Source organism: Streptomyces sp. ADI95-16 (assembly GCF_003721495.1).
Classification (GTDB): domain Bacteria; phylum Actinomycetota; class Actinomycetes; order Streptomycetales; family Streptomycetaceae; genus Streptomyces; species Streptomyces goshikiensis.
In genome coordinates, this window is sequence record NZ_CP033581.1 from 3135784 (window position 1) to 3193454 (window position 57671).

The 57671-nt window shown below is 73.1% G+C and carries 50 protein-coding genes, 1 tRNA gene and 1 pseudogene (2 of these 52 only partly in view); 24 read left to right on the forward strand and 28 right to left on the reverse strand.

What is annotated here, in order from left to right:
* On the reverse strand, window positions 1-43 hold the 5' end (the start) of the coding sequence (locus EES41_RS13695) for a methyltransferase domain-containing protein (RefSeq protein ID WP_008741641.1). Its footprint begins 935 nt before the window's first position; the window shows 43 of its 978 coding nt (coding positions 1-43); the start codon lies at window positions 41-43; its stop codon lies off the left edge, out of view.
* 106 nt (window positions 44-149) lie between these two features.
* Between EES41_RS13695 and EES41_RS13700 the strand changes: the two genes are divergently transcribed.
* Complete coding sequence (locus tag EES41_RS13700; protein ID WP_123078411.1) at window positions 150-554, forward strand: globin; 405 nt, start codon at window positions 150-152, stop codon at window positions 552-554.
* Window positions 555-617: 63 nt separating this feature from the next.
* Here EES41_RS13700 and EES41_RS13705 read toward each other — a convergent pair whose 3' ends face one another.
* From EES41_RS13705 to EES41_RS13740, 9 genes are all read right to left on the reverse strand, one after another.
* Window positions 618-1352, reverse strand: coding sequence for a hypothetical protein (locus EES41_RS13705; RefSeq protein WP_123078413.1), 735 nt, complete (start codon window positions 1350-1352; stop codon window positions 618-620).
* Window positions 1349-1819 (reverse strand): thioesterase family protein, encoded by a 471-nt coding sequence (locus EES41_RS13710; protein WP_123078415.1) that lies wholly within the window; start codon window positions 1817-1819, stop codon window positions 1349-1351. Before EES41_RS13710 ends, EES41_RS13705 begins: the two co-directional genes overlap by 4 nt.
* 18 nt (window positions 1820-1837) lie before the next feature.
* Window positions 1838-3502 carry an energy-dependent translational throttle protein EttA gene (ettA, locus tag EES41_RS13715; protein WP_123078417.1) on the reverse strand — a complete coding sequence of 555 codons (1665 nt, stop codon included), beginning with the start codon at window positions 3500-3502 and terminating at the stop codon, window positions 1838-1840.
* A 198-nt stretch (window positions 3503-3700) separates the two neighbouring features.
* Window positions 3701-3835: a hypothetical protein gene (locus tag EES41_RS43820; protein ID WP_302186155.1), complete on the reverse strand. Its 135-nt coding sequence runs from the start codon at window positions 3833-3835 to the stop codon at window positions 3701-3703.
* A gap of 100 nt (window positions 3836-3935) precedes the next feature.
* The gene (locus tag EES41_RS13720) at window positions 3936-5435 is read right to left on the reverse strand and encodes a bifunctional phosphatase PAP2/diacylglycerol kinase family protein (RefSeq protein WP_123078419.1); all 1500 of its coding nucleotides are present in this window, start codon (window positions 5433-5435) and stop codon (window positions 3936-3938) included.
* Between the two features lie 127 nt (window positions 5436-5562).
* Window positions 5563-6855: a thioester domain-containing protein gene (locus EES41_RS13725; protein ID WP_254211429.1), complete on the reverse strand. Its 1293-nt coding sequence runs from the start codon at window positions 6853-6855 to the stop codon at window positions 5563-5565.
* Between the two features lie 170 nt (window positions 6856-7025).
* Complete coding sequence (locus EES41_RS13730) at window positions 7026-7433, reverse strand: single-stranded DNA-binding protein (protein ID WP_123078421.1); 408 nt, start codon at window positions 7431-7433, stop codon at window positions 7026-7028.
* A gap of 100 nt (window positions 7434-7533) precedes the next feature.
* The gene (locus EES41_RS13735) at window positions 7534-9366 is read right to left on the reverse strand and encodes a GTPase (RefSeq protein WP_123078423.1); all 1833 of its coding nucleotides are present in this window, start codon (window positions 9364-9366) and stop codon (window positions 7534-7536) included.
* 4 nt (window positions 9367-9370) lie between these two features.
* Window positions 9371-10978 (reverse strand): dynamin family protein, encoded by a 1608-nt coding sequence (locus EES41_RS13740; protein ID WP_174261685.1) that lies wholly within the window; start codon window positions 10976-10978, stop codon window positions 9371-9373.
* A 333-nt stretch (window positions 10979-11311) separates the two neighbouring features.
* Here EES41_RS13740 and EES41_RS13745 point away from each other — a divergent pair.
* Window positions 11312-11384 (forward strand) — tRNA-Arg (locus tag EES41_RS13745).
* 163 nt (window positions 11385-11547) lie between these two features.
* Here EES41_RS13745 and EES41_RS13750 read toward each other — a convergent pair.
* Complete coding sequence (locus EES41_RS13750; RefSeq protein ID WP_123082435.1) at window positions 11548-12030, reverse strand: phospholipase; 483 nt, start codon at window positions 12028-12030, stop codon at window positions 11548-11550.
* A gap of 380 nt (window positions 12031-12410) precedes the next feature.
* Between EES41_RS13750 and EES41_RS13755 the strand changes: the two genes are divergently transcribed.
* On the forward strand, window positions 12411-12932 hold the full coding sequence (locus EES41_RS13755; RefSeq protein ID WP_123078427.1) for a hypothetical protein: 522 nt from the start codon (window positions 12411-12413) through the stop codon (window positions 12930-12932).
* Here EES41_RS13755 and EES41_RS13760 read toward each other — a convergent pair.
* A complete protein-coding gene (locus tag EES41_RS13760) occupies window positions 12929-13705 on the reverse strand; it encodes an alpha/beta fold hydrolase (RefSeq protein ID WP_123078429.1) in 777 nt (258 codons plus the stop codon). The genes EES41_RS13755 and EES41_RS13760 overlap by 4 nt on opposite strands.
* Before the next feature lie 88 nt (window positions 13706-13793).
* Here EES41_RS13760 and EES41_RS13765 point away from each other — a divergent pair, with 88 nt between their 5' ends.
* The 5 genes from EES41_RS13765 (at window position 13794) to EES41_RS13785 (ending at window position 18951) form a co-directional block, all read left to right on the forward strand.
* The gene (locus EES41_RS13765) at window positions 13794-14498 is read left to right on the forward strand and encodes a 4'-phosphopantetheinyl transferase superfamily protein (protein ID WP_254211430.1); all 705 of its coding nucleotides are present in this window, start codon (window positions 13794-13796) and stop codon (window positions 14496-14498) included.
* Window positions 14499-14634: 136 nt separating this feature from the next.
* Window positions 14635-15078 carry a GNAT family N-acetyltransferase gene (locus tag EES41_RS13770; RefSeq protein WP_008741628.1) on the forward strand — a complete coding sequence of 148 codons (444 nt, stop codon included), beginning with the start codon at window positions 14635-14637 and terminating at the stop codon, window positions 15076-15078.
* 78 nt (window positions 15079-15156) lie between these two features.
* A complete protein-coding gene (locus EES41_RS13775) occupies window positions 15157-16335 on the forward strand; it encodes a S8 family peptidase (protein ID WP_254211431.1) in 1179 nt (392 codons plus the stop codon).
* A 196-nt stretch (window positions 16336-16531) separates the two neighbouring features.
* A complete protein-coding gene (locus EES41_RS13780) occupies window positions 16532-17824 on the forward strand; it encodes a hypothetical protein (RefSeq protein ID WP_123078436.1) in 1293 nt (430 codons plus the stop codon).
* 98 nt (window positions 17825-17922) lie between these two features.
* Complete coding sequence (locus tag EES41_RS13785) at window positions 17923-18951, forward strand: DUF916 domain-containing protein (protein ID WP_164495829.1); 1029 nt, start codon at window positions 17923-17925, stop codon at window positions 18949-18951.
* A 159-nt stretch (window positions 18952-19110) separates the two neighbouring features.
* On the opposite strand, the gene EES41_RS13790 is transcribed toward EES41_RS13785, so the two are convergent.
* From EES41_RS13790 to iolC, 4 genes are read right to left on the reverse strand one after another with little or no spacing between them, the layout of a single operon-like run.
* Window positions 19111-20610, reverse strand: coding sequence for a CoA-acylating methylmalonate-semialdehyde dehydrogenase (locus tag EES41_RS13790; RefSeq protein WP_123078438.1), 1500 nt, complete (start codon window positions 20608-20610; stop codon window positions 19111-19113).
* Window positions 20611-20621: 11 nt separating this feature from the next.
* The gene (gene iolD / locus EES41_RS13795) at window positions 20622-22490 is read right to left on the reverse strand and encodes a 3D-(3,5/4)-trihydroxycyclohexane-1,2-dione acylhydrolase (decyclizing) (protein ID WP_123078440.1); all 1869 of its coding nucleotides are present in this window, start codon (window positions 22488-22490) and stop codon (window positions 20622-20624) included.
* Window positions 22487-23299, reverse strand: coding sequence for a 5-deoxy-glucuronate isomerase (iolB, locus tag EES41_RS13800; RefSeq protein WP_254211756.1), 813 nt, complete (start codon window positions 23297-23299; stop codon window positions 22487-22489). The genes iolD and iolB overlap by 4 nt, the downstream gene beginning before the upstream one ends.
* 14 nt (window positions 23300-23313) lie before the next feature.
* Window positions 23314-24270: a 5-dehydro-2-deoxygluconokinase gene (gene iolC, locus EES41_RS13805; RefSeq protein WP_302186156.1), complete on the reverse strand. Its 957-nt coding sequence runs from the start codon at window positions 24268-24270 to the stop codon at window positions 23314-23316.
* A 41-nt stretch (window positions 24271-24311) separates the two neighbouring features.
* Here iolC and EES41_RS13810 point away from each other — a divergent pair, with 41 nt between their 5' ends.
* From EES41_RS13810 to EES41_RS13820, 3 genes are all read left to right on the forward strand, one after another.
* A complete protein-coding gene (locus tag EES41_RS13810) occupies window positions 24312-25226 on the forward strand; it encodes a sugar phosphate isomerase/epimerase (RefSeq protein WP_123078444.1) in 915 nt (304 codons plus the stop codon).
* Between the two features lie 25 nt (window positions 25227-25251).
* A complete protein-coding gene (locus tag EES41_RS13815; protein ID WP_123078446.1) occupies window positions 25252-26265 on the forward strand; it encodes a Gfo/Idh/MocA family protein in 1014 nt (337 codons plus the stop codon).
* Window positions 26266-26474: 209 nt separating this feature from the next.
* A complete protein-coding gene (locus EES41_RS13820) occupies window positions 26475-26675 on the forward strand; it encodes an AlpA family transcriptional regulator (RefSeq protein ID WP_123078448.1) in 201 nt (66 codons plus the stop codon).
* A gap of 132 nt (window positions 26676-26807) precedes the next feature.
* Here the strand turns inward: EES41_RS13820 and EES41_RS13825 are convergent, their stop codons facing one another.
* Window positions 26808-29108: an MMPL family transporter gene (locus tag EES41_RS13825; protein ID WP_123078450.1), complete on the reverse strand. Its 2301-nt coding sequence runs from the start codon at window positions 29106-29108 to the stop codon at window positions 26808-26810.
* Between the two features lie 131 nt (window positions 29109-29239).
* On the opposite strand from EES41_RS13825, the gene EES41_RS13830 reads away from it, so the two are divergent.
* From EES41_RS13830 to EES41_RS13840, 3 genes are all read left to right on the forward strand, one after another.
* The gene (locus tag EES41_RS13830) at window positions 29240-29914 is read left to right on the forward strand and encodes a TetR/AcrR family transcriptional regulator (RefSeq protein WP_123078452.1); all 675 of its coding nucleotides are present in this window, start codon (window positions 29240-29242) and stop codon (window positions 29912-29914) included.
* A 145-nt stretch (window positions 29915-30059) separates the two neighbouring features.
* A complete protein-coding gene (locus EES41_RS13835) occupies window positions 30060-30365 on the forward strand; it encodes a heavy-metal-associated domain-containing protein (protein WP_008741615.1) in 306 nt (101 codons plus the stop codon).
* A 122-nt stretch (window positions 30366-30487) separates the two neighbouring features.
* Entirely contained in the window at window positions 30488-32845 is a 2358-nt protein-coding gene (locus EES41_RS13840; RefSeq protein ID WP_123078454.1) for a cation-translocating P-type ATPase, read from the forward strand.
* Between the two features lie 457 nt (window positions 32846-33302).
* Here EES41_RS13840 and EES41_RS13845 read toward each other — a convergent pair whose 3' ends face one another.
* Window positions 33303-34592 carry a citrate synthase gene (locus EES41_RS13845; protein ID WP_008741613.1) on the reverse strand — a complete coding sequence of 430 codons (1290 nt, stop codon included), beginning with the start codon at window positions 34590-34592 and terminating at the stop codon, window positions 33303-33305.
* 167 nt (window positions 34593-34759) lie between these two features.
* Window positions 34760-36991 (reverse strand): ATP-dependent RecD-like DNA helicase, encoded by a 2232-nt coding sequence (locus EES41_RS13850; protein ID WP_123078456.1) that lies wholly within the window; start codon window positions 36989-36991, stop codon window positions 34760-34762.
* 295 nt (window positions 36992-37286) lie between these two features.
* Between EES41_RS13850 and EES41_RS42960 the strand changes: the two genes are divergently transcribed.
* The 3 genes and pseudogenes from EES41_RS42960 to EES41_RS13860 form a co-directional block, all read left to right on the forward strand.
* Window positions 37287-37469, forward strand: a complete 183-nt coding sequence (locus tag EES41_RS42960) for a hypothetical protein (protein WP_254211432.1) — start codon at window positions 37287-37289, stop codon at window positions 37467-37469.
* A 1-nt stretch (window position 37470) separates the two neighbouring features.
* Window positions 37471-37827 carry a DUF937 domain-containing protein gene (locus EES41_RS13855; RefSeq protein WP_254211433.1) on the forward strand — a complete coding sequence of 119 codons (357 nt, stop codon included), beginning with the start codon at window positions 37471-37473 and terminating at the stop codon, window positions 37825-37827.
* A 180-nt stretch (window positions 37828-38007) separates the two neighbouring features.
* Window positions 38008-38499 (forward strand): annotated as a pseudogene (locus tag EES41_RS13860) (GNAT family N-acetyltransferase); the annotation flags it as partial.
* Here the strand turns inward: EES41_RS13860 and EES41_RS13865 are convergent.
* Window positions 38450-39373, reverse strand: a complete 924-nt coding sequence (locus EES41_RS13865) for an EamA family transporter (RefSeq protein WP_123078460.1) — start codon at window positions 39371-39373, stop codon at window positions 38450-38452. The pseudogene EES41_RS13860 and the gene EES41_RS13865 overlap by 50 nt on opposite strands.
* A 111-nt stretch (window positions 39374-39484) precedes the next feature.
* Between EES41_RS13865 and EES41_RS13870 the strand changes: the two genes are divergently transcribed.
* Complete coding sequence (locus tag EES41_RS13870) at window positions 39485-40450, forward strand: LysR family transcriptional regulator (RefSeq protein WP_123082438.1); 966 nt, start codon at window positions 39485-39487, stop codon at window positions 40448-40450.
* Window positions 40451-40658: 208 nt separating this feature from the next.
* Entirely contained in the window at window positions 40659-42302 is a 1644-nt protein-coding gene (locus tag EES41_RS13875; RefSeq protein WP_254211757.1) for a glycoside hydrolase family 3 protein, read from the forward strand.
* Window positions 42303-42340: 38 nt separating this feature from the next.
* Here the strand turns inward: EES41_RS13875 and EES41_RS13880 are convergent, their stop codons facing one another.
* The 3 genes from EES41_RS13880 to EES41_RS13890 form a co-directional block, all read right to left on the reverse strand.
* Window positions 42341-43774, reverse strand: a complete 1434-nt coding sequence (locus EES41_RS13880; RefSeq protein WP_123078462.1) for a S28 family serine protease — start codon at window positions 43772-43774, stop codon at window positions 42341-42343.
* A gap of 147 nt (window positions 43775-43921) precedes the next feature.
* Entirely contained in the window at window positions 43922-44323 is a 402-nt protein-coding gene (locus tag EES41_RS13885; RefSeq protein WP_123082440.1) for a hypothetical protein, read from the reverse strand.
* Window positions 44324-44490: 167 nt separating this feature from the next.
* Window positions 44491-48327, reverse strand: coding sequence for an ABC transporter ATP-binding protein (locus tag EES41_RS13890; protein WP_123078464.1), 3837 nt, complete (start codon window positions 48325-48327; stop codon window positions 44491-44493).
* Window positions 48328-48531: 204 nt separating this feature from the next.
* Between EES41_RS13890 and EES41_RS13895 the strand changes: the two genes are divergently transcribed.
* The gene (locus EES41_RS13895; protein ID WP_123078466.1) at window positions 48532-48876 is read left to right on the forward strand and encodes a helix-turn-helix domain-containing protein; all 345 of its coding nucleotides are present in this window, start codon (window positions 48532-48534) and stop codon (window positions 48874-48876) included.
* 9 nt (window positions 48877-48885) lie between these two features.
* On the opposite strand, the gene EES41_RS13900 is transcribed toward EES41_RS13895, so the two are convergent.
* Window positions 48886-49650 carry a GntR family transcriptional regulator gene (locus tag EES41_RS13900; RefSeq protein WP_123078468.1) on the reverse strand — a complete coding sequence of 255 codons (765 nt, stop codon included), beginning with the start codon at window positions 49648-49650 and terminating at the stop codon, window positions 48886-48888.
* A 163-nt stretch (window positions 49651-49813) separates the two neighbouring features.
* Here EES41_RS13900 and EES41_RS13905 point away from each other — a divergent pair, with 163 nt between their 5' ends.
* The gene (locus EES41_RS13905; RefSeq protein WP_254211434.1) at window positions 49814-50242 is read left to right on the forward strand and encodes an ATP-binding protein; all 429 of its coding nucleotides are present in this window, start codon (window positions 49814-49816) and stop codon (window positions 50240-50242) included.
* On the opposite strand, the gene EES41_RS13910 is transcribed toward EES41_RS13905, so the two are convergent.
* Window positions 50211-51884 (reverse strand): thiamine pyrophosphate-binding protein, encoded by a 1674-nt coding sequence (locus EES41_RS13910; protein ID WP_123078470.1) that lies wholly within the window; start codon window positions 51882-51884, stop codon window positions 50211-50213. The genes EES41_RS13905 and EES41_RS13910 overlap by 32 nt on opposite strands.
* A 5-nt stretch (window positions 51885-51889) precedes the next feature.
* A complete protein-coding gene (gene speB / locus EES41_RS13915) occupies window positions 51890-52858 on the reverse strand; it encodes an agmatinase (protein ID WP_008741599.1) in 969 nt (322 codons plus the stop codon).
* A 123-nt stretch (window positions 52859-52981) separates the two neighbouring features.
* On the opposite strand from speB, the gene EES41_RS13920 reads away from it, so the two are divergent.
* From EES41_RS13920 to EES41_RS13930, 3 genes are all read left to right on the forward strand, one after another.
* Entirely contained in the window at window positions 52982-54448 is a 1467-nt protein-coding gene (locus tag EES41_RS13920; protein WP_123078472.1) for a PucR family transcriptional regulator, read from the forward strand.
* A gap of 107 nt (window positions 54449-54555) precedes the next feature.
* On the forward strand, window positions 54556-55713 hold the full coding sequence (locus tag EES41_RS13925) for an acyl-CoA dehydrogenase family protein (protein ID WP_008741598.1): 1158 nt from the start codon (window positions 54556-54558) through the stop codon (window positions 55711-55713).
* 50 nt (window positions 55714-55763) lie between these two features.
* Window positions 55764-56642, forward strand: a complete 879-nt coding sequence (locus EES41_RS13930; protein WP_123078474.1) for an acyl-CoA thioesterase II — start codon at window positions 55764-55766, stop codon at window positions 56640-56642.
* A 26-nt stretch (window positions 56643-56668) separates the two neighbouring features.
* On the opposite strand, the gene EES41_RS13935 is transcribed toward EES41_RS13930, so the two are convergent.
* Complete coding sequence (locus EES41_RS13935; protein ID WP_123082442.1) at window positions 56669-57541, reverse strand: DUF4253 domain-containing protein; 873 nt, start codon at window positions 57539-57541, stop codon at window positions 56669-56671.
* A gap of 61 nt (window positions 57542-57602) precedes the next feature.
* Window positions 57603-57671, reverse strand: the end of a protein-coding gene (locus EES41_RS13940) for a MarR family winged helix-turn-helix transcriptional regulator (RefSeq protein WP_123078475.1). The gene runs 393 nt beyond the window's last position; only the last 69 of its 462 coding nucleotides appear in the window; its start codon lies beyond the right edge, outside the window — the gene reads right to left on this strand; it ends in the stop codon at window positions 57603-57605.

Genomic DNA, 57671 nt, shown 5'->3' on the forward strand with positions numbered 1-57671 from the left:
GCGCGGTTTCCCGCACGTCGCGTACCTCGGGGTGTGCGCCCATGCATCCACTGTCCTGCGCCGGGCCCCGGGGTGCGAACGCGCGCGCGGCTCCGGGCGGGAGTCCTAGGACCGGGGTCCTCCGTCCGGGTGTCTGAGACGATGGTCAGGTGAATGACATTCCGCGGAGCACGGTTCAGGAGCAGACCTTCTACGAGCTGGTGGGCGGCGAGGACACCTTCCGCCGTCTGGTCCACCGCTTCTACCAGGGTGTCGCGGGGGACCCGCTGCTGCGGCCCATGTACCCGGAGGAGGACCTCGGCCCCGCCGAGGAGCGGTTCGCGCTGTTCCTGATGCAGTACTGGGGCGGCCCGACCACGTACAGCGAGAACCGAGGCCACCCGCGCCTGCGGATGCGGCACGCGCCGTTCCAGGTGGACGCGGCCGCGCACGACGCGTGGCTGAAGCACATGCGGGTCGCGGTGGACGAGCTGGCGCTGGCGCCGGAGCACGAGGCGAAGCTGTGGCGCTACCTCACGTACGCGGCCGCCTCGATGATCAACACGGCCGGCTGAGGGGTACGCGAACCCGTACGAGGACCCGTACGCGGAAGCCCAAACGGAATCCCGGGTCCTGACCTAGACCGGCCGGACCTGGAGGGCGCCCAGGCCGCCGACCCTGCCCGGGCGGCGGGTGGCGATGGAGCCGTACGGGGTGCGCAGCCGCAGCCAGCCCCCGGAGGCGAGCAGCGCCACCGGCTCGGGGCTCCCGGCCGTCGGCGCCCCGCCGGCCGCCGCCGCAGGCGCGGAGGCGGCGGGCGTGCGGACCGGCCGCAGGAAGCCCAGGGACTGCGCGGCGTGCACGGCGCGCAGCGGCAGCTCGGTGTCCCCCAGCGTGCGGGACCAGATCTCGCGGCCGATGCGGTCGCGCTCGGACCGGGTCCGGTGCTGCGGGGGCAGGGCCTCGTCACGGGCCCGGAACTCGGCGACGGCGGCGGCCACGGCGCCGCGGACCGCCTCGGCACCGGGCAGCCCCGGCACCTGGCTCCAGCCGCCGCGCGGCGGCAGCACCCCGGCCCAGGGCGGGCCGGTGACCGGCCCGGGCACGACGGCGCTCGCGCCGGCCTCGTCCACGGACTCCAGCAGCTCACCGGCGGACACGGTCAGGTCCAGCGGCATGCCCACGGGCGCGGCGAGCCGCACCGTGCGGATGGCCAGCACGTCGAACGACGGCGGCCGCCCGAAGACGGCGAGCGCGCCGCCGCCCGCCTGGAGGCGGACCGCGGCGGCGCGGTCGTAGTGCACCAGCCGCCCCAGGAAGGCGGCGAGGTCGGCCGCCTCCCCGGAGTCGGCGAAGTGCAGCTGCTCGGTCATGCCGCGAGGCGCCCTTCCGAGCCCTTGGCGCTCTGCGACTGCGGCGTGTCGAGGTACTCCTGCAGGAAGACCCGCTCCTCGGCCGTGATGCGGCGGGGCCGCCCCTCGGCGAGGTTGTACGGCACGACGACGGTCTCGGCGCGCACGTAGACCGTCTCCGGCCTGTCCTCGGTCGCCTCGTCCTTGACCTCGTAGCGGATGGTCAGCGACGCGGCGCCTATCCGGGTCACCCAGGACTCGATGAGCACCGGCTCGTGGCGGTGCACGAGGGGCAGCTTGTAGTCGATCTCGTGGCGGGCCACGACGGAACCGCCCGTGAAGGACTCACTGCCCTCCCCCGGTGCCAGGCGGAACATGAAGTCGATCCGCGCCTCCTCCAGATAGCGGAGGAAGACGACGTTGTTGACGTGCCCGAAGGCATCCATGTCCGCCCAGCGAAGGGGGCACCGGTAGTGGTGTCTGGCCATGGTCTGTGACCTCAGCCCTCAGCCTCGGGTGAGCTTCTTGTACGTGGCGCGGTGCGGACGGGTGGCGTCCGCGCCGAGGCGCTCGACCTTGTTCTTCTCGTACGACTCGAAGTTGCCCTCGAACCAGTACCACTTGGAGTCGCCCTCGTACGCCAGGATGTGCGTGGCGACCCGGTCGAGGAACCAGCGGTCGTGGGAGATGACCACGGCCGCGCCGGGGAACTCCAGGAGCGCGTTCTCCAGCGAGGACAGGGTCTCGACGTCGAGGTCGTTGGTGGGCTCGTCGAGGAGCAGCAGGTTGCCGCCCTCCTTGAGCGTCAGCGCCAGGTTGAGGCGGTTGCGCTCACCACCGGACAGGACGCCGGCCGGCTTCTGCTGGTCCGGGCCCTTGAAGCCGAACGCGCTGACGTACGCGCGGGAGGGCATCTCGACCTGGCCGACGTTGATGTAGTCCAGCTCGTCCGACACGACGGCCCAGAGGGTCTTCTTGGGGTCGATGTTGGCGCGGCTCTGGTCGACGTACGAGATCTTGACGGTCTCGCCGATCTTGACGGAGCCGGAGTCCGGCGCCTCCAGGCCCTGGATCATCTTGAAGAGCGTGGTCTTGCCGGCGCCGTTCGGGCCGATGATGCCGACGATGCCGTTGCGCGGCAGCGTGAAGGACAGGTCGTCGACCAGGACCTTGTCGCCGAACGCCTTCGAGAGGTTGTTGACCTCGACCACGATCGAGCCCAGACGCGGGCCCGGCGGGATCTGGATCTCCTCGAAGTCCAGCTTCCGCATCTTGTCCGCCTCGGCCGCCATCTCCTCGTAGCGGGCGAGTCGGGCCTTCGACTTGGTCTGGCGGCCCTTGGCGTTGGAGCGGACCCACTCCAGCTCTTCCTTGAGGCGCTTCTGGCGCTTCTCGTCCTTGCGGCCCTCGACCTTGAGGCGGGTGGCCTTCTTCTCCAGGTAGGTGGAGTAGTTGCCCTCGTAGGGGTGCGCGCGGCCGCGGTCGAGTTCGAGGATCCACTCGGCGACGTTGTTCAGGAAGTACCGGTCGTGGGTGACGGCCACGACGGCGCCCTTGTACTGGGAGAGGTGCTGCTCCAGCCAGTTCACCGACTCGGCGTCGAGGTGGTTGGTGGGCTCGTCGAGGAGGAGCAGGTCCGGGGCCTCGATCAGCAGCTTGCAGAGCGCGACGCGGCGCTTCTCGCCACCGGAGAGGTTGGTGACGGGCCAGTCGCCGGGCGGGCAGCCCAGGGCGTCCATGGCCTGTTCCAGCTGGGCGTCGAGGTCCCAGGCGTTGGAGTGGTCCAGGACTTCCTGGAGCTTGCCCATCTCGTCCATGAGCGCGTCGGTGTAGTCGGTCGCCATTTCCTCGGCGACCTCGTTGAAGCGCTTCAGCTTGCCCATGATCTCGGCGGCGCCGTCCTGGACGTTCTCCAGGACGGTCTTCGACTCGTCGAGCTTGGGCTCCTGCATGAGGATGCCGACGGTGAAGCCGGGCGACAGGAACGCGTCACCGTTGGACGGCTGCTCCAGGCCCGCCATGATCTTCAGAACGGTGGACTTACCGGCACCGTTCGGGCCGACCACACCGATCTTCGCGCCGGGCAGGAAGTTCAGGGTGACGTCATCAAGAATCACCTTGTCGCCGTGCGCCTTGCGCGTCTTGCGCATGGTGTAGATGAACTCAGCCAAGAGAAACCGTCCGGCAGATCGATGGTGGGCAGATACACCCCATCTTGCCTGACGTCCATCCCTCGGGGGAAACCCGTATGATCCCGGGCCCCTGACCAGGGCACCGGCCGGAGGGGGACCTGGAGGGACCCCGGCCGGGGCCTGGTGGGCGGGGCCCGGCCGCCGGGCCGGGGCCCGTGGGAAGGACGAATGGGCGGGTCAGCGGCGGTGGGCGGCGAGGTTCCAGCCACTGTCGCCGCCCGCGCCCGCGCCCGTGAGGTTCCAGCCGCTGTCGGCGGCGGACGGGGTCGCGGGGGACGCGGTGACCGCTACGGCGGCCCGGGACGTGTTCACAGGCAGCACCCAGCTAACTCTTCACAAGCTTCATGATCATTTACCCTCCCTCACTCTAGGGACGCCTGGGGGTCCGGGTCGACCGGAGAACGCGACTTCGTCACGTTCTGTCTTGATCCGAGTGCTCGGGCCGGTACACGACGAGCGACTCGGGCAGGTTGTCCAGCACGAGGGCGGTCGGCGCCTGCGCGTACTCCCCGTCGTAGGCGAGGGGCGTACCGGGCGGGATGTCACCCACCCGCAGGCTGCGCAGCCGGGTGGCGGCGTGGACCGGCGAGCGGGAGAGCGGGCCGGTGAAGGCGGCGGCGAGCAGCCGCGGGGCGGGACGCCCGCCGCCGTGGACGAGGCGTACGTCGAGCAGCCCCTCGCCGAGGCCGTCGCGACGGCGGGGCGTGGGGCCGGTGCCGTGGTACGTGCCGTTGCCGGCGAACAGCAGCCAGACGGAGCGGGGCCGCCCCGCCAGCGTCAGCCGTACGGGACGCTCGGCCCGCAGCACCCGCCACGCCGCGAGCAGCGCCGCGGGCCCGCCCCCGATCCGCGGTGCCCACCGCAGCCGGTGCCGGAGCAGCTCGGGATACGCCCCGATGCTGAAGGTGTTCAGGAAGTAGCCGGGCTCCCCCTCGCCCGGGGCGGGGGTGAAGCGGCCCACGGCGACGTGGACGGCCTCCCCGGCGGCGAGGGCGCGGCAGGTGTCCTCCGTGGACGCGAGGCCGAGGTCGAGGGCGAAGTGGTTGAGGGTGCCTCCGGGGAACACCGCCAGCGGCACCCCGGCCCGCAGTGCGGCGGTGGCGGCCGCGTTGACGGTGCCGTCGCCGCCGCAGATCCCGAGGACCGTGGCCCGGGAGGCCGCCGAGGCCAGCGTCCGCGCCAGCTCGGGGCCCTCGCACTCGATCAGCTCCGCCTTGGGCAGCCGGTCCCGCAGGACGCCGAGTCCCGCGTCGGTCGCCGTGCCCGACCCGGTGTTGACCACCACCGTCAGCCCGGCCCCGTCGGGCAGGGCCGGCGCCGCGGTGGCCCGCCGCTCGTCACCGGGCACGACCCGCGCCTCCTCGGCGTCCCGCGCGAGCCGGTTGACGACGAGCCCCGCCGTCACGCCGAGGGCCGCGCCCGCGAGCACGTCCGAGGGGTAGTGCACACCGGTGTACACGCGGGAGAACGCCACCGAGGCCGCCACCGGCGCCACGACGGCCCCCCAGCCCGGGGAGCGCAGCGCCAGCCCGGCGGCGAAGGCGAAGGCGGACGCCGAGTGCCCCGACGGGAACGAGGTGGTCTGCGGCTGGGTCCTCAGCTGCCGCACCGCCGGCACCCCGGCCAGCAGCGGCCGCCGCCTGCGGACGGACCACTTCCCGAGGGTGTTGACGGTCGCCGAGGCCAGCGCCAGCGAGGCGGCCCCGCTCAGGGCGGCCTTGCGCGCCCGGGCCGAGCCGAAGACGGAGATCGCCGCGGCGGCCCCGCCCCACAGCACCCCGTGGTTCGCAGCGCGCCCGAGGCGCGGCAGCACCCGGTCGGCGCCGGGCCAGTGCCGCCGCGCCACAGCGTCGAACAGCTCCCGGTCCCACCGCGCGAACGCGCCCTGCCAATTCAGCTCTTGATCAGCCATTCCCAGCGCCTACCCGCAGAGGCGGGCGGAGAATCAGCACGCTGCCGATCGGGTCAGCCCGGCCGGAACAGCCCGGCCCGGGCCAAGTCGGCCCAGGTCAGGCCGGCCCGGGTCAGGCCGGCCCGGGTCAGGCCTCTCCGCTCTCCTCGTCCTCCAGCGGCCGCTTGCGCAGCAGCAGGACGACCATCCCGCCCAGCACGACCAGCCCCACGGCGAGCGAGGCGATGACCGGCGTGGCCGCGGAGCTGCCGCTGATGGCGAGCCGCTCCCCGTCCGGGGTTTCCTCCGAGGCCGCCCCGGCCGTCGCCCCCGCCCCGGCCGTCGCCCCCGCGCCGGCCGCGGCGGACGCCACCGGCACGGGCGCGGACAGCTCGCCCATCGTCGCGGCCTCCCCGCCGGTCCCCCCGGCCGAGCCGGCGGCCCGCTGCTTCGGCCACATCGCCTTCGCGGTGACGGCCGTCGCCGACTCGCTGGAACCGGCCACGATCTGCGCCTGGGCGGGGATCCCGCTGGTGAAGACCCGGCCGACGGGCACCTTGGTGGAGCCCTGGACGGTGACGGAGGCGGAGCCGTCGGGCGTACCCACCGGGACCTCGAAGTACAGCCGGGTGCCGTTCCCGGCGGTGGTCAGCGGCCGCCCCTCGGCATCGACCACGCGCACCCCCATGGCGGTGGCCGCCGCGTCCGGGGTGACGCTCACGCTCTGCGCGCCCGTCCGCACCGTGACCGGGCCGAGTCTGCTGCCGACCGGGCCCGAGACCTCGCCCGAGACCTCGCCCGGCTCCAGCCCCAGTGAGGCCGGCGGCTCCGGCAGCCGCCCGGCGGCGTGCTGGAGGTAATCGGCCAGCTTCTCCGCCGCCGGGTCCGAGGCCTCGACCTGGGCCCCTTCCGCCAGCCGCCAGATGGCCACCTGCGTTCCGGCGGCCGCGCTCTCCGCGGTGAGCGCCCCGGCTCCGGCGGCCTTCGCGAGGCCCGCCAGGTCGTTCAGCTGCGGGTAGGAGTGCTCCAGGACCCAGCGGATCCGGCCGGCGTCGCCGTTCTCGGCGAGCGGGCTCGAACCCCACCCGCTCTCCGTGTACCGGGCCTGGGGCTGCGCGTATCCCGCGGCGCCGACCCCGTACGTCTGGAGCATGCCGCCGCCGTCGACCCGCATCTCGTACAGCCCGGCCGGAATCTGCCGCACGGCCCCGTCCTTGGTGCGCACGACGGCCTGGCCGTACGTCTTCAGCCCGTCCAGCACGGCTCTCGCACCCTCCGGCGCCCGGCCCGCCGGGGCGGCGTCCGCGGCGGCCTGCGCCCCCGGCGCGGCGGCGAGGGCGGCGGTGAGCAGCGCCACCGCCAGCGGACGCCGCGCGGAGCCCCGTACCGGCCCGGGAGCGGAAGCGGAAGCCGCCTCCAAGGCCCTGACGGGAGCAGGCACGACAGGAGTGTCCGGAACAGCCGTGCCAGACGCGTCGGTTGAGGGCGCGCGGGACGCGGCGGATGCGGAGGGTACGGAGGATGCGGGAACGGCAATCGACACAGTCTTCCCCTTCGGGCCAAAGACCCAGGTGCCCGTGAGTACCGGGGAATCCTAACCGCCTCGAACACTCAGACCACCGCCGCCTTCTGAGTGGCCATCAGCGGGGTGTCCGTCCGGACGACCCTGCGGAAGGCCGCCGTACCACGGCTGAGGTCGTGTCCGATGGTGATCGCGTCGATGTCGGCCGAGAACCATCGGTTGCCCTCCGCGTCGGGCGGGCCCTCCCGGACCCGCAGCCGGCCGTGCACCACGAGTGGTTCGCCGACCGATACGGATCCGGCCAGGTTCACCGCCAGCGTGCGGTGGGCCCACACCGTGTAGAAGCTGGTGGGCGCGTCCGCCCAGGCCTGGCTCTTGCGGTCGAAGTACCGCGGTGTCACCGCGAACCGGAACCTCGCCGACGGACCGCTCGGCGTCTCCTTGAAGTCGATCTGCGTGGCCACATGGCCCACCAGCGTCACCCGGGTGTCGTGCATACCGGCCACCCCTCCCCTTGCGTCCCGCACCCGTACGGTCCATCCGCACGAGGTACGCCCATCGTGGCCCGGCCCCCCGGTCCGCGCTCCGGCCTGTGGACTACTGGCGGGTTGTGGACAACTTCGCCACCGTCGCGTACTGCTCGCGCACCTCCCGGTAGCGCAGCAGCTCCGCAGCCACCGGCTCCAGCACCCGGGCCCGGCCGCAGCCGGCCGCGGCCTGCCGCAGTCTCCGTTCCGCGTCCTGGCCGTAGCGCCGTGCCGGGCCCCGGGCCGCGAGGGAGCAGGCCCACTCCACCAGCGGCCCGCCGACGATGCCCGCGACCATCAGCAGCACCGGCGGCAGCAGGCGCGGTTCCAGGACCCCGGCGATCTGGCCGACCAGCCACAGCCCGCCGTAGACCTGGAGCAGGGTCATGGCCGCCTGCGCCAGCACCGCCGCCGGCCACCACGTGGGCCGCGGCGGCTTGGCGCCCGGCACCGCGACGGCCGCGCCCAGCGTCACCGCGATCTCGTCCAGCGCCTCCGGGAGCCGCTCGCCGCCCCGCACCGCGGTCTCCCGAACCGCCTGCGCCCAGGGGTCGGGCAGCCCGATCGCCGCTTCCTCGGCGACGGTCCGTACCGCCTGCTCGACGCGCTGACGCGCGGTCACCTCCTCCTCGGCCGGTGCCTCGAAGGGCGCGGAGGCGCGCCCCATGGCCGCGAGGGACGCGAGCCCGGCCAGTGAGCGCGGGGCGCGCCTGCTCTCGTACCAGCGCCACAGCCGCAGCCACGGCGTCCCGCACGCCCTCCCGGCGTTGCGGCGCCAGGCGCGCTCGGCGGCGAGGCCCGCCGCGTACGCCCCGACCGCCTCCGCGAGCCGGTCCTCGAACTCGGCGCGCGTGACCTCGCCGATCTCCGGCCCCGGGTGCCCGTCGGCCACGTACAGCGGGTGGAGGCGCACGGCGGCCCGGTCCACGTCCGCCGAGATCCGCCGGGTAGCGGCGCCCTTCTCCTGGGTGAACTGTCCGAGGAGTTCGCGCAGTTCCCCGACGCCCTCACCCGTCAGGGCGGAGACCCCGAGGACGGTGGCTCCCGGCTCGCCGTGCTCGCCGAGCGCGATGCCGTCGTCGTCCAGCAGCCGCCGCAGGTCGTCCAGGACGAGGTCGGCGGACTCGCCGGGCAGCCGGTCCACCTGGTTGAGCACGACGAACGTCACCTCGGCGTGCCCGGCCAGCGGTCGCAGGTACCGCTCGTGCAGCACCCCGTCCGCGTACTTCTCCGGGTCCACCACCCACACCACCGCGTCGACCAGGCCCAGCACCCGGTCCACGTGGTCCCGGTGCGCGCCGACCGCCGAGTCGAGGTCCGGCAGGTCCACGAGGACCATCCCGCGCAGCGCCTCCGCCTCCGTGCTCTCCCGGGGCCGGCGGCGCAGCCGTCCGGGGATCTCCAGCCGGTCCAGCAGCCCGGCGGCCCCGTCCGACCAGCTGCACGCGATGGGCGCGGCGGTGGTCGGACGGCGCAGTCCGGTCTCGGAGATCTGCACTCCGGCGAGTGAATTGAAGAGCGTGGACTTGCCGCTTCCGGTGGCTCCGGCGATCGCGACGACCGTGTGCTGCGGTGACAGCCCGCGGCGCGCCGCCGCCTCGTCGAGCACCCGTCCGGCCTCGGCGAGGGTCTTGCCGTCGAGCCGGGTCCGGGACAGCCCGACGAGCTGGCGCAGCGCGTCGAGGCGCAGCCGCAGCGCCTGCCCTTCGGGACTGAGCGGGGGCGCGGTCGCCTTGCCGCCGTCGCTGCCCGCGCCGGAGACGGTGCCGGAGACGGCCCGTACGAGCGCCTCGTCGCTTTCGTCGCCGGCGTGTTCGCCGTCGTGGCCGAGGCCCTCGGGGCGCGAGCGCGCGATGAGTCCGTCGTCCCAGCGGTCGTCGGTGCGGTCGGTCAGGGCGGTCACGGCGTCACCTCTCCTTCTGCAGTACGGACAGCGCGGCGATCAGCTCGGCCTGTGGTTCCGGAGTCACTTCGAGCGCTTCCAGGGGGGCCAGACGGCGGTCCCGCTCGGCGCGCAGCACCTGGTCGAGGTGGTCTCCGACGAGTTCCCCGCCCCGGTCGCGCAGCCGTACGGCGGCTTGTACGCCGATCCGCTCGGCGAGTTTCTCTCCGGCGGGACGGGCGCGCTTGCCGCCGAGGAGGGCGGCGACGAGGAGGGCGGCGACCGCGTCGGGGTCGGGCGCGGGCTGTCGGTCGAGCTTCGCGACCTCCTCCTCGGCGAGTTCCTCCAGGACGCGCCGCCAGCGCCGTACGGCCATGCCGATGCGTTCCCCCGCTTCGCGGTCGGGGCCGGGCAGGGGCACCGCGGCGGAGGCCGGTTCGCGCCGCCAGGCCTCGGCGATCCGCTCGTCGGCGGCGGCCACGGCGCACTGGAGGAGCGCGGCGAGGGATTCCGCGAGGGAGTCGAGCAGTTCGTCGGCGGTGGTGTCGAGCGGGTAGCCGCGCCACCGGGTCAGCGCGTCCCCGGCGAGGACGGCGCCGTTGTCGAGCCGGCTGCGGACCCGTTTGCCCTCCCTCTTGTACGCGTCCTCGACGGCCGAGGTCAGCCGTACGGCGGCGGCGTGCTGGGCGGCGACGGCGGAGGCGAGCTCCGGCATCCGCCGCTTGAGGGAGTCCAGCGCGCCCAGGGCGGTGCGCCCGACGGCGTACTGGCGGGCGGCCGGGTCCTTCGCGTGGTGGGTGAGCCAGGCGGACAGCGGTGCGACGGCGCTGGCCGGCAGCAGCCCGCCGCCGCCGGCCGATTCGGGCAGTTCGGGCACCGTGAACCGCGGTACCTCTCCCAGCCCGGCCCGGTTGAGCAGCGCTCCGTACTGGCGCGAGACCTCGGCGAGCACCTGGTGCGGGACCCGGTCGAGGACGATGACGAGGGCGGCCTTGTACTGCTTCGCGGTGCGCAGCAGGTGCCAGGGGATGGCATCGGCGTAGCGGGAGGCGGTGGTGACCATGACCCAGACGTCGGCGGCGCAGATGAGTTCGGCGGCGAGGGTCCGGTTCTCGACGACGAGGGAGTCGATGTCGGGGGCGTCGAGGACGGCGAGCCCGCGGGGCAGGGTCGAGACGGTCTCGATCCGCAGCTCGCGGGTGGCGTGCGTGTTCCCGTGGGGGGTGTGGCGCTGTGGGGGTGGAAGGGGATCGTCCTCCTCCTGCGGAGCCCAGACCCGCATCAGATCGGGCAGGACGCGCATCCCCGCGAACCAGTGATGATCATCCGGATGGCAGACGAGCACCGGGGTGCGCGTGGTCGGGCGCAGCACCCCCGCCTCGCTGACCTGCCGTCCGACGAGGGAGTTGACGAGGGTTGATTTGCCGGCCCCGGTCGACCCGCCGACTACGGCGAGCAGCGGCGCCTCGGGCGCCTTGAGCCGGGGTACGAGGTAGTCGTCGAGCTGCGCGAGCAGCTCGGCTCTGGTCTGGCGGGCGCGCGGAGCGCCGGGCAGGGGCAGCGGCAGACGCACGGACGCGACCCGGTCGCGCAGGGCGGACAGGGCATCGAGCAGCTGAGGCCGAACATCCAAGGTCACCACATGCGAAGAATGCCCAATTTGGGGCCATTTTTGAAGCTTATACGCCCCCTGCGCGCCGGGCGCCACTCCGGCAGGACATGATGGACACGGAGGACGAGTGGGGCGCAGGCATAACGAGTGCACAACACCCGGGGCGCCACGGCGCAAAAGCGATGCGAGAATCGCACCTGCCTGCGATTATCGGGACCGCTTCACCGAACCTCCACATCGTGGCACGCGGGTGAAGCAACCGGGACAAGGCAGCCGGAGCCCTATCCTTGACCCGGCACGGACCACAGCCCCACCCCACCCGGGGCTCCAGGCCACCACCACGGCCACCTACCGGCCCCCGTAGCTCAGTGGATAGAGCAGGTGCCTTCTAAGCACTTGGCCGCAGGTTCGAGTCCTGCCGGGGGCACATTTTCTCCATCGACCGGAGCCCTCCCTCAGCGGAGGGCTTTCGTGCTTCCGCGCAGGCCAGCGGCACCCTAGCGAGCGGGTGGTAGCGGCGGCGTAAGCGCTGGGGGCGGGGGTACCGGGTCGCCGCCGGGTCGCCGGTCAGGCGGGTGCCGGGGCACCCTTCAGAGCGTTCTCGGGGTGCTCTTGGGAGCTTCCTTCGGGGCTTTTCCCGGGGCGCCTTTGGCTGCGATGCCGAGGGTCTTGACCGCCTGGTAGTAGGTCCAGGCGGTGCCCGCGCAGGAGGTCCTCCTCGCGCCCGCGTACCGGGCGCAGACCCGCTTGAGGTCCGCGTAGAAGGCGTCGTCCAGACGGGACTTGTTGGCGGAGAAGGAGCCGGCGGCCTTGTAGTTGCGGTAGCCGAAGTCGTGGCGGGCGCAGGAGGCCCGGAAGGGGAAACCGAGCGGGTTGTCCGGGGACGTGGTGCAGTAGTCGGTCGACCAGTCGAACCCGTACGTGACCCAATGGCTTTGGCTGCCGCGCGCCGCCAGCCACGCGTTGTGGCTCGCCGCGCTGGTCTGCGTCCAGCGGCCGAGCACCTGGGGCTTGTCGGCGGGGACGGCGGAGGCGGCGGAGGCGGGGACGGCCACGGCCAGGACGGCGGCCATGGCGGAAGCGAGCAACGCGGATGCGGACAGCACGGATGCGGGGCGTACGGATGCGGGGCGTACGGATGTGGACAGGCCGGGCGCGGACAGGCCGGGCGCGGGGCTGCGGCTCACGGGAATCCTCCGGGAGTTGGCGGTCCGCCGCCCGGACTCCCGGGCGGCGGTGGGGGATCACTCTCGGAGAAGGGATACCGGCGGCCGCCGCGGCCGGGGTGTTTTCCCGGCTGCACCGCCGGAACGGAGTACGGCCCGCGGTCAACCCGGTACTCAGGTAGGACGACCCTGGACTCAGGTATGACGTCGTGTGCTACCTCCGGCAGAGCTTCGGTTCGTCCTGCGGAGGGACGCGCGACAGGCGGTCCACCGCGAACACTTGTCCCATGAACCGCCGTCGCCCGCTCGTCGTCGCCGCAGCCACCGTGGGAGCCCTCGCCACCGCGGCCTTCGCTCTGCCCAACCTTCCGTCCAATCCGGTCACCGATGCCGTCAACGACCGTGTTTTCAAGGAGCGGCAGAAGCGGTTCGCCACCGCCGCCGAGGCGCCGTCGCGTGGCGGGACCGCGTTCGCGCTGCCGTCGTGGATACCGAAGGACGCCACTGACGTACGCATACGGGCGCGCACCAGCGGAGAGGCCCGGCTGATCCGGTTCACCCTGGGCAAGACCCCGCTGGACGGCCCGCAGTGCGCCGCCGGGAACCCGAAGCGGCTCGACGGGACGGAACTCGCGGCGAAGTGGTGGCCGCGGGACACCCGGGCCGAGGAGCGGCCCGAGTGCCGGGACTTCCACCAGTACCAGGTCTCGGTGCGCGGCAAGCACGTCTACGCCTGGACCGATGGGACTCCCTCGCCCGGCTCCCGGATACCCGCCCGGACCACGGCCTCTGCCGCCGCGCCCCGTTAGGCCGGGGCCAGGGCGGCCGCCGCGGCCCGGGCGAAGGCCTCGGGGTTGTCCAGCATGATGTTGTGCCCGCAGTCCGGGACGGAGACGACGGCGACCCCGGCCGCCTCCAGCTCCTCGGCCCCGGCGAGCGGCCCGTCCTCCGCCGGCACCAGGTACGTGCGCGGGATCTTCAGCTCCAGCAGCAGCTCCCGCATGGTGGGCGTGGTGCCTGCGGCGAGGTGGACCGCGGTGCGGTGCAGGGCGGTGCGGTCGGCCAGTCGCATGGTCGACCACCAGTGCGCGCCGACCCGGTCGCGGACCTCGGCCCAGCCGCCGGCGAGGAACTCCTCCTCGGTGTAGGAGGCGATCCGGCTGCTGCCGGCGGTGGGGACGGGGGGCGCCGGGTCCAGGTTGGCGTCCACCAGCACCAGGCGGGAGACCAGCCGGGGGTGCCGGGCGGCCAGCACGATGGCCACCGCGCCGCCCATGCTGTGGGCGATGACCTCGGCGCCGTCCGTACCGCCCGCGCCGGCGGCGTGGAGCGCCTGCGCGAGGGCGTCCGCGTGCGCCTCCAGGGTGTACGAGAACTCCTCGGGCCGGTCGCTGTGCCCGTGCCCCAGCAGGTCGACCAGCAGCGAACGCCGGCCCGCCAGCAGCGGGTGCGTGGCGCTCGCCGCGAAGTAGGCGGGCGAGGTCGAGCCCAGCCCGTGCAGGTATACGCGGGCGGGCTCCGCCCCGGGCAGTTCGGCCCAGCGGATCCGGTCGCCTCCGGATGTCACGGCGGCACTGCGCACGATCGTCGTCCCCCCTGGTCGCGTGCGGTGGAAAGCAGAAAGGATCAACGGTAACCCGCACGTCAACCGCCTCGTCTACCCTCGTCGGGTGACCGAGTACGTGAACCAACTCAGCGGCGCCACACCCCTGATCGGCGCGCCTCCCGCAGGCGTGGAGGTGGCAGTGTGGTCCCTGGACACCACGCTGGCCGCGGTCGGCGGGTTCCGGCTCGACGACGCGCTGCCGGTGCTGGACGCGGCCGAGCGGGAGCGGGCCGGTCGGCTGGTGCGGCCCGGCGACCGCCAGCGGTACCTCGCCTCGCACCTCGGGCTGCGGGTGCTGCTCGGGGGCTACCTGGGGCTGGCGCCGGAGGAGGTCGCGCTGACGCGGGAGGACTGCCCGTGCTGCGGTGCTCCGCACGGCCGCCCGGCGGTCGTCGGGGGCGGGCTCCACTTCTCGCTGTCGCACAGCGGCGACCTGGCGTACTTCGCGTTCGCGGCGGTCACGGTCGGGATCGATGTCGAGGCCGTCCCGGACGCGGCGGCGGTGGCGGATGTGATGACCTCGCTGCACCCGGCGGAGACGGCAGAGCTGGCCGCCCTGCCCGGGGAGGAGCGGCGGGTGGCGCTGGCGCGGGTGTGGTCGCGCAAGGAGGCGTACCTCAAGGGGACGGGCGCCGGCCTGGCCCTCGGGCTGGCCGACCCGTACATCGGGGCGGGCCCGGCTCCGGCGCAGGTGCCGGGGTGGCTGCTGCGGGATCTCGCGTCCCCGCCGGGCTACGCCGCCGCCCTCGCCCTCGCAGTCCGGCACTGAGCCGAACCCACCGCCGGTTGGCCCCGCCCCCGGCGTCCCAAGCGCCCGCCGGGGGCGGCACGGGTGGCGCGGCCGGCTCGCCACGCCGGGTGGAATCACGGTCGCGGCTCGTCGCCCGGCCATTATCGTGACGGCCATGGACATCCGCCCCGCCCGTACCGTCGCCGAATTCCAGGCCGCCGAGGGGCTCTTCGACGGCCCCGCCCGGCTGGACTGGTCCGAGCGCTTCCTGGCCACGCCGGGACACCTGATGCTCATCGCCTACGTCGACGACATCCCCGCCGGGATGGTCTCCGGGGTCGAGATGACCCACCCCGACAAGGGCACGGAGATGTGCCTGTACGAGCTCTCCGTGGACGAGGGCTACCGCCGCCGGGGCATCGGCCGCGCCCTGACCCTGGCCCTCGCCGACGAGGCCCGGGCGCGCGGCTGTTACGGCATGTGGGTCGGCGTGGACACCGACAACGAGGCCGCCCTCGCCACCTACGCCTCCTCCGGAGCCGAGGACGAGGGCGTCTTCGCCATGCGCGGCTGGGTCGTCACCCCGGAGCGGCCCGGTCAGCCGCCGAACCCGAGGTAACTCCCCCGTCGGCGTGTCGTGCGCCCACTCGGCGCACCCTCCGCGCGCCCGCGCCGTGCCTCGCCGAGCATCGGCCGCATGACCGCATTCACCGCGCTGCTCCCGGCCGCCGCCCTGCTCACGGCGGCCACCGTCCTGCCGCCGCCCGCCACCGCCGCAGCCGATTCCGGCGCCGCCGTCGCCCCGTACGTCGTCGTCCTCAAGGAGGCCGGCCCCCGGGCCCCGCTCCGGGCCCTCGCCGCCGAGGCGGCGAAGACGGGCGATCAGGTCGGGGCCGTCTACGACACCGTCCTCGACGGGTTCGCCGTACGCACCACGGCCGCCCGCGCCGCCGCCCTCGCGGCGGACCCCCGGGTGGCTTCGGTGGAGCCGGACGCGGAGTTCCGTACGAGCGACACCCAGACCCAGACGTCCGCGCCCTGGCCACTGGACCGGATCGATCAGCGCGAACTCCCGCTCGACGGCGCCTACGCGTACCCGACGAAGGCGCAGGGGGTCACCGCGTACATCGTGGACACCGGGATCAACACCCTCCACCAGGAGTTCGGCGGGCGCGCCCGGGCCGGCTACAACGCGGTGTTCCTCGAAGGCTCGGCCGACTGCAGCGGCCACGGCACGCACGTCGCGGGGACCGTCGGCGGCGCCACGTACGGGGTGGCGAAGGGGGTCTCACTGATCTCGGTGAAGGTGGCCGACTGCCGGGGCTCCGGGCGCCTGTCGGGGATCCTGAAGGGCCTCGAATGGATGGTGAAGGACGCCGCCAAGGCCCCCGGCACCCCGGCCGTGGCGAACATGAGCATGGGCGGGACCCCCAGCTTCGCCCTGGACTCGGCGGTGAAGCGGGCGGTGCGCGCCGGGATCACCTTCACGGTGGCCGCCGGGAACGAAGGCTCCAACGCCTGCGCCGGGTCGCCGGCCCGCGTCCCGCAGGTCCTCACGGTGGGCGCGACCGACGCCGGGGACCGGCGGGCCCCGTTCTCCGACTACGGCCCCTGCGTGGACCTCTCGGCGCCCGGTGTGGCGGTGACCTCGGCCTGGAAGGGCTCCCCCACCGCCCTCGCCCGGGCGACGGGGACGTCCATGGCGGCCCCGCACGTGACGGGCGTCGCCGCGCTGATCCTCGCGAGTGGCGCGGCGAAGAGCCCGGCGCAGGTGGCCGAGGTCCTGGTGCGCTCCGCCCTGCCGGATCATGTCAGCGGCCTCCCGGCCGGCACCCCGAACCTGCTGCTGCACGTGCCCGGCGGCGCCCCCGCGTAGGGCTCACCAACCGGTCGGTATCCGATGCGCCATCAGACCCGGTCTGATGGCACATCAATTTCTGTGCCCTTCACCCGAAAACAAGTCATTGACTTCTCATCACGGCGACGCGTCAATGTCGGCCACCGCACCGGCTCGACCTCCCCCACACAGCGGGTGGGGGGAGGGGTTCGTCTGACGAAGGAGTCGCGACCCAGTGAGTACAACGTTCCGACGAAGAATTCTGGCCGGGGCGGGCGCGTTGTCCCTGGCCCTGACGGGTGGCCTCGTGGGCTTGACGGGGACGGCGCAGGCCGCGACCAAGACCACAGCGGTGTTCGTGGAGTGCGACGCGCCGGCGCCGCAGCCCGACGGTTCGGGCAATCAGAACTTCACGGTGACCCTCCCGGACGGCGCGAAGGCCGGGGACGTCGTCCCGATCACGATCGACCCGGGCGCCAGCCCGCTGATCCCCCAGTTCGCGGTGACCACCAAGAACACCACCAAGGTCGCCCTGCTCGTGGGCGGCGCCGCGCAGACGGTCACCGGAGCTCCCGAGACAGTCACCGTCACCCCGGGCGTGCCCCTCGACCCGGGCCCGGTCACCGGCACCATCAAGGTCCCGGACGGCACCGAGGGCCTGACGATCGACGTCAAGCTCGACCAGATCGTGACGGACGCCGACCTCGGCGGCACGGTGTTCAGCACCGTCTGCACGCCGAAGCCGCGCCCCAGCGCCGCGCTCGGCTCGATCGCCGTCGCGGCCCTGCCCAAGGACCCGGTCACCACCAGGCTGACGCCCAACAGCGGCAAGGCGGGCACCTCCGTCGTCGCCACCGGCGCCAACTTCCCCGCCGGCGCGGTCACCTGTTCCGCACTGCTCGCCGGTGCGGCCACCGGTGACACCGGCACGGGCTCGGCGGACGCCTCCGGCGCCGCCACCTGCACCGTCACGGTGACCAAGAAGGCCGACGCGATCAAGATCGACGGCTCGATCACCCCGTACAAGTCCTTCGTGTTCCTGGAGGACCAGGCGGGCGTGAAGAACCCGGTCGACGTCGAGGTCCTGCCCGGACCGCTGGCCCTCGGCCCCAAGGACGGCCAGCCGGCCGTCAGTTTCGGCTCGGTCACCATCAACGGCAAGGCGCAGTCGGTGGTCGGCGTGTTCAACGCCGCGACCGTCCAGGACTTCCGCGGCGGTTCGCTGGGCTGGGACGTGACGGCGACGCGGACGCCGTTCCTGAACCAGACGACCGGCCACTCGATGGCGAAGGCGCAGATCGGCATCCAGCCGTCCTGCACGGTGACCAACCCGGACAGCCCGAGCACCTGCACCGCGGGCACGCCCGGCGCGATCTCCGACACCCCGATGAAGGTGGCCTCCCAGGCCGCCGGCGGGGACGAGCTGACCGGTGGTGAGTTCGCCGTCGGCGGCGCGGGGATGATCCAGCTCCCGCCGTTCATGTTCGCCGACACCTACCAGACGGTCGTCACCTTCTCGATCGCCTGACCGGTCCGGCACGGCTCCAAGGTGGTGCGGTGCCCGGGCGCCGCACCACCTCCCGCTTTCCGCCCGGCACCTGCCCGTCCCGTCTGGAGACCCCGCCCATGCGCACCCGCACCTCCCTGTACGGTCTGCTCCTCGGCTTCTTCCTCCTGGGTTCGGGGCTGCTCCAGGCCGCCGCCGCGACGGCGGCGGACAACGGCACCTGGGGGGTCTTCCCGACGCCCCCGGCCGGGGCGGCGATGACGGACCGCGCGTACTTCTTCCACCAGGGCGCCGCCGGGACCACCGTCGGCGACAGCGCGACGATCCTGAACTCCTCCGACCGGGAGATGACGTTCCGCGTCTTCGCGACCGATGCCACGAACACCCGGGCGGGCGGCGCGTTCGCGCTGTTCCCCGTCGAGACGAAGCCCAAGGACGTCGGCACCTGGATCTCGCTGGCCCCGGAGGCCGCGACCACGGTCACGGTGCCGCCCAAGGGCCGCAAGGACATCCCCTTCACGGTGAAGGTCCCCGAGGACGCGACCCCGGGCGACCACGTGGGCGGGATCGTCGCCGTCAACACCGCGGTGGAGGGCGTCCAGAAGGACGGCAAGGTCCAGGTCGGGGTCAGGCGCCAGGTCGGCGCCCGGCTGTACTTCCGGGTGCCGGGGCCGCTGACGCCCGGGCTGAGCGTGGAGAACGTCCGGGTCAGCCGTAGCGCGCCGGTGGTGCCGTGGGTCAAGGACGCCCGGGCCACCGTCTCGTACACCCTGGTCAACCTGGGCAATGCGGTGGTCGAGCCGAAGGTGACGGTGTCCGCCGAGGGATTGTTCGGGCGCGAGGTGCTGGACCGGCCGGCGCGGGATCTGAAGCTGGTGCTGCTGCCCGGCCAGCGCATCGACCTGACGGAACCCTGGCCGGACGCGCCGCAGTTGGACCGGGTGAGCGTCAAGGTCGCGGCGGGGGCGGCGGCCTACCCGGATCTGGCCGCGGAATCCGGGACCACCTTCACCGCGGTGCCGTGGCCGGCCGCGGGCACCGTGCTGCTGCTGGCGGGCGCCGGGATCGCCTTCCTGGTGCTGCGGCGGCGGCGCCCCGCCCCCGGGGAACGGGCGGAGCCCGCAGCGGACTTGGCCGGCGTCCGCTGACCGGCGGGGGCAACGGGACTCGCCCCCCGCGTGAGAGACGCGGAGGGCGAGGGGCCCGGGAAGAGCGGCCCGGGTACGAAGGGCCAGGACGAGGGGCCCGGGTACAAGCGGCCCGGGTACGAGAGGCCCCGGTACGGAGGGCCGGAACCGGCCGATCCGTCAGTGGTTGCGCGGGAATCCGAGGTCCACGCCCGCCGGGGCGTCCGACGGGTCCGGCCAGCGGGTCGTGACGACCTTGCCACGGGTGTAGAAGTGGATGCCGTCGTTCCCGTAGATGTGGTGGTCGCCGAAGAGCGAGTCCTTCCAGCCACCGAAGGAGTGGTAGCCCACCGGCACCGGGATCGGCACGTTGACGCCGACCATGCCCGCCTCGATCTCCAGCTGGAAGCGGCGGGCCGCGCCGCCGTCCCGCGTGAAGATCGCGGTGCCGTTGCCGAACGGCGAGGCGTTGATGAGCGCCACGCCCTCCTCGTAGGTCTCGGCGCGCAGCACGCACAGCACCGGGCCGAAGATCTCGTCACGGTAGGCGTCGGAGTCGGTCTTGACGTTGTCCAGCAGCGACAGGCCGATCCAGTGGCCGTTCTCGTTGCCCTCGACCGTGTAGCCGGTGCCGTCGAGGACGACGTCGGCGCCCTGGGCGGCCGCGCCCGTGACGTACGAGGCGACCTTGTCGCGGTGGGCGGCGGTGATCAGCGGGCCCATCTCGGAGGCCGGGTCGTTGCCGGGGCCGATCTTGATCTTCTCGGCGCGCTCGCGGATCTTCTCGACCAGCGCGTCACCGATCGAGCCGACGGCGACGACGGCGGAGATCGCCATGCAGCGCTCACCGGCCGAGCCGTAGGCGGCCGAGACCGCCGCGTCGGCGGCCGCGTCCAGGTCGGCGTCCGGCAGCACCAGCATGTGGTTCTTGGCGCCGCCCAGTGCCTGGACGCGCTTGCCGTTGGCGGAGGCGGTGGTGTGGATGTGGCGGGCGATCGGGGTGGAGCCGACGAAGGACACGGCCGCGATGCCGGGGTGCGCGAGCAGCGCGTCGACGGCCTCCTTGTCGCCGTGCACCACGTTCAGCACGCCGTCGGGCAGACCGGCCTCGCTCATCAGCTCGGCCAGCTTGTTGGAGGCCGACGGGTCCTTCTCGCTCGGCTTGAGGATGAAGGTGTTTCCGCAGGCCACGGCCAGCGGGAACATCCACATCGGGACCATCGCCGGGAAGTTGAACGGGGTGATGCCGGCGACCACGCCGAGGGGCTGGCGGATCGAGGAGACGTCCACGCGGTTCGAGACGGACGTGGAGAGCTCGCCCTTGAGCTGCGTGGTGATCCCACAGGCCAGCTCGACGATCTCCAGGCCGCGCGCGACCTCGCCCAGCGCGTCCGAGTGCACCTTGCCGTGTTCGGCGGTGATCAGCTCGGCGATCGCGTCACGGTTGGCGTCCAGCAGGGCGCGGTAGGCGAACAGCACCTTGGTGCGGGCGGCGAGCGAGGACTGGCCCCAGGTCTGGAAGGCCTCCTTCGCCACCTGTACCGCCGCGTCGACCTCGGCGGCCGAGGCGAGGGCGACCTGCGTGGTGACCTCGCCGGTCGCGGGGTCGGTGACCGGGCCGTAGTTGCCCGACGCGCCCTCGACGGTCTTGCCACCGATCCAGTGGTTGACGGTCTTCATGCCTTGCTCCTTCACAGATGGCGACGTCGCTGCGCGGCTTGCCGGTCGTACTCTTCGCGGGCCAGGGCCGCCGCCGCACGGGTCGCGGTCTCGGCCACGGGAACATCCCACCACGCCTGTGCCGGAGGTGGGCCCGACACTGTGTCGGGTGTTCGGGTCTGTGCGTAGACACATGTGGGACGGTCCGCAGCTCGCGCCTCGGCGAGGGCTTTGCGCAGGTCACCGATGGTGCGGGTGCGGATGACGGCCATCCCGAGGGAGGCGGCGTTGGCCGCGAGGTCCACGGGCAGCGGCGCCCCGCTGTACACACCGTCCACCGCCCGGAAGCGGTACGCCGTCCCGAAGCCCTCGCCGCCCACCGCCCCGGAGAGGCCTCCGATCGAGGCGTAGCCGTGGTTGTCGAGGATGACCAGCTTGATCGGAATGCCCTCTTGCACGGCGGTGACGATCTCGGTCGGGTTCATCAGGTACGTCCCGTCGCCGACCAGGGCCCACACCGGGCGCCCGGGCGCGGCCAGCGACACCCCGATGGCGGCGGGGATCTCGTAGCCCATGCAGGAGTACCCGTACTCCACGTGGTACTGGTCGGCGGACCGGGCCCGCCAGAGCTTGTGCAGGTCGCCGGGGAGGGATCCGGCGGCGTTGATCAGGATGTCGCCGTCGTCGACGAGCGCGTCGAGCAGCCCGAGCACCTGGGCCTGGGTCGGGGCGTCGTCCTCGCCGGAGGCGGCGTAGGCACGGTCGACGCGCTCCTCCCAGAGCCGTTTCCTTTCTTTGTACGTCGACTCGTACGCGGTGTCCACGTGGTACCCGGAAACCGCCCGGCGGAGCCCCTCCAGTCCTTCGCGCGCGTCGCTCACGAGGGGCCGGGCGGCGAGTTTGTGGGCGTCGAACGGGTCGAGGTTCAGCCCGAGGAACCGGACGGCCGGGTTCTGGAACAGCGTCGCGGAGGCGGTGGTGAAGTCCGTCAGCCGGGTCCCGGCGGCGATCACCAGGTCGGCCTCCCGCGCCAGCCCGTCGGCGGTCCCGGTCCCCGTGTGCCCGACCCCGCCCACCTCGGCGGGATGGTCGTACGGCAGGGCCCCCTTGCCCGCCTGGGTGGTGGCCACGGGGATCCCGGTGGCCTCGGCGAACTCCGCCAGGGCGGCCTGTGCCCCGCTGTGCCGGATCCCGCCGCCCGCGATCAGCAGGGGCCGCGCGGAGCCCCGTACCGCCTCGGCGGCGTCGGCGAGCTCGACCTCGTCGGGCCGGGGCCTGCGTACGCCCCACACCCGCTCGCGGAAGAACTCCTCGGGCCACTCCCACGCCTCGGCCTGCACGTCCTGCGGCAGCGCGAGCGTGACGGCGCCGGTCTGCACCGGGTCGGTGAGCACCCGCACGGCCTGGAGGGCGGCCGGGATCAGGGCCTCGGGCCGCATGACGCGGTCGAAGAAGCGGGAGACGGGCCGCAGGGTGTCGTTGACGGAGACGTCGCCCGCGTAGGGGACTTCCAGCTGCTGGAGCACCGGATCGGCCGGCCGTGTGGCGAAGCTGTCCCCGGGCAGCAGGAGCACCGGGATCCGGTTGATGGTGGCGAGGGCCGCCCCGGTCACGAGGTTCGTCGCCCCGGGGCCGATGGAGGTGGTGACGGCGTGCGCGGACAGCCGGCCGCTCTGGCGGGCGAACCCGACGGCGGCGTGCACCATGGCCTGCTCGTTGCGGCCCTGGAGGAACGGCATCTCCTCGTGGCCGGTCTCCAGGAGCGCCTGGCCGATGCCGGCGACGTTGCCGTGGCCGAAGATCCCCCAGGTGGCGGCGATGAGCCGGTGGCGGTGGCCGTCCCGCTCGGTGTACTGGCGCGCGAGGAAGCGGACGAGGGCCTGCGCGACGGTGAGCCTCATCGGTTCTGGTCCTCCGCCCGGTAGAAGGGGAGCCGGGGATCGACGTCCTGAGCGGCCCAGGTGCCCCGGATCCAGCCGTGGTCGGGGTGATCGCGGATCAGCCACTCCCGGGGCGGGCCCGGCGGCCCGGCCATCACATTGAGGTAGTACATGTCGTGCCCGGGCGCGGCGATGGACGGCCCGTGCCAGCCGTCCGGAATCAGCACCGCGTCCCCGCTCCTCACCTCCGCGAGGATGTCGGTCTTCCCCGCCGGGGAAGGGGTGACACGCTGGTAGCCCAGGCCGGGTGTGTCCCCGTGGGGGGCGATCTCGAAGTAGTAGATCTCCTCCAGCCGGGACTCCACGCCGGGGTGGTCCTCGTCGTGCTTGTGGGGCGGGTACGAGGACCAGTTGCCGCCGGGGGTGAGCACCTCGACGGCGATGAGGCGGTCGCAGTCGAAGGCGTCGGCGGCCGCGAAGTTGTTGACCTGGCGCGAGCACCGGCCGGCCCCGCGCAGCTCCACGGACACGTCCGCCGCCGCCCCGTACCGGGCGGTCAGCCGCCGCTCGCACCGGGCTCCGACCAGTGCGAACCGCCCTCCTGCGGCGGAGGTGATCTCGGCTTGCGCGTCCCGGGGCAGGTAGGCGAAGTCGCTGACCGCGCTGAACACGCTCTCCCGCCCCCGCAGTTCGAAGACCTCCGACGGCTCCGCGCGGCGGACCGCGCACGCGCCGGCCAGCGGGAGGACGATCCACTCCCGCTCACCGCACGCGTGCGCGTACGTCTGACCCGCCTCCAGCGTCAGCACCCGCAGCGCGGTGTGCCCCATCTCGTGCGAAGCGGTCACCGGCACGACTCCAGCACCTCCTCCACCTCGGCGGGGAACGGCATCGCCGTCGAGCACGCCAGCCGCGAGGCCACGATCGCCCCGGCCGCGTTCGCGTACCGCGTCATCCGCTCCACGTCCCACCCGGCGAGCAGTCCGTGGCAGAGCGCGCCGCCGAAGGCGTCGCCCGCCCCGAGGCCGTTGACCACCTCGACCGGGACGGGCGGGACCTCGACCACCGTGCCGTCGCGGTGCACCGCGAGCACTCCCTCGGGGCCCTGTTTGACCACGGCCAGCTCCACCCCGGCGGCCAGCAGCGCCCGCGCCGCCGCGTACGGCTCCTTCTCACCCGTCGCGATCGCGCACTCCTGCGCGTTGCCCACCGCGACGGTCGCCAGCCCCAGCGCCCGCTCGTACCAGGGCTCCGGATCCCCGGACCACAGCATCGGCCGCCAGTCCAGGTCGAAGACGGTGGTCCCGGACTTGGCCCGGGCCTCCAGCGCGGCCAGCGTCGCGGCGCGGCTGGGCTCCTGGCTCAAGCCCGTTCCCGTCATCCAGAACACCTTCGCGGCCCGGACCGCCCCGGTGTCCACCTCCCCGGGTTCGATCTCCAGGTCGGGGGCCTTGGGCGAGCGGTAGAAGTACAGCGGGAAGTGGTCCGGCGGGAAGATCTCGCAGAACGTCACCGGCGTGGGGTACGCCGCCACCTCCGTCACCCACCGGTCATCGACCCCGAACCCCCTCAGCTCCGCCCGCAGATACGCCCCGAAGGGATCCGCCCCGGTCCGGGTGATCACCGCCACCCGGCGTCCCAGCCGGGCCGCCGCGACCGCGACGTTCGTCGGCGATCCGCCGAGGAACTTCCCGAAGGTGTCCGCCTCCGCGAGCGGTACGCCCGTTCTCAGCGGGTAGAGATCCACCCCGATCCGCCCCATCGTGATCAGGTCGAAAACGTTGTCGTCCCCGGTCGTCACCGGCAGTCCTCCCACTCGTCTCGCACTCTAAGGTGGCCGTCATGACCTCCTCCCCACCCCCGTTGACGCGTATCCGCGTCGGTTCGGCTCCGGACTCCTGGGGTGTCTGGTTTCCCGACGACCCCCGGCAGACGCCTTGGGAGCGTTTCCTCGACGAGGTGGCCGACGCCGGCTACGAGTGGATCGAGCTCGGCCCGTACGGCTACCTCCCCACCGATCCCGCCCGACTCGCCGACGAGACCGCCAAGCGCGGGCTCCGCGTCTCGGCCGGGACCGTCTTCACCGGACTTCATCACGGGCCCGCCGTATGGGAGGACACCTGGGAGCACGTGTCGCGGATCGCGGCGCTCACCCAGGCCATGGGCGCGGCGCATCTCGTCGTGATCCCGTCGTTCTGGCGGGACGACAAGACGGGCGAGGTGCTGGAGGACCGCGTCCTCACCCCCGGGCAGTGGCGCGAACTGACCTCCCAGACCGAGCGGCTGGGCCGGGAGGTCGCGGACCGCTACGGGCTGCGGATCGTCGTCCACCCGCACGCCGACACCCACATCGACACCCCGCAGAACGTGGCGCGCTTCCTGGACGCCACCGATCCGGAGCTGGTCTCGCTCTGTCTGGACACCGGGCACTACGCGTACTGCGGGGGCGACAGCGTCCAGGCCATCGAGGCCTTCGGCGAGCGGATCGGCTACCTCCACCTCAAGCAGGTGGACCCGGCGGTCCTCGCCGAAGTGGTGTCCGGGCAGGTGCCGTTCGGCCCGGCCGTGGCCCGGGGGGTGATGTGCGAGCCGCCGTCGGGGGTGCCCGCGCTGGAGCCCGTGCTGGCGGCCGCGCAGCGGCTCGGGGTGGACCTCTTCGCCATCGTGGAGCAGGACATGTACCCCTGCCCGCCGGAGAAGCCACTGCCGATCGCCCGCCGCACCCGCTCCTACCTGCGCTCCTGCGGCGCACGCTGACCACCGCACCGGAAGGACTTCGCACATGAGCAGCACGCTCGGCATCGCCGTCATCGGCGCCGGGAGGATGGGCGCCGACCACGTCCGCCGGATCGGCCGCACCGTCGGCGGGGCCCGGGTGGTGGCGGTGGCCGACCCGGACGGGGACCGGGTCAAGGAGGTCGTCCGGGGCCTGGAGGGGGCCTGCGCGTACACCGACGCGGCGGCGGCCGTCGCGGCTCCCGGGGTGGAGGCCGTACTGATCGCCTCGACGGGGCCCGCCCATGAGGAAGCGATCCTGCTGGCCCTGGGGCGGGAGCTGCCGGTGCTGTGCGAGAAGCCGCTGACGCCGGAGCCGGCGGGGGCGCTGCGCGTCATGGAGGCGGAGCAGCGCCTCGGCCGAAGACTCGTCCAGGTGGGCTTCATGCGGCGCTACGACGCCGAGTACGAGCGGCTGAAGGAACTGCTGGACGCGGGCGGCCTCGGGCGGCCACTGTTCCTGCACTGCCGGCACCGCAATGCTCTCTCGCCCTCGTGGTTCACCAGCGACATGCTGATCAGCGACTCGGTGGTGCACGAGGTGGACGCCGCCCGCTGGCTGCTGGACCAGGAGATCACGGCCGTCTCCGTGCTCTCCCCGACGCCCTCCTCGGCGGCCCCCGAGGGGCTGCGCGATCCCCGGCTGGTGCTGCTGGAGACCTCCGGCGGGGCGATCGTGGACGTGGAGATCTTCGTCAACTGCGGTTTCGGCTACCAGGTGCAGTGCGAGGCGGTCGGCGAATCGGGCAGCGCCCGGATCGGCGACGGCCACGCGATGGTCGTCCAGTCCGCCGGCCGGTGGGGCGGGGAGATCGCCCAGGACTTCACCGTACGGTTCGCCGACGCCTACGACCGCCAGCTGCGGCGCTGGGTGGCCCAGGCCGCCCGGGGCCGGGCCGAAGGCCCGACGGCCTGGGACGGCTACGCCGCGGCCGCCGTCTGCGAGGCGGGCCTGACCGCCGCGCGCACCGGCGTCCGCACCGCCGTCGAACTGACCGAGCGGCCGCCCTTGTACCGCTGAATTACGTACCGCTTCTGTCACAGACGTCACCCTTGTGTCACGGATGTCCGCATTACGCGGGTCTTGAGTCACAGCCGGGCGACAGCCACTCCCCTGCCTTCACCGTGCGTCGTTCTCCGGGCACTACCCGAGTGATCGTCACTGTCCACGCGCCGGCTCCCCGACGGCCTCCCGGCCGGCCCCGCGGCGTGGACCAGGAGGTGTCGTTGATGAGCGACCGACAGCTGTGGTCGTACAAGGAGATCGCCGCCCACATTCAGGTCCGGCCTGACACCGTGCGCTCCTACCGCAAGCACGGGCTGCTCCCCTCGCCGGACCACGTGGAGAGCGGCAAGCCGTACTGGTACGCCGACACCATCCGCACCTGGGTGACCCACCGCCCCGGCAACCGGAGCCGCCGCGAGGGCTGACCGGTGAAGCCGGGGCCACGGACGGGGCCCGCCCCGGGCACCCAGCCCGCCCCGGCCACCCCGTCCGGCCCGGGCACCCCGTCCGGGCCGGCCACACGGCCCGCCCGGCCCGGCTAGCTCCGGGCGGCCCGGCTAGCTCCGGGCGGCGGGTACCTTCTCCCGCGTCACGGCCTCCGGGTGCGGACCGGCCGGGACCGCGGCCGGCGCGGACTCCCCCTCGCTCAGCCCGAACCGCGCATGGAGCCTGCGCAGCGGGCCCGGCGCCCACCAGGTGGCCTTCCCGGTCAGCTTCATGACCGCCGGGACCAGCAGGCTCCGGACGACCATCGCGTCCATCAGCACGGCCAGCGCGATCCCGAGGCCCAGCATCTTGGTGTTGGTGACCCGGGAGGTGCCGATGGCCACCATCACCACCGCCAGGATCACGGCCGCCGCGGTGATCAGCCCGCCCGTGCGGGCCAGCCCGGTGCGCACCGCCCCCTCATGGTCCCCGGTGCGGTCGTACTCCTCCTTGATCCGGGAGATGAGGAACACCCCGTAGTCCATGGAGAGTCCGAAGGCGATGCAGAACATCAGCACCGGCAGGGTGGTCTCGATGCCCCCGGTGGAGGTGAAGGCGAGGAAGCCGGAGAGGTGACCCTCCTGGAACACCCACACCACCGCCCCGAACATCGCCGTCAGGCTCAGCGCGTTGAGCAGCACCGCCTGAAGGGGTATCAGCACGCTGCCGGTGAGCAGGAAGACCAGCAGCAGCGTGGCCAGCACCACCAGCGCCAGCGCGGCGGGCAGCTTCTCGGCTATGGCCTTCTGGGCATCGACGAGCACCGCCGCCTGCCCGGCCACCGAGGTCTCGAACGGGGCCTGGACCTCCCGCACCTCGCCGACCAGTTCCTGGGCCCGCTGCCCCACGGCCTCGCCCTCGGTGACCACCGAGAAGTAGGCGTACCGCGCGCCCGGTCCGGAGCTGACCGGCCCGTCCACCCGGGCCACCCCTTCCAGGCCGGCCACCCGCTCCCGGTAGGCGTCGAGGTCACCGGCGCCGGCGGCGCCCTCGGTCAGGACGATCAGCCCGCCGCCGGGGCTGCCCGGGAAGCCGTCCCGGATCTGCTGCTGCACCACATGCGAGGCGGCCGTCTTCGGCAGCTGCCGGTCGTCCACGGTGCCGAACTTGATCCCGAGGAAGGGCACTCCGAGGAGCAGCAGGCCGGCCGTGCTGACGAAGGCGAAGAGCGGGGCCCGGCGCATCACCAGCGCGGTCGTCCGCGCCCAGCCCCGCCCCTCCCCGCCCGCGGCCCCGGCCCCGGTACCGGCCCCGGTACCGGCCGCCGCCGTGCCCCGGCCCCGCCGCCACAGGCGCCGCAGGTCGAGGGAGTTGACCCGCTCCCCGAGCAGCACCAGCGCCGCCGGAAGCAGGATCAGGGCGGCCGCCGCCGCGAGGAGGACCACCGCGACCCCGGCGTAGGCGAAGGAACGCAGGAAGTACATGGGGAAGAACAGCATCGCGGAGAGCGCGACCGCGACCGTCAGGGCCGAGAACAGCACCGTCCGCCCGGCGGTGCGCAAGGTGGCCCCGACGGCGGCCACCGGGTCCCGCCCGGCCGCGAGCTCCTCTCGGAACCTGCGCACGATGAACAGGGCGTAGTCGATGGCGAGTCCGAGGCCGAGCGCGGTGGTGAGGTTCTGGGCGAAGACGGAGACCTCGGTGAACTCGGTGAGCCCGCGCAGCACGGCGTTGGTGCCGAGGATGGCGACGATGCCGACGCCGAGCGGCAGCATGGCCGCGACGGCGCTGCCGAAGACGAGGATCAGCAGCACGAGCGTCACCGGGAGGGCGATCAGCTCGGCGCGGAGCAGGTCCTCCTGGATGGTGGTGGTCACCTCCCGCTGGACGGCGACCGGTCCTCCGAGGGAGACGCGCAGCGGCCCGTGCTCCCCCTGGTAGCGCGGGGCGATCCGCTCCAGCACCCGGGTGGCGGTCTTCTCGTCCCCGAGCACGCGGGCGGCGATCAGCGCCTGTCTGCCGTCCTCGGAGCGCAGGGCGGGCATCGGGGTCCGCCAGTAGGAGCCGACGCCCGTCACCCCCGGCTCGGCGGCGAGGAGCCCGGTCAGCCGCTCGGCCTCGGCGGCGACGGCCGGGTCGTCCACCCCGGCCCCCGCCCCGGCCCCGGACCGGGGCCCGGCGTCCACGAGCAGCAGCAGATTGGGCTGGGAGGCCGGGAACTCGCGCTCCAGGGCCTTGGTGGCGTAGGTGGACCGGGCGCCCGGGTCCTCCCAGCCGCCGCTGCCCATCCGGTCGGCGACGCCACCGCCCGCGAACACGGCCAGCGCCGTGACCACGAGGGCGAGCAGCAGCGAGAGCCGCGGCCGGGCGGTGACGAACCGGGTCCACCGGCCGCTCTCCCCGGGCGACGGCGGGTTTTTGACTTCGGACATGACTCGGTGTCCCCTTCACCGTGATTGCCAGGCCAAATAGACTGGCAAACACGAGCAGTCGCTCGCGTTTCTCCAGAATGCGAGCGTCCTCTCGCGTTTGTCAATCGCCCACGGGAAGCAAGGGATTGGACATGCCGGAGAGCCCCCAGACCCAGCCGACGGACGAAAAGGGAGAAAAGACCCCAGAAGCGGCGACCGCCCCGCGCCGCCGCCAGGCGCGCGGGGAACGCCGGATCGCCCAGCTCCTCCAAGCCGCCGCCGGCGTGTTCTGCCGCACCGGCTACGCCGCCGCCAGCACCAACGCCATCGCCCGCGAGGCCGGCGTCTCACCGGGCACGCTGTACCAGTTCTTCCCGAACAAGGAGGCCATCGCCGTCGAGCTCGGGGGCCGGCTGCTGCACGACGCGCACGAGACGCACGGCCAGGCCTTCCTGCCGGAGAACCTGCACAAGCCGCTGCCCGAGCTGATCGACGCCGTCCTCGACCCGGTGATCGCCTTCAACTGCGAGAACCCGGCCTTCTGGGCCCTCATGCACGGCTCCGGCGTCCCCGGCATCCAGCAGGAGCACGAGGAATTGCACACCGGCCTGCTGACCCGGGTCGAGGACGTCCTGCGCAGCTTCTGCCCGGACAGCACGCCCGCCGAGCTCACCCGCGTCTCCAACATGATCCTGGGCATCTTCAAGGCCTCGCTCGACCTGATCCTGGCGACCGAGGGCGCCGAGCGAGCCTCGTACGTCGCCGAGCTGAAGGCCGTACTGCTGCGCTACCTGGAGCCGATGATCACCGAACCCCACCCCCTCTGACCCGCCGCCACGCGCGAAAAGATCCCCGGGAGATGCTCGCCTGATACCCCCTAGGGGTATAGTCTCCATAGTGCCGGGGAGACGGTGGGCGCATCCATCGCCCTTTCCGGCACCGGACACGCAAGCCCCCGAAGAGGAGAACGACATGACCGCCGAGACGGAAATCCAGCAGTCGACCGGTTCCTGCTGCTCCCCCGCAGGCTCCTGCCACGACACCGCCGCCGACGTCCAGATCGGCGCCGTCACCACCGTCTACCGGGTGACCGGCATGACCTGCGGTCACTGCGAGGGCGCCGTGACCGCCGAGCTCACCGCCCTGCCGGGGGTCAGCTCCGTCAAGGCCGTCGCCGCGACCGGCGAGGTCACCGTGGTCTCCGCCGCCCCGCTCGCCGAGGACGACGTCCGCGCCGCCGTGGACGAGGCCGGGTACGAACTCGCCGGCCAGGCCTGACCCGAGCCGGCCCGAGCCGACCAGGCCCGAGCCGACCGTACGCGTCACGCAGTACCCCGCCGGGCCGTACCGACCAGCTCATACTGGTTCCGTACGGCCCGGCCCTCCCCCTGGAGCCGGACATGAGCAGCAGCACAGTGCACGACGGACCCATAGCGGCGCAGGACGGCACCGCCGAGGTCGAGCTGACCATCGGCGGTATGACCTGCGCGTCCTGCGCGGCCCGCATCGAGAAGAAGCTGAACCGGATGGACGGGGTCACCGCCACGGTGAACTACGCCACCGAGAAGGCCCGGGTCTCGTACGCGGGCGACGTGGGGGTCGCCGACCTGATCGCGACCGTCGTGAAGACCGGCTACACCGCCACGGAACCCCCGCCGCCGGCCCGGGAACCCGAAGCGGAACCCGATGGGGAACCCGATGGGGAACCCGAGACGCGGGCCGAGACCGCCGGTGCGGCCGGGACTCCCCGTGACCCGGAGCTGACCGCACTGCGCCAGCGGCTGCTGGTCTCCTCGGCGCTCGCCCTCCCCGTGGTGCTGCTGGCGATGGTCCCGGCCCTCCAGTTCGACAACTGGCAGTGGCTCTCTCTGACACTGGCCGCCCCCGTGGTCGTCTGGGGCGCCTTCCCCTTCCACCGGGCCGCCTGGACCAACGCCCGGCACGGCGCCGCCACCATGGACACCCTGGTCTCGGTCGGCACCCTCGCCGCCTTCGCCTGGTCCCTGTGGGCCCTGTTCCTCGGCCACGCCGGCATGCCCGGCATGCGGCACGGATTCGACTTCACCATCAGCCGTACGGACGGCTCCTCCGCCATCTACCTGGAGGTCGCGGCCGGGGTCGTCAGCTTCATCCTGCTCGGCCGCTACCTGGAGGCCCGTTCGAAGCGGAAGGCCGGCGCCGCCCTCAAGGCCCTGCTGGAGCTCGGCGCCAAGGACGTGACCGTCCTGCGCGACGGCCGGGAGGTACGGATCCCGGTGGCGCGGCTCGCGGCCGGCGACCGGTTCGTGGTCCGCCCGGGCGAGAAGATCGCCACCGACGGCACGGTCGTCGAGGGCAGCTCCGCCGTGGACGCCTCGATGCTGACCGGCGAATCCGTTCCGGTCGAGGTCACGGTCGGCGACAGCGTCACCGGCGCCACCGTCAACGCCTCCGGCCGCCTCGTCGTCGAGGCCACCCGGGTCGGCGCGGACACCCAGCTCGCCCGGATGGCGCGGCTGGTCGAGGACGCGCAGAACGGCAAGGCCGAGGTGCAGCGCCTGGCCGACCGGATCTCCGGGGTCTTCGTACCGGTCGTCCTGCTGCTGGCGCTCGGCACCTGGGTGACCTGGCTGCTGATCACCGACAACCCGACGGCCGCCTTCACCGCCGCCGTGGCCGTCCTGATCATCGCCTGCCCGTGCGCCCTGGGCCTGGCCACCCCGACCGCGCTGATGGTCGGCACGGGCCGCGGCGCGCAGCTCGGCATCCTGATCAAGGGACCCGAGGTGCTGGAGTCCACCCGCCGCGTGGACACCGTCGTCCTGGACAAGACCGGAACCGTCACCACCGGCCGGATGACCCTGACCGGCGTACACCCGGCCGAGGGCGTCGACGAGGAGCAGCTGCTCCGCCTCGCGGGGGCCCTGGAACACGCCTCGGAGCACCCGATCGCCCGGGCCGTCGCGGCCGGCGCGGCCGACCGGGCGGGCACCCCGCCGGCGCCCGAGGGCTCCGCTTCCCCTTCGCCCTTCGAGGACGTGGACGGCTTCGAGAACGTGGCCGGGCTCGGCGTCCGGGGCGTGGTCGACGGGCACGCCGTGCTGGTGGGCCGGGAGAAGCTGCTGGCCGCCTGGGAGATCACCCTGCCGGCCGGGCTGGCCGAGGCCAAGGAGGCCGCCGAGCGGGCCGGGGGCACCGCCGTGCTGGTGGCCTGGGACGGTGCGGCGCGCGGGGTGCTGACGGTCGCGGACGCGGTCAAGGAGACCAGCGCCGAGGCGGTCACCCGGCTGCGGGCGCTGGGCCTCACCCCGGTCCTGCTGACCGGCGACAACCGGGCCGTGGCCGAGGCGGTGGCCCGCGAGGTGGGCATCGACGAGGTGATCGCCGAGGTGCTCCCGCAGGACAAGGTGGACGTCGTACGCGGGCTCCAGGCGCGGGGCCGTACGGTCGCGATGGTGGGCGACGGGGTCAATGACGCGGCCGCCCTCGCCCAGGCCGATCTGGGTCTGGCCATGGGCACCGGGACCGACGCCGCGATCGAGGCGGGGGACCTGACCCTCGTACGGGGCGACCTGCGGGTCGCGGCGGACGCGATCCGGCTCTCGCGCAGGACCCTCGCGATCATCAAGGGCAACCTGTTCTGGGCTTTCGGCTACAACGTGGCGGCGCTCCCGCTCGCGGCCGCCGGCCTGCTCAACCCGATGATTGCAGGGGCAGCGATGGCGTTCTCCTCCGTTTTCGTGGTGAGCAACAGCCTTCGGTTGCGATCCTTCCGGTAGGCGGATCTCCTCCCCGGCTCCACCACCATTCCTTCACAAGAGACGCAAATCACAGTGATGAGAACGTAACCATCTGGCGGTCGGGTGGGTCTAATGGGGCGATGCCAAGAACGTCTTGGGGGACGTTCGCGGGGGTCTTGGGGGACGCCCGAGGCATCAGCCGGCCGGGACACGTGCCCACTGGGAAGCTTTGAGCGGCCCTCCCGACCCGTGCGGGTCCCGGCAGAAACCCCATTGGAGCGCGCCTCGACGCACGCTCCTCGCCGACGCCCCGGCTCGGGTCCCGTGGGGGGAATCCGTTCCGGGGAAATGGAAAGCGCCCCGACCATCGACCCGTGGGGGGATCGACGGCGGGGCGCTTTTCGCTGCCTTGTTCCAAGGCCGCCGCGTGCGTCAAGGGCGCCGACCGCGCTGAGGGCTCAACCCGCGGTGCGTCCTCGGCCTGCCGCGGTAGGGCTCAGCGGGCCTCGACCGGGACGAAGTCGCGCAGGACCTCGCCGGTGTAGATCTGGCGCGGACGGCCGATGCGGGAACCCGGCTCCTTGATCATCTCGTGCCACTGGGCGATCCAGCCGGGAAGGCGGCCGAGCGCGAAGAGCACGGTGAACATCTCGGTCGGGAAGCCCATGGCCCGGTAGATCAGACCGGTGTAGAAGTCCACGTTCGGGTAGAGGTTGCGCTCGACGAAGTAGTCGTCGGCCAGCGCGTGCTCTTCCAGCTTGAGCGCGATGTCGAGCAGCTCGTCGCTCTTGCCGAGCGCCGAGAGGACATCGTGGGCCGCGGCCTTGATGATCTTCGCCCGGGGGTCGAAGCTCTTGTAGACGCGGTGTCCGAAGCCCATCAGGCGGACGCCGTCTTCCTTGTTCTTCACCTTGCGGATGAAGGCGTCGACGTCGCCGCCGTCGTTCTTGATGCCTTCGAGCATCTCCAGAACGGACTGGTTGGCGCCACCGTGCAGCGGGCCCCACAGGGCGGAGATGCCGGCGGAGATCGAGGCGAACATGTTCGCCTGCGAGGAGCCGACCAGACGCACGGTGGAGGTCGAACAGTTCTGCTCGTGGTCCGCGTGCAGGATCAGCAGCTTGTCGAGCGCCGAGACCACGACCGGGTCCAGGTCGTACTCCTGGGCCGGCACGGAGAAGGTCATGCGCAGGAAGTTCTCGACGTAGCTGAGGTCGTTGCGCGGGTAGACCACCGGGTGGCCGACCGACTTCTTGTACGCGTACGCCGCGATCGTCGGGAGCTTGGCCAGCAGCCGGATCGTCGAGAGGTGCCGCTGCTTCTCGTCGAACGGGTTGTGGCTGTCCTGGTAGAACGTCGACAGCGCGCTGACCACGGAGGACAGCATCGCCATCGGGTGCGCGTCACGCGGGAAGCCGTCGTAGAAACGCTTGACGTCCTCGTGCAGCAGCGTGTGCTGGGTGATCTCGTTGCGGAACGACGCGAGCTGGTCGACGGTCGGCAGCTCACCGTTGATCAGCAGGTACGCGACCTCGATGAAGGTCGAACGCTCCGCCAGCTGCTCGATCGGATAGCCGCGGTAGCGCAGGATGCCCTGCTCGCCGTCGAGGTAGGTAATCGCGGACTTGTAGGCGGCGGTGTTTCCGTAGCCACTGTCCAGAGTGACGAGCCCGGTCTGGGCCCGAAGCTTCGAGATGTCGAAGCCCTGGTCACCGACGGTGCTCTCGACCACCGGGTAGGTGTATTCACCGTCCGCGTACCGGAGTACTACAGAGTTGTCGCTCACGTCATCCCTCACCGACGTAGTGCCTCTTCTTCGAGGTGCCCTGACTGCCTCTACCTTCCCCCATTTGGCGCAGGAGAGTGCACTCGGGGTCGGCCTTTGGTCTTTTTGACGGCACTGAGTGCCTTCAACCTGCTCATCCTGCCCCCTCCGCGCCAAATGCGGAAACCCTAGGGGAAGATTCCCACCGGTATGCGGCCGGACAGCCTAGGAGCAACCGCCGTGTACCTCCTGCCTGCGGAAACCGTACGCACCGCCTGGCCGAGGGCCTTGCGGGACCCGACGAGAACGACCAGTTTCTTCGCCCTGGTCACCGCCGTGTAGAGCAGGTTCCGCTGGAGCATCATCCAAGCCCCCGTGGTGACCGGGATCACGACCGCCGGGTACTCACTCCCCTGGGACCGGTGGATGGTGACGGCGTAGGCGTGCGCCAGCTCGTCGAGCTCCGAGAACTCGTACGCCACCTCCTCGTCCTCCTCCGTCCGGACGGTCAGGCGCTGTTCGTCCAGGTCGAGGCCGGTGACCACGCCGACGGTGCCGTTGAACACGCCGTTGGCCCCCTTCTCGTAGTTGTTCCGGATCTGGGTCACCTTGTCGCCGACCCGGAAGACGCGGCCGCCGAAGCGCTTCTCGGTCAGATCCGGCCGGGCCGGGGTGATCGCCTGCTGGAGCAGCCCGTTGAGGGTGCCGGCGCCGGCCGGGCCCCGGTGCATGGGCGCCAGCACCTGGATGTCACGGCGCGGGTCGAGGCCGAACCTGGCCGGAATGCGGCGGGCCGCGACATCCACGGTGAGCCGCCCGGCCTCCTCGGTGTCCTCCACGGGGAAGAGGAAGAAGTCCGGCAGCCCGTCGGTGATCGGCGGCAGGCCGGTGTTGATCCGATGGGCGTTGGTGACCACGCCCGACTGCTGGGCCTGCCGGAAGATCCGGGTCAGCCGCACCGCGGGCACCGGGCCGTCCTGCGCCAGCAGGTCCCGCAGCACCTCGCCCGCGCCGACCGAGGGCAGCTGGTCCACATCCCCCACGAGCAGCAGGTGCGCACCCGGCGCCACCGCCTTGACCAGCTTGTTCGCGAGCAGCAGGTCCAGCATCGAGGCCTCGTCGACCACGACGAGGTCCGCGTCCAGGGGCCGTTCCCGGTCGTACGCCGCGTCCCCGCCGGGTTTGAGTTCCAGCAGCCGGTGCACGGTGGAGGCCTCCGCCCCGGTGAGCTCCGCGAGCCGTTTCGCGGCCCTGCCGGTCGGCGCGGCGAGCACCACCTTGGCCTTCTTCGCCCGCGCCAGCTCCACGATCGAGCGCACCGTGAAGGACTTTCCGCAGCCCGGGCCGCCGGTGAGGACCGCGACCCGGCGGGTCAGCGCCAGCCGGACCGCGTCCCGCTGTTCGGGCGCCAGCTTGGCCCCGGTGCGCCCCGCCAGCCAGTCCAGGGCCTTGGCCCAGTCCACGTCCTGGAAGCCCGGCATCCGGTCCTCCTCGGCGTTCAGCAGCCGGCGCACCTGCCCGACCAGCGACAGCTCGGCCCGGTGGAACGGCACCAGGTACACGGCGGTCAGCGGATCCGGCCCGCCCTGCGGATCAGGCACCGGTTCCCGTACGACCCCTTCCGGGTCGGCGGCGAGCTCGGACAGGCAGTCGATGACCAGCCCGGTGTCCACCTGGAGCAGTTTCACCCCGTCGGCGATCAGCCGCTCCTCGGGCAGGAAGCAGTGCCCCTGGTCGGTGGACTGGGACAGGGCGTACTGGAGCCCGGCCTTGACCCGCTCGGGGCTGTCGTGCGGGATGCCGACGGCCTGGGCGATCCGGTCGGCGGTGAGGAAGCCGATGCCCCACACGTCGGCGGCGAGCCGGTAGGGCTGGTTGCGGACCACCGAGATGGAGGCGTCCCCGTACTTCTTGTAGATGCGGACCGCGATGGAGGTGGAGACTCCGACGCCCTGGAGGAAGACCATGACCTCTTTGATGGCCTTCTGCTCTTCCCAGGCGGCGCCGATCATCCTGGTCCGTTTGGGGCCGAGGCCGGGCACCTCGATGAGCCGCTTCGGCTCGCTCTCGATGACCTCCAGGGTGTCGAGGCCGAAGTGCTCCACGATCCGGTCGGCGATCTTCGGGCCGATGCCCTTGATCAGGCCGGAGCCGAGGTAGCGGCGGATGCCCTGGATGGTCGCGGGCAGCAGGGTGGAGTAGTTCTCGACCGTGAACTGGCGGCCGTACTGCGGGTGGGAGCCCCAGCGGCCCTCCATGCGCAGCGATTCGCCCGGCTGCGCCCCGAGGAGGGCGCCGACGACGGTGAGCAGGTCCCCCGAGCCCCGGCCGGTGTCGACCCGGGCGACGGTGTACCCGCTCTCCTCGTTGGCGTAGGTGATGCGCTCCAGCACCCCCTCGACCACCGCCTGTTGCACCACCCCGTTGATTGTCATGGCACGACGCTACCGGCAGCCGCCGACAGCCGGCCGGGCCTGTGGACAACTCGGGGCGGGGGGAGGCCGGGAAAACCAGAGGGGGGTCCGGCCTCGCGGCCGGACCCCCTCACGGTTACCCCTCCCTCGTCGGACTTCCCGATCCCCCCAGATCCCCTCCCGGAAGTACCGACGCACCATATGACCCTCGATTCCCCCGGACGGTTGCACGCGGAACCGGAGTTTTATTTTTCGTCGACCCGAGGTGCCGGAAAAACGTGACAGAAGTAGCGTTTCCGGCATGAGCGAATCTTCATTCCAGGACGACGTGCTCGGTGAGCTCGGCCCCGACCGGCTGACCGAGATCGCCTCCCTGCTCGGTACCGACGAGAACGGCGCGAAGGAGACCGTCGCGACCACGGTCGGCGCCATGACCCGGCGGCCTCCAGCAGCGGGCCGCCGACGGCGGCGACGACGGCAATGAGGTGCGCCAGGCCTTCGCCGAGGTGGCCGAACCCCCGCTGCAAGGAGTGGCGACGCTCGGCGGCGGGCTGCTCGGCGGCGGCCTGATGGCCGGGGTGCTCGCCAAGGTGAGCAAGCCGGTGGCGGCGGCCGTCTCCAAGAAGACGGGCATTCCCGCACCGACCGTCGCCCGGGTCATCGAGCTGCTGATCCCCGTCCTGCTGGCCGTCTTCGCCAAGCGCGCGGCGGACACGGGCAGCACGGGCAGCACGGGCGCCCCGGGCAACACCGCCTCCGGAACGACCCCCGGAGCAGCCCCCGCATCCGGCGGCGGCCTCGGCGACCTGCTGGGCCAGATCCTGGGCGGCGGCAAGAAATAGCCGGCGGCGGGCAGGAGCGGAGGCGCGCAGGAACCGGCGGCGCGCAACACCCCGTGGCGGGCGGGAGCGGCGGCGGGCAAGAGCGGGGCGGCGGGCGGGACCCCGTGGCGGGCGGGAGCGGGCGCGCTATCCTCGGGGGCCATGGAGCCCCCTGCTGACACCCCTCCCGCATGGGTCCGCCTGCGGGATCCGGAGCCCGGCGAGCTGGGCTGGATCGTGCAGCGGCACGGCGCGCTCTACGCCGCCGAGTTCGGCTGGAACCAGGAGTTCGAAGGCCTGGTCGCCCGGATCGTCGCGGACTTCGCCGAGGACCACGACCCCCACCTGGAGCGCGTCTGGATCGCCGAGCTGGACGGGGCCCCCGTCGGCTCGGTGATGTGCGTACGGGAGGACGGCGCGCCCGGGACCGCCCGGCTGCGGCTGCTGCTGGTGGAGCCGGCCGGCCGGGGCCACGGCATCGGGGGTCTGCTCCTCGACGCCGTCGTCGCGTTCGCCCGTTCGGTCGGCTACCGCGAGCTGGTGCTCTGGACCAACGACGTGCTGACCTCGGCCCGTTCCCTGTACGAGCGCGCCGGTTTCACCCTCGTCGCCGAGCACCCGCACCGCTCGTACGGCGCGGCCCTCACCGGGCAGGACTGGCGGCTGCCGCTGCGGGAGGGCTCCCCGCGCTGACGGCGGCCCGGACCCCCGCACGCGCCGGGGCCAGCGAGGTCGCGGCCACCCCGCCGACCAGCAGCAGCGCCGCCACCCAGCGCAGCGCCGAGATCTCCTCGCCCAGCACCAGCGCCGCCGAGGACATCCCGAACACCGGCACCAGCAGCGAGAACGGGGCCACCGAGGAGGCCGGGTAGCGCCGCATCAGGTAGCTCCACGCGCCGAAGCCGAACACGGTGGACACCCACGCCACGTACGCGATCACGGCCGCCCCGGACCAGTCCAGGCCGCGCAGCGCGGCCAGGTCCCGCGCGGGCCCCTCGAACAGGAGCGAGAGCGCGAACAGCGGCAGCACCGGGACGGTGCACACCCAGACCATGAAGTTCATCGCGTCGGGCGGGGACGCCTTGCGGGTCAGTACGTTGGACACGCCCCAGCAGGCGGCGGCCGCCACGACCAGCGTGAAGCCGAGCACGGGCCCGGAGGCGCCGCCGTCCGCGGCGGCGACGGCGATCCCGGCGAGCGCGACGCCCATGCCGAACACCCGCACCCGGCCGGGCCGCTCGCGCAGGACGACGGCGGCGAGGACGGCGGTGAAGACGCTCTGGATCTGGAGCACGAGCGAGGACAGCCCGGCCGGCATCCCGGCGTCCATCCCCGTGAAGAGCAGACCGAACTTGGCGATCCCGAGGAACGCGCCGACCCCCAGGATCCACTTCCAGGCGACCTTGGGCCGCCCGACGAAGAACACGGCGGGCACGGCGGCGACGAGGAAGCGCAGGGCGGACAGGAGCAGCGGCGGGAAGTGGCCGAGCCCGATCTGGATGACGACGAAGTTGAAGCCCCAGACGGCGGCGACGAGGACGGCGAGTGCGGTGTGTACGGGACGCATGGTCCGAGCATCGGCGCCCGGACCATGTAGCACCAGCGCGGATCTCTTCCGGAACGGATGAAGCATCGCTTACGGATGCCGGCGGGCTCGGGGCTGCCTACGATGGGCCGCATGCTCGACCTCTCCCGGCTCCGCGCCCTGCACGCCGTCTCCGTCCACGGCTCGGTCGCGGGCGCCGCGGCCGCCCTCGGCTACACCCCCTCGGCCGTCTCCCAGCAGATCGCCAAGCTGGAGCGCGAGACCCGGACCACGCTGCTGGAGCGGCGCGGGCGAGGCGTCGCGCTCACCGACGAGGCCCGGCACCTGGCCGGCACCGCGCAGGAGTTGCTGGCGATCGTCGAGCGGGCCGAGACCACCCTGGAGGAGCGGCGCGGGCTGCCGAGCGGGCTGCTGCGGGTGGCCGCCTTCGCCTCGGCCGCGCGCGGGCTGCTGCCGGGGGTACTGGCCGACCTGGCCGGCCGTCACCCGGCGCTGGACGTCCGGCTCACGGAGGTGGACCCCCACCTCTCGGTGGACCTGGTGGCCCGGGGCGTCACCGATCTGGCGGTGGCGCACGACTGGGACATCGCCCCGCTGCCGGCGCCCGAGGGCGTCGAGCAGGCGGTGATCGGGGACGACCGCTGTGAACTCGTCGTACCCGAGAGCCACCCCTTCACCACCCGGAGGGTGATCCGGCGGGCGGATCTCGGCGGCCAGCGCTGGGTCTGCCAGCCGCCCGGCCGGGTCTGCCACGACTGGCTGACGCGGACCCTGCGGACGGCCGGGTTCGAGCCGGACATCGCGCACGTCGCCGAGGAGAACCACACCATCGTGGCGCTGGTCGCGGCCGGGCTCGGGGTGGCCGTCGTCCCCCGCCTCGGCACCGGCCGGCTGCCCGCCGGGGCGGTGGCCGTGCCGCTCGAACCGGCGCCCGTACGCCGGTTGTACGCCCTGTGGCGGACCGGGGCCGCGCGCCGCCCGGCGATCACGGAGGCCGTCCGGACGCTCCGGGAGCACTGGCCCCGGGTGGCCCAGGAGGCGCCCCTTCCGGGGGACGCGGCGAGTGTCCCCCGGCCGGCGGGCGCGGCCCCGACGTAGGGTCCGGCGCGTGTCGTATCACGCCTCACGCCGGACCCTGCTCACCGCGGCCGCCCTCGCCGCCGTCACGGCCGGCGGGGCCGCCTCCGTCGCCAGGGGCTCCCGGCCGACGCCCGACCAACCGCGCCCCGCGCCCGACGACCCGCGGCCGGCGCCCGACGACCCGCGGCCCGGGGACCGGGCGCCCGGCCCGGAGCACGCCGCCCGGCTGCTGGGCCGGATGAGCCTGGAGGAGAAGGTCGGGCAGCTCTTCGTATCGCGGGCGTACGGGCATTCGGCGACCGATCCCGACCCGGCGGACGCCGAGAAGAACCTGGCCCAGTTCGGGGTCCGCACGGCCGCCGAGCTGGTCTCCCGCTACCACCTGGGCGGGGTCATCTACTTCGCCTGGGCCCGGAACACCCGTACCCCGCAGCAGATCGCCGAGCTGTCCAACGGCCTCCAGCGGGCGGCCGCCGCGACCGGCGCCGGCGTCCCCCTGCTTCTCTCCACCGACCAGGAGCACGGCATCATCGCCCGGATCGGCAAGCCCGCGACCCTGCTGCCGGGGGCGATGGCGCTGGGCGCCGGGGGGTCCACCGCCGCCGCCCGCCGGGCCGGGCGCATCGCGGGCACCGAACTGGCCTCGATGGGGATCCGGCAGGACTACGCGCCCGTGGCCGACGTGAACGTGAACCCGGCCAATCCGGTCATCGGCGTACGGTCCTTCGGCGCGGACCCGCAGGCGGTGGCGGGCCTGGTCGCGGCGCAGGTCGGGGGCTACCAGGGCGCGGGAGTGGCGGCCACCGCCAAGCACTTCCCGGGCCACGGGGACACCGAGACCGACAGTCACGTCGGGCTGCCGGTGATGCGGCACACCCGCGCGCAGTGGGAGGAGCTGGACGAGCCCCCGTTCCGGGCGGCCGTGGCGGCGGGCGTGGACGCCGTGATGACGGCGCACATCGTCTTCCCCGCGCTCGATCCCTCACAGGATCCGGCGACGCTCTCGCACCCCATCGTGACCGGGATCCTGCGCGAACGCCTGGGCTTCCGGGGCGTGGTGGTCACCGACGCGCTGGACATGGCCGGGGTCCGCCAGAAGTACGGGGACGACCGGATTCCGGTCCTGGCCCTGAAGGCGGGCTGCGACCAGCTGCTGAACGCCCCGGACCTGGCCCTGGCGCAGCGCGCCGTGCTGGCGGCCGTGGCGGCGGGCGAGCTGTCCGAGGCCCGGATCGAGGAGTCGGTGCTGCGGATCCTGGAACTCAAGGCCCGCCGGGGCCTGTTCGCCGACCCGTACACCTCGGCCGAGCGGGTGGACGCGGCGACGGGCACGGCCGCCCATCTGGCGGCGGCCGACGCGATCGCGGCCGGTACGACGACCCTGCTGGCCAATCCCGACAAGCTGCTCCCGCTGGATCCGGGGGCCGCGCCCCGGCTGCTGGTGACCGGGACCGATCCGGCCTCCCCCAGTGGTACGACGGGACCCCCCACCTCGGTACTGGCCCGGGAGCTGACCGCCCTGGGCTGCCGGGCGAGCGCGGTGGCGCCCGCGCGGGCGGTGGCGGCGGCCCCGGGCCACGCCGCGGTGCTGGTGTGCACGTACAACGTCCCCGACGGGGAGAGTCCGCAGCGCACGCTGGTGACGGAGCTACTGGCCACGGGGGTGCCGGTGGTAGTGGTCGCGATCCGCAATCCGTACGACCCGGCCCGGCTGCCGCGGTGCGCGGCGGAGCTGGCGACGTACTCCTGGACGGACGTGGAGCTGCGGGCCGCGGCCCGGGTGATCACCGGGGCGGTCCGGCCGGCCGGCCGGCTCCCGGTGCCGGTGCCCGGCCGCTACCCGCTGGGCCACGGGCTGGCGTACGGCTGACGCCCCCGCCCTCCCGTGGCCCTGGGGCTACCCGGGAGCTACGGGCGCAGCTGCGGCTCGCGCTCCAGCTCCCGCTGGTCGAGCCGCGCGTCCGGCTTGGCCAGCGGCGTCGCGCGGCCCGTGTCGGCGAGCGTGGCGGCCGGGGCCACTCCGGCCCACTGCAGGATCTTCGCGGTGGCCAGCGTCCGCTCGCCGTCCAGGAGCTTGGAGACGCTCGCGCCGTGGTTGGCGCCGGGCGCGATCATCACGTAGCTGTCGCGCACCCCGTAGCCGAGGTGGAACGGTTCGGCACCCCACGGGTCGTTCTGCCCGTACACGAACAGCATCTGGTTGGCGTTCTCGCGGACCCAGTTGTCGACGTCCGTCATGGCCTTCGGCTGGAAGGACATCGGGATGTCACGGGGCACGAAGTTGCGCGGGCCCTGGTAGCCGTAGCGGCTCAGGCTGCCCAGGTGCGGCAGCTTGATCGTGGGCGCGCCGAGCTGCGTACCCGCCTGGTAGTAGTACGGCGTGTACGTCTCCAGGCCCTGGTCGGTGTAGGCCGAGAAGCCGGAGATGGTGTCGATCGAGTTCCAGATCTCCTCGTCGGTCGCGGTGGCGGCCGTCGGGATCCCCCCGCAGTCGGAGAGCAGGCTGTACTGCCAGAAGGCCCACACGTAGTCGAGCACGACGGCCTCGTAGGCCTTGTCGAGGTTGCCGACGGTGTTGAAGGTCCAGCCGTTCTCGGCGGCGGTGGTCGCGTACTTGACCTCCAGCGCGTCACGGCGGACGAGGGCCTCGCGCTGCACGGCGTTCAGCTTGTCGCGGCACTCCTTGGTGCCGACCTTGGTGAAGAAGCGGTCGTAGGCCGAGTCCTCGTTGTTGACCACGTCGTTGGGCGCGACGTACGCGACGACACCGTCCATGTCACGCGGGTAGAAGCGCTCGTAGTAGGTGGCCGTCATGCCGCCCTTGCTGGCGCCCGTGGCGAGCCAGTTCTTGGTGTAGATCTTCTTCAGGGCGGTGAAGATGCGGTGCTGGTCGCTGGCGGCCTGCCAGATGTCCAGGTTCGCCCAGTTGGCCGGGTCGGGCCGGGAGGGCGTGAAGAATCGATACTCCAGAGACACCTGGTTGCCGTCGACGATCGTCGTCGGCTCACTGCGCCGCGGCGAGGTGTTCACGTTGTAGCCGGAGGTGAAGAACACGGTCGGCCGGGACGTGTCCTTGTGCAGCAGCGTCAGGCGCTGCTGGAAGGTGCCCTTCCAGGGGTTCTTGTGGTCCACCGGCTGCGTGTAGTTCAGGACGAAGAAGCGGTACCCCGGGTACGGCTTCTCCTCGACCAGGCTCATCCCCGGGACGGCGAGAATCTGGTCCTTGATGTCCGGGCCGGCGGCGGGACCGGCGGCTGTGGCCGCCTGTGCCGTGAATCCGGCCGCGCCCATGGTGGCGATGAGCACCACGAGCGACAGCAGCCATCCGAGCGTCTTGCGCATTGACCCTCCCCTTCAGTTCACTGCGGTGCGCGTGAACCTAGCGGGATCAACACATGGATGACCAGACCTAGTTGGGCCGTCAAGAGCTGCCTTTCGGGCCAGGTCCGGCCCCGGCCCGGCCCGGCCGACCTGCGGTTCAGGCGCTGATCAGCACAGGATCCAGCCGGAAGCGACCGAACCGGCCCCCACGCTTCCCTTTACATACACACATCGGTTGATCGCACCAACGGTGACAGGTCCGGCGTAGCGGGTGAATCGCCCGGAATCGCCCACCGGGACTCCGCCACGCGGCTGGATGCTCACCGACATCGCGCGGCGCTCGCCGGGGCGGTTCGCGACGGCCATGGCGCACGCCTGGGTGCGGCTCTTGTAGACGCGCACCTCACCCGTGGAGAAGGGCAGCGAGCTGACCAGCCGGCCCGGACAGCCCCCGCTCGCCGCCTGCGCCGGGGGCGCCATCAGCACCCCGCCGACGCAGAACCACAGGGCCGACCCCAACACCCCGAGGAGTACGGCCCGCCGGCCGGGCCCCTTGCCTCCGTCACTCACGCTGTCCCCCGATCGGTCGCACACGACACCGCCGTACGTACGCACGTACGACGCGCGGACCCCCCGGATGGTTGCACGCGGCAACGGCCGTCCGGGGGGTCCGAAAGGGCACTCCTGGGAAGCGCCAGGTCACAGCGCGGTCCGGGGTCGCGGCCCCGGCCGCGGGCTCAGGCGGCGGCCCGCTCGTCCTCCCCGACGAAGGTCCGCCACAGCTCGGCGTACCGGCCGCCGCGAGCCAGGAGTTCGGCGTGCGGACCGTCCTCCACGACCCGGCCGCGGTCCATCACCACGACCCGGTCGGCGCGGGCCGCGGTCGTCAGGCGGTGCGCCACGACCAGGGTGGTGCGCTTGCCCGCGAGCCGGTCGGTGGCCCGGTTGACCTGCGCCTCGGTGGCGAGGTCGAGCGCGGCCGTGGCCTCGTCCAGCAGCAGCACGTCCGGGTCGACGAGTTCGGCGCGGGCCAGCGCGATCAGCTGGCGCTGGCCGGCCGAGAGGTTGCGGCCGCGCTCGGCGACGGTGTGCAGGTAGCCGCCGTCCAGGGTGGCGATCATGTCGTGGGCGCCGACCGCGCGGGCGGCCGCCTCCACCTCGGCGTCGCCCGCCCCGGGCCGCCCGTAGGCGATGGCGTCGCGGACCGTCCCCGGGAAGAGGTACGGCTCCTGCGGGACCACTCCGAGGCGGTGGCGGTACGCGGTCATGTCGAGCTCCCGCAGATCGGTGCCGTCGGCGGTGACCCGGCCGGAGGTCGGGTCGTAGAACCGGGCCACGAGCTTGACCAGCGTGGACTTGCCGGCGCCGGTCTCGCCGACGAAGGCGACGGTCTGCCCGGCGGGTATCCGCAGACTGATTCCGGCCAGCGCTTCCCCCTTCTCCCCCCGCTCCTCGGCGGTGCCGTAGGCGAAGCGGACGTCCTCGAAGGCGATCTCGCCGCGCAGCCCCGCGACCTCGCGCGGCGCGGCGGGGCGGGGGGTGCTGGTGGGCTCGCGCAGCAGGCCCTGGATCCGGCCGAGGGAGACGGTGGCCTGCTGGTACCCGTCGAACACCTGGGAGAGCTGCTGCACGGGGGCGAAGAACAGGTCGATGTAGAGCAGGTACGCCACCAGCGCGCCGGTGGTGAGGGTGCCGGCCTCCACCCGGCCCGCGCCGACGATCAGCACGGCGGCCGCGGCGCCCGAGGACAGCAGCTGCACGAACGGGAAGTAGACCGATATCAGCCACTGCCCGCGCACCCGGGCCTCGCGGTACGAGTTGCTCCGCTCGGCGAACCGGGCGGCGCCGGAACCCTGCCGGCGGAAGGCCTGGACGATGCGCAGCCCGGAGACGGACTCCTGGAGGTCGGCGTTGACCAGGCTGACCCGGTCGCGGGCGAGCTCGTAGGCGGCGACCGACCTGCGGCGGAACACGACGGTGGCGACGACCAGCACGGGCAGGGTCACGAAGACGATCAGGGCGAGCTCGACGTCGAGGACGAGCAGCGCGATCAGGATGCCGAAGAAGGTGAAGACGGAGACGACGGCGGTGACGAGCCCGGTCTGCAGGAAGCTGGAGAGGGAGTCCACGTCGGTGGTCATCCTGGTCATGATCTTGCCGGTCAGCTCGCGCTCGTAGTAGTCGAGGCCGAGGCGCTGGAGCTGGGCGAAGATCTTGACGCGGAGCGCGTACAGCACGCGCTCGCCGGTACGGCCGGTCATCCGGGTCTCGGCGAACTGCGCGGCCCACTGCGCCACGACGACGACGAGGGCGAGGCCGGCGGCCGCCCAGACGGCGCCGAGGACGGCGTCCTCGACGCCCTTGTCGATGCCGTGCCGGATCAGGATCGGCAGGAGCAGCCCGGATCCGGCGTCGAGGGCGACGAGGGCGAGGCTGATGGCGAGCGGCGCCCAGAAGCCGCGCAGCAGCCGGCGCAGGCCGTAGCTCTCCTCGGCGGCCGCGGCGCGGGTCTCGTCCACGTCGGGGGTGTCCTCGGCGGGCGGCAGCGCGGCCACCTGCGCGAGCAGTTCGGGGGTGGCCGGCATGCCGGCCATGGCGGCCCCGGGGGCGGGAGCGCCGGAGCCCTCGCTCTCCTCCTGGCGGCGCCAGAGCTCGGGGGTCACCCCGTCGGCGACCCGGCGCTTGGCGTTCACCGGCTCGGAATCGATCTCGGCTTCGAGCTCGATGTCGCGCTCGATGTCCCCTTCCAGGTCGCGCTCGATCTCCCGCTCGATCTCCCGCTCGAACTCGGTCAGCACGGGCGCTTGCGGAGTGCGCGGCGAGCCGGCGCCGAGCGCGTCCGGGTCGGTGAGCAGGCGGCGGTAGAGGGGCGAGCGGCGTTCCAGCTCGGCGTGCGTGCCGATGTCGGCGAGCCGGCCGCGGTCGAGGACGGCGATCCGGTCGGCGAGCGCGAGCGTGGAGCGGCGGTGGGCGATCAGGAGCGTGGTGCGGCCGGCCATGACGGCCCGCAGCGCCTCGTGGATCTCGTGCTCGACGCGGGCGTCGACGGCGGAGGTGGCGTCGTCGAGGAGCAGCAGCCGGGGGTCGGTGAGGATCGCCCGGGCGAGGGCGATGCGCTGGCGCTGGCCGCCGGAGAGGGTGAGCCCCTGCTCGCCGACCTTGGTGTCGTACCCGGCGGGCAGGGCGCGGACGAACCCCTCGGCCTGGGCGGCCCGGGCGGCCGCCTCGACCTGCGCGTCGGTGGCGGCGGGGTGCCCGAAGGCGATGTTGGCGCGGATGGTGTCGGAGAAGAGGAAGGAGTCCTCCGGGACCAGGCCGATGGCGGCGCGCAACGAGTCGTACGTCAGCTCGCGGACGTCGTGCCCCGCGACGCGGACGGTGCCGCGGTCGGCGTCGTAGAAGCGCGGCAGGAGGAGCGAGACGGTGGACTTCCCGGAACCGGAGGCGCCGACGAGGGCGACGGTCTCGCCTTCGGCGAGGGAGAGGGAGAAGCCGTCGAGGACGGGGCGCTCGGGGTCGTACCCGAAGGCCACGTCCTCGAACTCGACGGTGGCGGGCGCGTCGGCGGGCAGTTCGGTCCCGCCCTCGCGGATCGAGGGCTCGGTGTCGATGAGCTCGCAGACGCGCTCGACGCCGGCGCGGGCCTGCTGGGCGACGGTGAGCACCATGGCCAGCATGCGGACGGGGCCGACGAGCTGGGCGAGGTAGGTGGAGAAGGCGACGAAGGTGCCGAGGGTCACCTGGCCGCGGGCGGCCATCCAGCCGCCGAGGGCCAGCATGGCGACCTGCGCGAGGGCGGGCACGGCCTGGAGGGCGGGGGTGTAACGCGAGTTGAGGCGGATGGTCCGCATCCGCCCGGCGAACAGCATGCGGCCGGCGGCGCGCAGCTTGCCGGTCTCCTGCTCCTCCTGCCCGAAGCCCTTGACGACGCGGACGCCGGTCACGGCGCCGTCGACGACGCCCGCGACGGCGGCGGCCTGGCCCTGGGCGTACCAGGTGGCGGGGAAGAGCCGCTTGCGGCTGCGCTTGGCGATGAACCAGAGGGCGGGGGCCATGAGCAGCGCGACGAGGGTCAGCAGCGGGGACAGCCACAGCATGACGCCGAGGGATATCCCGAAGAGGAGGAAGTTCCCGATGGTCATCGGGAGCATGAAGAGCAGCCCCTGGATGAGCTGGAGGTCGCTGGTGGCCCGCCCGATGACCTGGCCGGTCGACAGCTCGTCCTGGCGCCGGCCGTCGAGGCGGGCGATGGTGTCGTACATGTCGGTGCGCAGATCGTGCTGCACGTCGAGCGCGAGCCGTCCGCCGTAGTAGCGGCGTATGTAGGTCATCACGTAGACGAGGACCGCGGCGGCTATGAGCAGCCCGGCCCAGACGCCCATGGACTTGGTCTTGTCACCGATGACGTCGTCGATGATCACCTTGGTGACCAGCGGTACGAGCGCCATGACCGCCATGCCGCCCAGCGAGGACCCCAGCGCGAGCAGCACATTGACCTTGTACCGCCAGGTGTACGCGGCGAGCCTCCTGCCCCAGCCCTGTTTCCCCTGAGCCGCCGTCTCTGCCGCCGCCACGTGATGCCTCCCCGTTGGTCCGGTCCTGCCGCCTCCCCCAACGCTCCGACCGGCGGATTTCATCCCGCCGCAACAATCGCACTCCCGTGCGTGACGCCGCATGCCCACATCACCCGTCCGGGGGACTCCTCACCCGTTCGCGGTCGCCATGCACCGCGACGTCTATACGTTCCGATCCCACGACACGAGGGACGGAGCGCGGGAATGGTCAGCCACGCACAGTGGAAGCTCACCCGGGACCGGAAGATCGCCGAGGGCATTTCCGAGTCTCCGGACGTGACGCGTCGACGCGAGGAGATCCGCCTGGCGTTCGAGCTCGGCCAGGCGGTCCACGACCGCCGGGCGGAGCTGGGGATCTCGCAGACCGAGCTGGCGCGGCGGGCGGGGATGACCCAGCCGCAGGTCTCCAAGCTGGAACTCGGCGGCACCGTCCCGACGGTCCCCCTGCTCGCGCGGCTCGCCCGGGCGACGGAGTCCGAGCTCCACCTCAAGCTGGTCGGCGAGACCTCCCAGGTCGTCTTCACCGCCCAGGAACACGAGGCGGCCTGACCCGGCGGGCTAAGGGGCGTCGAACTCGTACTCCAGCACGTACGCCGAGGCGTCGAGGACCATCTCGTTGACCTCGACCACCCGGCCATCGGCCGTGAAGGCGGTACGGCAGATCAGGACGACCGGGGTGCCGGCCGCCAGGCCGAGGCGGTCCGCCTCGTCGGCGCTCGGCATCCGGGAGCGGACCTCCTCCCGGAACCGGGCCGGTTTGTGACCGAGGTCGGCGAGACGGGCGTAGATGCCGCCGGGGCCGGTGTCCGGCTCCGCGATGGGGGTACCGCCGACGAAGGCGGCGTCGAGGTACGACGTCGCGAGCATCACCGGCTTGCCGTCGAGCAGGAACACCCGGCGCCGGACGACGGCCACCGCCCCGTCCGGGAGGCTGAGCGAGGAGGCGACCCCGACGGGGGCCGCCTCCTCGGCGACTCCAAGGAATTCGACTTCAGGGTCCCGGCCCTGGCCGTCCACGGCCCAGATGGAGCCTCCAGAGCCCCAGACCTCTACGGCCAACCGCTGGATTCCGCGCCGCCGGATACCGACGCGGAATTCGCGTACGAACACGCCGGCGCCCTTGCGTGCTTCGGCCAGCCCCTCGGCCTGCAGAACGCCGAACGCCTGCCGGGCCGTCATCCGCGCGACGCCGTACTTGCTCATGAGGTCGCTCTCGCCCGGCAGCCGGTCGCCTGGTCCGTACTCGCCCGCCGCGATGGCGTCCTTCAGCGCGGCGGCGATGCGCAGGTACTTGGGCTGCCGTCCCGCGACGTCCTTCGCCATGCCGGTCCTCCCCGATCAACTCCCGACAGCCTAGGCCCGCACGGAGACCACAAGCGCCGAGTCCCAGACCGCCACACCGCAATCGAACATATCTAGATACCTCTTGACGGACACCCTGGACGCCCGCTTCACTCCTCTCAGGTATCTAGATAGGTGAGGCACCATGACCATGCCCTCTGCCGACGAGATCTTCTGGCTCATTCCCCGCAGCCCCCACGCTCCGGCACGGGCCCGCGCCCTGCTGCGGGCCCAGTTCGCCGAGTGGGACATCGGCGCGGAGCCGACGGACTCCGCCGAGCTGCTGCTGTCCGAGCTGGTCACCAATGCCGTCCGGCACGCCCGAGCCCCGCAGGGGCGGGGCATCGGGGTCCGGCTGGCGCGGTACGACGGGGTGTTGCGCGTGGAGGTCGCGGACGCGGGCCCCGTCGTCAAGCTCACGCCGCAGGTCGTGGCGGACGGGGAGGAGCAGGGGCGGGGGCTCGCCATCGTGGCCGCGCTCGCCGAGCGGTGGGGGCAGTGCCCCCGGCGGAACGGGATCGGGAAGGCCGTGTGGGCCGAGGTCAGGGGTGGGGCGGGGTGGGGAGGAGTATGAGGGAGGGGCCCGGGGTTTTGAGGGCCTTGGTGAGGTCCGTGCGGAGGGACTGCGGGGTGGTGGTCGTCGCCGGGACTCCGAAGGAGGCCGCCAGGGCGGCGAAGTCGGGGCGGGTCGGGTTCGCGCCCGTCTCGCGCGGGGCGTCGTGGCCGCCGTCGTCCACGATCAGCCAGGTGACGTCCAGGGCGTACTGGACGGCCGTGGCCAGTTCGGCGATCGAGTACATGGCGCCGTCGTCGCCGGAGACGGCCAGGACCGGGGTGCCGGGTTCCGCGACGGCCGCGCCGAGGGCCGCCGGGAAGGCGTAGCCGAGGCCGCCCGCGCCCTGGGCGGAGTGCATGGTGTTGGGGTGCTTCGGGTCGAAGGCGGACCAGGCCCGGTAGGACAGGGCCGTCATGTCCCAGAAGGACGGGGAGCGCGGGGGGAGGGCCGCTCGGATCGAGGCCAGGAGCCGGAGCTGGTGTTCCGGGTCCTGGGCCGGGTCCGGGGCCGGGGCCGAGGCCGGGTCCTGGGGCGTCGCGCGGGCCGCGATGTCCGCGAGGAGCAGGCGGACGCGTTCCGGCGCCGCCTCGTCCTCCCGTTCGGCGACCGTTTCCAGCAGGGCCTGGAGCGCCAGCCGGGCGTCCGCGTGGATGCCGAGGGCCGCGTGGTTGGACTCCAGCTTGCCGAGGTCCGCCTCGATCTGGACGACCCGGCCCGTCGGGAAGAACGTGTGGTGGTTCGAGGACAGCTCGCCGAGGCCGGAGCCCACGACCAGCAGGACGTCCGCGTCCTCCAGGAAGTCCGTCGTGTGGCGGTCCTCCAGCCAGGACTGGAGGGACAGCGGGTGGGTCCAGGGGAAGGCGCCCTTGCCGCCGTAGGTGGTGACCACCGGCGCGTTGACCCGCTCCGCGAGCAGGCGCAGCTTGCCCGCCGCGTCCGAGCGGATGACCCCGCCGCCCGCGATGATCACCGGGCGGGCGGCGTTCTCCAGCCAGTGCGCGGCCACGGCGGTCAGCTCGGGTCGCGGCGCCAGCTCGTGCGGGGTCGCGTCCACACCCGTGACCTGCGGGATCACGGTCTCGTCCCGAAGGACGTCCTCCGGGATCTCGACGTACACCGGACCGGGCGGGGCCGTCAGCGCCGACTCCCAGGCCTCCGCGATCACCGAGGGGATCTGGGAGGGGGTGCGCGCGCTGTGGACCGACTTGACCACCTCGCGGAAGGAGGCGGACTGGTCGCGCAGCTCGTTCAGGTGGCCTCGGCGGCCGCCGCCGAGGCCCGCGACCGGAACCTGCGCGGAGATCGCCACGACCGGGGCGGACGCCGCCGCGGCTTCCGCCAGGGCGGGGAGGGCCATCAGGGCGCCCGCGCCGGCGGACAGGAGCAGCGGCACCGCCTCGCCGGTCATCCGGCCGTACGCGTCCGCCGCGAACCCCGCGTTGTTCTCCGTACGCAGACCGATGAACCGCAGGTCGGAGCGGCCCACCGCGTCGAAGAGGGCGAGCGCGCGCTGCCCCGGCAGGCCGAAGACGGTGTTCGCGCCGAGGGAGCACAGCGTCTCCACGACCAGGTCCCCGCCCGTCCGGCCCGGCGGCGGCGCGAGGGCGGCCGCCCGCTGGGCCTCGGTGGGACGGAGTACCAGGTCGTGGTCGTGCGTCACGGTGCTTAGTTGCCCTTCGCCTTCGCCGCCGCGATCTGACGGCTCATGATCGTGGTGAGCTCGTACGCGGTGTGCGAGGCCGCGACCGAGGTGATCTCGGCGTGATCGTACGCCGGGGCGACCTCGACGACGTCGGCGGAAACGAGGTTGCAGGACGACAGTCCGCGGATGATCTCCAGCAGCTCGCGGGAGGTCATGCCGCCGGCCTCCGGGGTGCCGGTGCCGGGCGCGTGCGCCGGGTCGAGCACGTCGATGTCGATCGAGATGTACAGCGGACGGTCGCCGATGCGCTGGCGCAGCTGGTCCGCGACCTCGTCGGCGCCGCGCCGGTAGACGTCGGCCGAGGTGACGATGCCGAAGCCCATCTTGGCGTCGTCGTCGAGGTCCTGCTTGCCGTACAGCGGGCCGCGGGTGCCGACGTGGGAGAGCGCCTCGGTGTCGAGGATGCCCTCCTCCACCGCGCGGCGGAACGGGGTGCCGTGCGTGTACTCGGCGCCGAAGTACGTGTCCCAGGTGTCGAGGTGGGCGTCGAAGTGGAGCAGGGCGACGGGGCCGTGCTTCTTGGCGACCGAGCGGAGCAGCGGGAGGGCGATGGTGTGGTCGCCGCCGAGGGTCATCAGGCGGGAGCCGGCGCCGAGCAGCTCGTCGGCGGCGGCCTCGACCGTCTCGACGGCCTCGTTGATGTTGAAGGGGTTCACCGCGATGTCACCGGCGTCGGCGACCTGGGCCAGCGCGAAGGGGGAGGCGTCCTGCGCGGGGTTGTACGGACGCAGCAGGCGGGAGGCCTCGCGGATCGCGTTGCCGCCGAAGCGGGCGCCGGGGCGGTACGAGACACCGGAGTCGAACGGGACGCCGACGACGGCGACGTCGGCGGAGCCGACCTCGTCGAGGCGGGGCAGGCGCGCGAAGGTGGCGGGGCCCGCGTAGCGCGGGATGCGGGAGGAGTCGACGGGTCCGCGCGGCTGCGTGCTCATGAGGGGTGCCCCTTTGTGTGTCTCTGTACTGACGTGTGCGGTCCTTCGAGCGTAAGCCGCCTCCCGGGGGCCGCGAAGTGTACGTTTCATCCACAGGCCCTCCCCGATGTGTACGGAGTATCCATGCCGGCCCTCCCCTCCGCCTCGGCCACGCCGCCCACGCCCGGGGTCGAGCTCGCGGCCCTCCTCGCCGACCGGGAACTCGGCCTGCGCGCCCTGACCGGCGCGGGCGACCGGGCCGCGGCCGTCGCCGTGCACGCCGTCCACGCCTCCGAGATGGCGGACCCCTCCCCCTACCTGCTGGGCGGGGAGCTGCTGCTCACCGCGGGCGCCCAGCTGGAGGCGGACGCCGACGCGTACGTCGCCCGGCTCGTCGCGGCGGGCGCGGCCGCGCTCGGCTTCGGCGTGGCGCCGGTGTACGAGGAGGTGCCCCCGGAGCTGGCCGCCGCCTGCGCGCGGCACGGGCTGCCGCTGCTGGAGGTCCCGCCGCGCACCCCCTTCACCGCGGTCGCCCGCACCGTGTGGCGGCTGATGGCCGAGGCCCGGACCCGGGAGCTGCGCCGGGTGACCGAGGCCCAGCAGTCGCTGGCCGCGGCCGCCGCCCGGCCCGATCCGGTACCGGCGCTGCTGCGCCGGCTGGCGGCGACCCTGGGCGGCCACGCCACCCTGCTCCCGGCGGGACAGGGCCCGGGACAGGGCCCGGGGCAGGCCGCGGGGCAGGCCGCGGCCCGGCACGCCGGGCGGGATCTGCCGCCCGAGGCCGCCGGGGCGCTGGCCGCGCTCCTCACCCGGGTCGGGGCCCCGGGCGGCCCGGCCACCGCGACCGACGCCGCGGCGGGGTGGCAACTGACGGCGTACCCCCTGGGCGGCGAGGGCCAGGTGCTCGGGGTCGCCGTCCCGGACCGCACCCCGGGCGATCACGCGATCACCGCGATCGCCGCCGTCCTGCTGACGCTGCTCACCACGCACCGGCCGGCCGGGACGGAGGCCGGGGCGCTGACCCGGCTGCTGCTCGGCGGCTCCCCCGCCGAGGCGCTCGGCCCCGGCCCGTGGCACGTGGTGCACGCCCGGGGTACGGGGGATCCGCAGGCCCTCGCGGCGGCGCTGGGCACCGTACTCGTGGACGCCCGGGAGGAGGAGCTGCGCCTGCTGGCCGAGCGGGAGCCCGGCCCGCTGCCCGGCTGGCGCCTGGGGGTGAGCGCGCCGACGGGCCCCGAGGCGCTGGCCGGCGCCGAGGCCCAGGCCCGGCGGGCGCTGCGGCGCGCGGAGGCGGCCCGGGCGCCGCTGGCCCGGCACACCGCGGGGGGCCTGGACGCGCTCCTCGATCCGGCGGAGGCGCTGACCCACGCGCGGGAGCTGCTCGCCCCGCTGGCCCCGGAGCAGGTGCGGACCCTGCGCGCCTGGCTGGCCCACCACGGCAGCTGGGACCGGACGGCGGCCGCCCTCGGGGTGCACCGCAACACCGTCCGCCAGCGCGTCGCCCGCTGCACCGCCCTGCTCGGGCGCGACCTCGACGACCCGGACACCCGGATGGAACTGTGGTTCGCGCTACGGACTCTGGACAGGCAGGACAACTCGCCGGTAACTTAATTGAGCAAGCGCTTAGACATCCGCCGTTGCCTGAGCGACCACGACGGCGCGCAACCACCTCCGCGAGAGCGGCGGGCGGTTTAGCCGCAAAGAGGAGGGCCGCCACAGTGCGCCGTACCGTTTTCAGCGAGGACCACGAGGCGTTCCGCGAGACCATCCGCGACTTCATCGAGGCCGAGGTCGTCCCCGTCTACGACGAGTGGTTCGCCGCCGGCCAGGCGCCGCGCGACTTCTACTACAAGCTCGGCGAGCTGGGCATCTTCGGCATCAACGTCCCCGAGGAGTTCGGCGGCGCGGGCCTGGACACCCACAAGTTCGAGGCCGTCCTCTACGAAGAGACCTCCCGCGCGGGCGTCAACTTCGGCGGCTCCGGCGTGCACGTGCTGCTCGCCCTCCCCTACATCAAGATGCTGGCCGACGACGAGCAGAAGAAGCGCTACCTGCCGAAGTTCGTCTCCGGCGAGGAGATGTGGGCCCTGGCGATGACCGAGCCGGGCACCGGCTCCGACGTCGCGGGCATGAAGACCACCGCCAAGCTCTCCGAGGACGGCACGCACTACGTCCTCAACGGCTCCAAGACCTTCATCACCGGTGGCGTCCACGCCGACCGCGTGATCGTCTGCGCCCGCACCTCCGCCCCGCGCGAGGACGACCGCCGCTTCGGCATCTCCCTCTTCGCCGTGGACACCAAGTCCGAGGGCTACTCGATCGGCCGCAAGCTCGACAAGCTGGGCCTGCGCACCTCCGACACCGCCGAGCTGGCCTTCGTCGACGTCAAGGTCCCGGTCGAGGACCTGATGGGCGAGGAGAACAAGGGCTTCTACTACCTCGGCGCCAACCTGCCCTCCGAGCGCTGGGGCATCGCCTTCGGCGCGTACGCGCAGGCCAAGGCCGCCATCCGGTTCGCGCAGCAGTACGTGACCGAGCGCACCGTCTTCGGCAAGCCGGTCGCGCACTTCCAGAACACCAAGTTCGAGCTGGCCGCCTGCCAGGCCGAGGTGGACGCGGCCGAGGCCGTCGCCGACCGCGCCCTGGAGGCCCTGGACGCCGGTGAGCTGACGGCCGCCGAGGCCGCCTCCGCGAAGCTGTTCTGCACCGAGGTCGCGCACCGCGTCATCGACAAGTGCCTCCAGCTGCACGGCGGCTACGGCTACATGAACGAGTACCCGATCGCCCGTCTGTACGCCGACAACCGCGTGAACCGCATCTACGGCGGCACCAGCGAGGTCATGAAGTCCATCATCGCCAAGTCGATGGGGCTTTAAGGGACCGTCGGGGCAAGGGACTTGTCCCTCCCGGACTTACCCTTCCCCTCATGAACGAGGCACTGACGACCCTCCTCGACCTGCTCGACCTGGAGCAGATCGAGGAGGACATCTTCCGCGGTACCAGCCGTTCGGCGCTGGTACCGCGCGTGTTCGGCGGGCAGGTCGCGGCGCAGGCGCTGGTCGCGGCCGGCCGCACCGTGCCCGGGGACCGGACGGCGCACTCGCTGCACTCGTACTTCCTGCGCGCCGGGGACCCGGGCGCGCCCATCGTGTACGCGGTGGACCGGATCCGCGACGGGCGCTCCTTCACCACGCGCCGGGTCGTCGCCGTCCAGCACGGGCAGCCGATCTTCCACCTCTCCGCGTCGTTCCAGACGTACGAGGAGGGCCTGGAGCACCAGGCCGCGATGCCGGACGCGCCCGACCCCGAGACCCTGCCGACCGCCGCCGAGTCGCTGCCCGCGTACCGGGAGATCTTCCGCGACCCCGGCACGGTGGAGCGGCTGATCGAGGCGCGCGGCGCGGTGGACCTGCGGTACGCGACGACCCCGCCGTGGGGCAGCGTCGGCGAGCCCGTGGAGCCGCGGACGCAGGTGTGGTTCCGCACGGCCGGGAAGCTGGAGCGCGATGATGCCCTGCTGCACACCTGCCTGGCCACGTACGTCTCGGACATGACCCTGCTGGACTCGGTGCTGCTCGCGCACGGCCGGGGCGGCTGGGCCGTGGGCGACGTGGTGGGCGCCTCCCTCGACCACGCGATGTGGTTCCACCGGCCGTTCCGCGCGGACGAGTGGCTGCTGTACGACCAGGAGTCGCCCTCGTCCTCAGCCGGGCGCGGCCTGGGGCAGGCCCGGATCTGGACGCAGGACGGCAGGCTGGCCGTCACCGTCATCCAGGAGGGCGTGGTGCGCGTCCCGCGCGCCTAGGCCTTACGGCCCCGTCCCGCCCGGGGTCAGTCCCACCAGAAGCCCCAGTGGCCGGAGCCGGTGACGCCCTCGTCCGCGTAGGCGCGCACGCTGCCGGAGCCCTGCCAGACGTTGTCGGGGCAGAAGGCGAAGTGTTCGGCGGCGACCGGCAGTGACGCGGCCGTCGTCAGGGGCGGGGCCGCCACGGACAGGTGCAGTTCGTCGAAGCCCAGGGCGAGGACGCGGGCGCCGAAGCGGTCCTCCCAGGACCGCAGGACGGTGCTGATCAGGGCCGTGTCCGTCTCGTGGTTCACCGGGCCGCGCCAGCCCATCGCGGTGGGTACGTCGGCTCCCCGGCCGGCGGGTATCAGCGCCAGGCGCGGGTTCGGCAGCACTCCGGTCCCGACCAGCTCGGCCGCGAGCGCGAGGGCCGCCTCCTCCGGGTCCTCCCGCGGCACCCCGGACTCCGCGAGGCCCGGCCAGTCCCGGCCGAAGGGGGCGATCAGCCCGGCGCCGTCGGGGCCCTCACCCTCCTCGGGGTCGGGGACGACCCCGTTCCAGAACTCCCGCAGCACCGGCTCGACGTGGTGGTCGCCGGGGTCGGACATGGAGGCGGGGTTCAGCTCGTCGCGGGTCCACCAGCTCTCCAGGCCCCGCCGCTCCTGGAACAGCACCGCCCGCAGACCGGCGTCCGCCACGGCGGCGACCCGGCAGGCGGCGAGGGCCTCCACGCCCACGGGCGCGTCGGAGACCCACAGCAGCGGCTCGCGCCGCGCCCCGATGCCCAGCAGGCTCCGGCGGCCGGGCCGGTCGTGCAGCGTCCCCGGCGGCAACTCCAGCCCCAGGGAACGGCCTTGCGGGTCGTCGACGAGTACGGACAGCGGGTTCTGGGCGCTCTGGGCGCTCGGCGGGTTCGTCACGGCGGCGACGCTAACGGGCGGCACTGACAACGCCGGCCGCCCGGCCGCCCAAAGGGATCCCCTACGCCTCGGGCCGCGCCTTGAGCTTCGCCCAGACCGCCTCCAGCGCGGCTATGTCCACGTCGTCGAG

Coding starts and splice junctions, on each gene's coding strand:
- EES41_RS13705 (WP_123078413.1), bottom strand. CDS start 1,352: ATGACCGAGCAGCTGCACTTCGCCGACTCCGGGGAGGCGGCCGACCTC.
- EES41_RS13710 (WP_123078415.1), bottom strand. CDS start 1,819: ATGGCCAGACACCACTACCGGTGCCCCCTTCGCTGGGCGGACATGGAT.
- EES41_RS13720 (WP_123078419.1), bottom strand. CDS start 5,435: ATGGCTGATCAAGAGCTGAATTGGCAGGGCGCGTTCGCGCGGTGGGAC.
- EES41_RS13730 (WP_123078421.1), bottom strand. CDS start 7,433: ATGCACGACACCCGGGTGACGCTGGTGGGCCATGTGGCCACGCAGATC.
- EES41_RS13750 (WP_123082435.1), bottom strand. CDS start 12,030: ATGGCCGCCGTCCTGGCCGTGGCCGTCCCCGCCTCCGCCGCCTCCGCC.
- EES41_RS13755 (WP_123078427.1), top strand. CDS start 12,411: ATGAACCGCCGTCGCCCGCTCGTCGTCGCCGCAGCCACCGTGGGAGCC.
- EES41_RS13770 (WP_008741628.1), top strand. CDS start 14,635: ATGGACATCCGCCCCGCCCGTACCGTCGCCGAATTCCAGGCCGCCGAG.
- EES41_RS13775 (WP_254211431.1), top strand. CDS start 15,157: ATGACCGCATTCACCGCGCTGCTCCCGGCCGCCGCCCTGCTCACGGCG.
- EES41_RS13785 (WP_164495829.1), top strand. CDS start 17,923: ATGCGCACCCGCACCTCCCTGTACGGTCTGCTCCTCGGCTTCTTCCTC.
- EES41_RS13790 (WP_123078438.1), bottom strand. CDS start 20,610: ATGAAGACCGTCAACCACTGGATCGGTGGCAAGACCGTCGAGGGCGCG.
- iolD (WP_123078440.1), bottom strand. CDS start 22,490: ATGAGGCTCACCGTCGCGCAGGCCCTCGTCCGCTTCCTCGCGCGCCAG.
- iolB (WP_254211756.1), bottom strand. CDS start 23,299: ATGGGGCACACCGCGCTGCGGGTGCTGACGCTGGAGGCGGGTCAGACG.
- EES41_RS13810 (WP_123078444.1), top strand. CDS start 24,312: ATGACCTCCTCCCCACCCCCGTTGACGCGTATCCGCGTCGGTTCGGCT.
- EES41_RS13815 (WP_123078446.1), top strand. CDS start 25,252: ATGAGCAGCACGCTCGGCATCGCCGTCATCGGCGCCGGGAGGATGGGC.
- EES41_RS13820 (WP_123078448.1), top strand. CDS start 26,475: ATGAGCGACCGACAGCTGTGGTCGTACAAGGAGATCGCCGCCCACATT.
- EES41_RS13825 (WP_123078450.1), bottom strand. CDS start 29,108: ATGTCCGAAGTCAAAAACCCGCCGTCGCCCGGGGAGAGCGGCCGGTGG.
- EES41_RS13830 (WP_123078452.1), top strand. CDS start 29,240: ATGCCGGAGAGCCCCCAGACCCAGCCGACGGACGAAAAGGGAGAAAAG.
- EES41_RS13835 (WP_008741615.1), top strand. CDS start 30,060: ATGACCGCCGAGACGGAAATCCAGCAGTCGACCGGTTCCTGCTGCTCC.
- EES41_RS13840 (WP_123078454.1), top strand. CDS start 30,488: ATGAGCAGCAGCACAGTGCACGACGGACCCATAGCGGCGCAGGACGGC.
- EES41_RS42960 (WP_254211432.1), top strand. CDS start 37,287: ATGAGCGAATCTTCATTCCAGGACGACGTGCTCGGTGAGCTCGGCCCC.
- EES41_RS13865 (WP_123078460.1), bottom strand. CDS start 39,373: ATGCGTCCCGTACACACCGCACTCGCCGTCCTCGTCGCCGCCGTCTGG.
- EES41_RS13870 (WP_123082438.1), top strand. CDS start 39,485: ATGCTCGACCTCTCCCGGCTCCGCGCCCTGCACGCCGTCTCCGTCCAC.
- EES41_RS13880 (WP_123078462.1), bottom strand. CDS start 43,774: ATGCGCAAGACGCTCGGATGGCTGCTGTCGCTCGTGGTGCTCATCGCC.
- EES41_RS13895 (WP_123078466.1), top strand. CDS start 48,532: ATGGTCAGCCACGCACAGTGGAAGCTCACCCGGGACCGGAAGATCGCC.
- EES41_RS13900 (WP_123078468.1), bottom strand. CDS start 49,650: ATGGCGAAGGACGTCGCGGGACGGCAGCCCAAGTACCTGCGCATCGCC.
- EES41_RS13905 (WP_254211434.1), top strand. CDS start 49,814: ATGACCATGCCCTCTGCCGACGAGATCTTCTGGCTCATTCCCCGCAGC.
- speB (WP_008741599.1), bottom strand. CDS start 52,858: ATGAGCACGCAGCCGCGCGGACCCGTCGACTCCTCCCGCATCCCGCGC.
- EES41_RS13920 (WP_123078472.1), top strand. CDS start 52,982: ATGCCGGCCCTCCCCTCCGCCTCGGCCACGCCGCCCACGCCCGGGGTC.
- EES41_RS13930 (WP_123078474.1), top strand. CDS start 55,764: ATGAACGAGGCACTGACGACCCTCCTCGACCTGCTCGACCTGGAGCAG.